The following is a 55984-nucleotide window of genomic DNA, read 5'->3' as shown; positions in this document are numbered from 1 at the left end:
CCCGTCACGCAGCACGGCGACCGTCATCCGTACCTCCTGGCGGTCCGGGTGGGCGGCCACCCAGTCGACGAGTCCCGACTCGTCGAGCCCTTCGGGCACCGACGCCTCGGCGGACGGCGGCAGCATCAGGCGCTCCACCGTGATCGCGCAGCCCGCCACCGCGCCGGGCCAGGCGATCGTGGCGAGGAACTCGTCGAGCGGGGTGTCCGCAGGGATCTCGTCCTGCTCGACAGGGGTGAGCGGGGCGGGTGTGGAGCCTTCGTCGAGACCGAGCTGGCCGGCCAGCTCCGGTTCGTCGGCGCGCAGTCGGGCCGTGTCGACGAGCCCGAAGAGCCTCGCCGGCTGGTCCCAGCCCAGGCCGGAGGCGTATTCGTCGATCTCCAGCACCGCACGGGTGATGGGGGTCGAGGCGACCGGGCCCGACGCCGAAGGCGGCTCGTCGGACGAGGACGCGGAGGAAGAGTTGGAGGAAAGGTTGGACATGGCCAACATCCTGCCTCCTTCCGACCCCCGTGCGGGAACTAGGTAAAGCCTCAGTAAGTTGCATGAGTGGGCCCTACGATCGCTTGGGCCCGCTTACAGACGCTGATTCAGCTGCTTCACACGACCGCGAACTTCGAGGTGCGCACGTTGGCTTTCCAGATGCCGGACCGCGGCGGAGGCCCGACCGGGCCACGGATCAGAGTGGGCCGGCCGTCCAGACGTGCCCGGACCCTGCTCATGACACTGGGCATCCTGGCCGTTCTGGCCATGATGTTCGTCATGTTCGCGGGGTTCTGGACCGACTGGCTCTGGTATCGCTCGGTGAAGTACTCGTCCGTTTTCACCACCACCCTCTGGACCAAGATCGGCCTGTTCGCGGTCTTCGGTCTGCTGATGGCGGCAGCCGTCGGCGTCAACATCTGGCTGGCGCACAGGCTGCGTCCGCCGCTGAGCGCGATGTCGCTGGAGCAACAGAGCCTCGACCGGTACCGGATGGGCATCGCCCCGTACAAGAAGTGGGTGCTGCTCGGGATCACCGCCCTCGTCGGGCTGATCGCCGGAGCGTCCGCCTCCGGGCAGTGGCGTACGTGGCTGATGTGGGTCAACGGTGTGTCCTTCGGCCAGAAGGACCCGCAGTTCCACATGGACGTGAAGTTCTACGCGTTCGACCTGCCCTGGTACCGCTTCATGCTCGGCTTCGGTTTCGCCGCCGTCGTCCTGGCGCTGATCGCCGCCGCGCTGACCCACTATCTGTACGGAGGGCTGCGCGTCACGAGCCCCGGCGCGCGTGCGACGGGAGCGGCCACCGGTCATCTCTCGGTGCTGCTCGGTCTGTTCGTCTCGCTCAAGGCCGTGGCGTACTGGCTCGACCGGTACGGACTCGCGGTCAAGGCGAGTGACTTCAAGGCCACCGGCAACTGGACCGGTCTGCGGTACGTCGACGCCAACGCCTATCTGCCGGCGAAGACGATCCTGTTCTGCATCGCCGCCATCTGCGCCGTGCTGTTCTTCGCGACGCTCTGGCGCCGCACGTGGCAGCTGCCGGTGATCGGCTTCGGTCTGATGGTCCTGTCCGCCATCCTCATCGGCGGCCTCTACCCGGCGATCGTGCAGAAGTTCCAGGTCCAGCCGAACGAGCAGGCCAAGGAAGCCCCGTACATCGAGAAGAACATCGATGCCACACGCGCCGCGTACGGCATCGACGACGCCGATGTGACGGACTACTCGGGCAAGGGCGCCCCCGACCAGAAGTCGCAGCAGCGCGAGGCCGCCGACTCGGCGGCGAGTTACCGGCTGGTCGACCCCAACGTCGTCTCGCCCGCCTTCCAGCAGCTCCAGCAGGAACGCAAGTACTACCAGTTCCCGGACACGCTGGACGTCGACCGCTACCTCGGCCCGGACAAGAAGCCGCAGGACACGGTCATCGGTCTGCGCGAGCTGAACATCACCGGTATCCCCAAGCGCAACTGGATCAACGACCACTTCACCTATACCCATGGGTACGGTGCGATCGCGTCCAAGGGCACCGGGACGGTCACCGACGAGAACGACGGCACGATCGGCGCGCCCGACTTCACCGAGTCCGGCCTGCCGACCACCGGCCAGCTCGGCAAGTACGAGCAGCGGATCTACTACGGCGAGAAGACCCAGCAGTACTCGATCGTGGGCGGCCCGCAGAAGGAGCTCGACTACGAGAAGAACGGTGAGAAGACCACCAGCTACAAGGGCAAGAGCGGTGTCGATCTCTCCAGCCCGGTGAACCGCGCGGCGTACGCCGTGGCGTTCAGCGAGCCGCAGATGCTCTACTCGGGCGCCATCGGTGAGGGTTCGCGGATCCTGTACAACCGCACGCCGAAGGAGCGCGTCGAGGCGGTCGCGCCCTGGCTGACCATCGACGGCGACGCCTACCCCGCAGTGGTCGACGGCAAGATCAAGTGGATCGTCGACGCCTACACCACGACGAACGGCTATCCGTACGCGTCCCGTACGACGCTGGGCGACACCACGGCCGACTCGCTGACCAACAACCAGCGCGCGGTCGTCGCACAGCAGAACCAGGTCAACTACATCCGCAACTCGGTGAAGGCCACCGTCGACGCGTACGACGGCTCGGTCAACCTCTACCAGTGGGACACCGAGGACCCGGTCCTCAAGACCTGGATGAAGGCCTTCCCGAACACGGTGAAGCCGAAGTCGGACATCGACCCGGAGCTGCGGGCCCACCTGCGCTACCCGCAGGACATGTTCAAGGTCCAGCGTGAGCTGCTCACCCGCTACCACGTCACGGACGCCGCCCAGTTCTACAGCGGCTCCGACGCGTGGCAGGTGCCCGACGACCCGACGAACAAGGACAGCAGTGCGGTCCCGCCGTACTACCTGAGTCTGAAGATGCCGGGGCAGTCGGCCCAGAAGTTCTCGCTGACGACGACGTTCACACCCAACGGACGTCCCAATCTCGGGGCGTTCATGGCGGTCGATGCCGACGCCACCAGCAAGGACTACGGCACCATCAGAGTCCTGAGGGTGACCTCCACGGTCCAAGGGCCACAACAGGTGCAGAGCGAGTTGAACGGCGTGCCCGAAGTCGCCGAGTTCGTGCGGAACCTGAGAGGCACCGACTCGGACATCGAGTACGGCAACCTGCTGACGGTGCCGCTCGGCGGAGGGTTCCTGTACATCGAGCCGGTGTACGCCCGTGGCGGCAGCGCGAACTATCCGCTGCTGAAGAAGATCGCAGTCTCCTACGGAGGCAAGCCCGTCTTCAAGGACAGTCTGTCCGAGGCGCTGAACGCGGTGTTCGGTGTCGACGGGGCCGAGCCGCCACCCGAGACGCAGCCACCGGGCGACGACGACACGACGACGCCGCCGGCCACCGGTGACGCCGCGCTCAAGAAGGCCATCGCCGACGCCCAGAAGGCGTACACCGACGGTGAGGCCGCGCTGGCGAAGCAGGACTGGGTGGCGTACGGGAAGGCCCAGGAGGCCCTCCAGGACGCCCTGGCGCGCGCGGCGGAGGCGGAGACGTCCACGGAGACGCCGGCCAAGCCTCCGGCGGGCGGGAGCGACGACAGCAGCTGATCAGTAACAACCCCGCGTCGTGGTACGGTTGGGACACAACGACGCGGGGTGGAGCAGCTCGGTAGCTCGCTGGGCTCATAACCCAGAGGTCGCAGGTTCAAATCCTGTCCCCGCTACTGGCGAAGCGAAGGCCCGGATCCGATCAGGATCCGGGCCTTCGCTCTGTGTTGTGATGCTGTCGTACCTGTTCGTGTCCGGTCCGTGACACCCTGTTCGGTGAAGTGGGTGTCGATGGTGGGGAGTTGACCGGATAGGCGTTTGACTTGTCTCTCTGTGGGCATGTCGACAAAACGCTGAAGTGACCTTGGTGGCCGCGATATACCAGGTGTACGCGGGTAACAGGTGGTGCAACGATGGATTTTATGGGGGACAGGGCAACTCTGTTGGAGACAGGGCGGTTTGTACAGCGACAGGTAGACAGTTCCGCCGAGTCCGAGAATTCCAGGGGCGCGACCGGTGCCACAGCGGCCGGCGGCCCCACGGAGAGCGCCGACGCCGAGACGGAGGCGCGCCACCGGCGCGCCGCCGAGGGCGGCGACGTCGCGTCCATGAGCGTGCTCGGGGCGCTGCTGCTGCGCCGTGGTGACCTCGACTCCGCCGAGAACTACCTGCGCTCCGCGACCGCCGGGGGCGACCGCGCCGCCGCCAACAACCTGGGTGTCCTCCTCCACCAGCGCGGATACACCGAAGAGGCGTCGGGCTGGTGGCGGGTCGCCGCCGTCGCCGGTTCGGCCGCGGCCGCTCACGCCCTCGGCAGGCACTACCGCGAGCAGGGCGACGAGCCCGCCGCCGAGTACTGGCTGCGGCAGTCCGCCGAGCAGGGGCACGCGCTGGGTGCCTACGCGCTCGCCGATCTGCTGGAGCACCGCAGCGACATCGGTTCGGAGCGGTGGCTGCGGGCAGCCGCCGAGCAGGGGCACCGGGAGGCCTCGTACCGCCTCGCGCGGGCGCTGGAGCGGCGGGCGCGTCAGGCCGCGCGTACCGGCAACACCGTCCGCGCGGTCATCACCGGCAAGGGAGAGCGCGACAGCGCGGACTCCGGTGTGCGCAGGGCCCCCGTCGGCCTCGTCGGCGTCGAGGGGGCCGGTCCCGGTACGGGCCCCGGCGCCGAGGCCGACGCCGGGCAGTCCCTGCTGGCCGAGGCCGCCCAGTGGTACCGGCAGGCCGCCACGCGCGGGCACCGCCGTGCCGCGCTGCACCTCGGCGCGATCCTGGAGGGCCGCGGTGAGCTGAAGGAGGCCGGGCGCTGGTATCTGACGGCCGCCGAGGACGGCGAGGCGCGGGCCGCCTGCGCCCTCGGTTTCCTGCTGCGCGACGCCGGTGACGAGGAGAGCGCCGCCGTGTGGTGGCTGCGAGCCGCGCAGGACGGCGACGGCAACGCCGCCAACGCGCTCGGCGCGCTCCACGCCGCGCGCGGTGAGCAGCAGACCGCCGAGCGCTGGTACCGGGCCGCGATGGACGCGGGCGACGTCAACGGCGCCTACAACCTCGGGCTGCTCTGCACGGCCCAGGACCGTACGGCACAGGCCGAGCAGTGGTACCGCCGGGCCGCCTACGCGGGCCACCGCGAGGCGGCCAACGCCCTCGCCGTGCTGCTCCTCCAGGCCGGGGATCCGACGGGCGCCGAGCCCTGGTTCTCCAAGGCCGCCGAGGCGGGCAGCGTCGACGCCGCGTTCAACCTCGGCATCCTCTACGCGGGCCGTGACGACGACCGTGCGGCCCTCGTCTGGTACGAGCGGGCAGCGGCGGCCGGGCATACGGAAGCGGCCCTTCAGGTGGGCATCGCGTGCCTCAGGGACGGTGACGAGCAGGCGGCGGAGCGGCATCTGCGCTGCGCCGCGGGTGGCGGCAGCGCGGAGGCCGCGTTCCGGCTGGCGACGGTGCTGGACGCGCGGCAGCCGCCCGCGGGCGCGCCGGCGCTCGGCGAGGCGCAGCCGGAGAAGACCGAGTGCGAGCAGTGGTACGAGCGCGCGGCCGAGCAGGGTCACCGGCGTGCCCAGGTACGGGTCGGGATGCTCGCCGCTGGCCGCGGCGACATGACGGACGCGGCGCGCTGGTACCGGGAGGCGGCCGAGGCGGGCAGCCGCAACGGCGCCTTCAACCTGGGGCTGCTGCTGGCCCGCGAGGGCAGTGAGCGGGAAGCGGCGCTCTGGTGGTCCCGAGCCGCGCAGGCCGGCCACGGGCGGGCGGCGCTGCGGCTCGCGCTGCTCGCGGCCCGGCGCGGGGAGCTGGCCGAGGGGCAGCGCTGGTGCGCACGCGCGGTGGAGCTGGGACCGTCCGAGGTCGCCGAGCGGGCCGCGCGGCTGCGCGAGGCGCTGCACCAGGAGCTGACCGCGTGAGCCGCGGTCGCCGTCGGGCGACCGCGGCCCGCCGGGCCGCTCCGTCGGCGGTCCGGCGCCGAAAGAGGGATTTGCGCTGGTCGACGGGGTGACGTAATGTCGAGTTCACCGACGCGGGGTGGAGCAGCTCGGTAGCTCGCTGGGCTCATAACCCAGAGGTCGCAGGTTCAAATCCTGTCCCCGCTACTCAGAAGGGCGAAGGCCCGGATCCTGATCAGGATCCGGGCCTTCGTCGTGTTCACGGGCGGTATGGAGCCGGGCCGTGTGGAGTGGGTTCAGCCCCGGGCGCAGTTGGGGCAGGTGCCCCGGTACGTCACTTCCACGTCCGAGATCGCGAAACCGAAACGCTCCGTCGTCGGCAGGTCGGCCAGCAGATCGCCCGTCGGGTGCACGTCGCGGATCGTGCCGCAGTGCGCGCAGACCAAGTGGTGGTGCGGCCGGTGGGCGTTGGGGTCGTACCTTTTCGCGCGCCGGTCCGTTGACACCTCGAGAACCTCGCCGAGCGTCACCATCTCGCCCAGCGTGTTGTACACGGTGGCTCTGGAGATCTCGGGGAGCCTGGCGACGGCGCGTGCGTGCACCTCGTCCGCCGTGAGGTGCACGTGGTCCCCGTCGAGGACCTCGGCCACCACGCGTCGCTGGGCGGTCATCCGCCAGCCGCGTTCGCGAAGTCGTTCCAACAGGTCACTCATGAGGATCAGCTTAACAGTGAGGGCGCCCAGATCCTGAACGAGTGTGGAGTTGGACCCTTACTTGACTTAGACAAAGTCCATCGTAGGATCGCTACAGGCAATCGCCGAGGGACAGAGTTCAGCAGGTATGACGCAGGAGGCGCACGTGACGCAGGGACCGCTCACCACGGAGGCCGGCGCGCCGGTCGCCGACAACCAGAACAGCGAGACGGCGGGTGCCGGCGGTCCCGTTCTGGTTCAGGATCAGACTCTTCTCGAAAAGCTCGCCCACTTCAACCGCGAGCGCATCCCGGAGCGGATCGTCCACGCGCGGGGCGCCGGTGCGTACGGCACCTTCACGCTCACCCGCGATGTCTCGCAGTGGACGCGTGCGAAGTTCCTCTCCGAGGTCGGCAAGCAGACCGAGACCTTCCTGCGCTTCTCCACCGTCGCCGGCAACCTCGGCTCGGCCGACGCCGTGCGCGACCCGCGCGGCTTCGCGCTGAAGTTCTACACCGAGGAGGGCAATTACGACCTCGTCGGCAACAACACCCCGGTGTTCTTCATCAAGGACGCCATCAAGTTCCCCGACTTCATCCACACCCAGAAGCGCGACCCGTACACGGGCAGCCAGGAGGCTGACAACGTATGGGACTTCTGGGGTCTGAGCCCCGAGTCGACGCACCAGGTGACCTGGCTGTTCGGCGACCGCGGCATCCCCGCCACGCTGCGCCACATGAACGGGTACGGCTCGCACACGTACCAGTGGAACAACGAGGCCGGCGAGGTCTTCTGGGTCAAGTACCACTTCAAGACCGACCAGGGCATCAAGAACCTCACGACCGACGAGGCCAACCAGCTCTCGGGCATGGACCCGGACAGCCACCAGCGCGATCTGCGCGAGTCCATCGAGCGTGGTGAATTCCCCTTGTGGACCGTGCAGATCCAGGTCATGCCGGCGGCGGAGGCGGCCAACTACCGCTTCAACCCGTTCGACCTGACCAAGGTCTGGCCGCACGAGGACTACCCTCCGATCGAGATCGGCAAGCTGGAGCTCAACCGCAACCCGGAGAACATCTTCGCGGAGGTCGAGCAGTCCATCTTCAGCCCGGCGCACTTCGTGCCCGGCATCGGCCCGTCGCCCGACAAGATGCTCCAGGGCCGTCTCTTCGCGTACGGCGACGCCCACCGCTACCGCGTCGGCATCAACGCCGACCACCTGCCGGTGAACCGTCCGCACGCCACCGACGCGCGTACGAACAGCCGTGACGGCTTCCTGTACGACGGCCGTCACAAGGGCGCCAAGAACTACGAGCCGAACAGCTTCGGCGGCCCCTTCCAGACGGACCGGCCGCTCTGGCAGCCCACCCAGGTCACCGGCACCACCGGCAACACCGAGGCCCCCGTCCACGCGGAGGACAACGACTTCGTGCAGGCCGGAAACCTCTACCGGCTGATGTCGGAGGACGAGAAGGCGCGGCTGGTCGACAACCTCGCCCAGTTCATCTCCAAGGTCTCGCGCGACGACATCGCCGAGCGCGCGATCAACAACTTCCGTCAGGCGGACGGAGACTTCGGCAAGCGGCTCGACACCGCGGTCCAGGCCCTGCGCGGCTGACGGCCCTCGCCGATGAAGGGGTGGAGGCCGGGTTCCGGGACGGATCCGGCCTCCACCGCTGCTCCCTGATGTCTCTCCGGCTCAGCCCGTCAGCGCCGTCGGGCGGCGCCTCGCGGGCGCCCAGCAGCGGATGATGTCGCGTACGGACACGATGCCGACCGGCTCCCGGTCGTCGCAGACGATCAGATGACGGAAGCCGCCGTGCGTCATCGCCTCGGCCGCCTCCTCCAGGGTCCAGACCGGTGAGGCGTACACGACCTCCGTGGTGGTGTGCGTACCGGCGAGTTCGACGTCGGGATCCTGCCCGCCGCCGATCGAGATCAGGATGTCACGCTCGGTGAGGATCCCGAGCCCGCTGGTTTCGGTGTCGAGCACCACTGCGGCGCCGACCCGGCGTGCCGCCATCAGCTGAGCGGACTGGCGGAGTGTATGGGTGGGCCCGATGGTGAGGACCACCGTGCTCATGGCGTCACGGACGAGCATGGATGGAGCCACCTCCTCGGTGAACCGGTCTCTCTGCTGGAGAACGGATTCACAAGTTCACAAGTGGGGGGACTTTCAGAGTGACACCGGCACGCTCCGTCAACAAGGGGGCGGGCGGAGCAACGTACCCGGCGCGCGGTGATCAGAGACGCGCGCCCCGGGTGCCCCAAGGGCTCCACGTCCCCCGAATGGCCCATCGCCCCGAGAATTAATTTCCCGGACGGCGTCGGCGATGCCCGGGCGAGGCCGCGCGCCGACAGCACCGACCTGAATCGCGCGACGTGAATCGCGCGGCGTGGATCGCGCCGGACCGAGACCCGCCGCCGTCAGTAGCGCTGGTTCAGATAACCGAGCAGCTCCTCGTGCAGCACCCCGTTCGACGCCGCCGCGTTGCCGCTGTGCGGTCCGGAACGCCCGTCCAGGCCCGTGAACCGGCCCCCCGCCTCCTGCACGATGATCGCCGGCGCCGCCATGTCCCACAGCGAGAGCTCCGGCTCCGCGCACATGTCCACCGCCCCCTCGGCGACCATCATGTACGGCCAGAAATCGCCGTACCCGCGCGTACGCCAGCAGGCCCGCGTCAGATCCAGGAAGCCGTCGAGGCGGCCCTGCTCCTCCCAGCCCTTCAGTGAGGAGTGCGCGAACGAGGCGTCCCCCACCCGCGAGACCTTCGAGACCCGCAGCCGGGTCGCCGACGACAGGCTGCGGCCCGAGTAGGCGCCGCCGCCCTTCGCCGCCCACCAGCGGCGTGCCAGCGCGGGCGCGGAGACCACGCCGACCACCGGCTCGTAGCCGCCCTCGCCCGCGACCATCAGGGAGATCAGCGTGGCCCAGACGGGTACGCCGCGTACGTAGTTCTTGGTGCCGTCGATCGGGTCGATCACCCAGCGCCGCGGACCTGTGCCCTCGATGCCGTACTCCTCGCCCAGCACCGCGTCCCGCGGCCTGGCGCGCTGGAGATTGCCGCGGATCAGCTCCTCGGCCGACTTGTCGGCCTCACTCACCGGGGTCATGTCCGGTTTGGTCTCGACCTTCAGGTCGAGAGCCTTGAACCGGTCCATCGTCGCGGCGTCGGCGGCGTCCGCGAGGACATGGGCGAGTCGCAGATCATCGTGGTAATCGGGCATGGTCGTCACAGTATCGACAGCGTCCAAGATCGGGCTACGGCCGATCGGCAGCCGGACCGGCTCCGGGTCCTCTTGACAGCGCGCGAGGCTGCGTCAACTCTGAGTGCGGAGCCGAACGGCCCGGGAGGCACCTATGCCTACAGCGCGTGAAGCCCTACTCAATGCCGCTCTTTCGGCGCTCACGGACCAGTCCTGGTCCGCCGTCAGGATGGTCGACGTCGCGTCGGCCGCCGGGGTCTCGCGGCAGACCCTGTACAACGAGTTCGGCAGCAAGGACGGTCTCGCCCGCGCCCTGGTACGGCGGGAGGCCGACCTCTATCTGCACGGCGTCGAGCGGTTGCTGACCGAGCCGGCCGACCCCGTGGACCGGCTGGTGTCGGTGGCCGAGTGGACGGTCGCCGAGGCGCGCTCCAGGCCCCTGCTGCGGGCCCTGCTCACCGACTGCTGGACCGACCGTCATCCGGCGCCCCGTCCCGTACGCCCCGCTGCCCCGCCGGGCGGCGCGCCCGCGCAACGCCGCGCGGACGCCGGACCTCCCGCGCCGGCGGATCTGGTGGCCGCGGTACGGAACCGGGCCGTGGCCGCGCTGGATCCGGGGCGGCCGGACCGCCGGGGCCGTACGGAGCCGGGCGGGCCGGCGCGCAGCGAACCGCTCCGGGTGCAGGCGGGCCGGGTGCAGCGGGCGCGCGTCGAGCAGGCGCGGGCGGAACAGGCGCGTGCCGAGCGGGGGCGTACGGCGCAGCACCGCAGACCGGAGCACGCGCGGCCGGATCAGCTCCGGCCGGATCAGCTCCGGCCCGAACAGGCCCGGTCCGAACAGGCCCGGTTCGAGGACGGCCGCCCCGCCGCCCCGCTCCGTGCCCCCGAGCCCCATCTCCGTACGAAGGACGACTCCGCCGAGCTCGCCTTCCGGTGCGAACTGGCCGTCCGGCTCGCCCTCGCGCATGTCGTCGCGCCGGACGGCGAGCCCGTCGGGCGGCTGGTGCGCGCAGCCGTCGCCGGCTCCGTCGCGGGGGTCAGTGCTGGGACGAGCCCGAGAGCTGGAGGCCGATGACGCCGATGATGACCAGCGAGATCGAGACGATCTTCAGTGTGGAGACCAGGTCGTCGAGGAAGACCATCCCGTAGATCGCCGTGCCGGCCGCGCCGATGCCCGTCCACACCGCGTACGCCGGTCCTACGTCGAGCTTCTTGAGGGAGAGCGTCAGCAGACCGAAGCTGGCGAGTGCGAAAACCGCGAAGGCGATCGTCGGCCAGAGCCGGGTGAATCCGTGGGAGAGCTTGAGACAGACGGCGAAGCCCGTCTCCAGCAGCCCTGCGACCACGACCAGCAGCCACGCCATCGTTAGTGCCTCCCGCTCGGTGACCGCGTCGTTCGTCAGCCTTTGGCGACCCTTGCTAGACCTTGCCAAGACGTGGTGAGTTTATGCACTCGCCAAGGCTCGCGAGAGGCAAACATGGCGGGATCAGTCGCCCTCGCGTCGTTCCCGGGTCGAGAGCAGACGGCGCAGTGAGTCGAGCCTCGACGGGTCCGCGTGCCCCTCGGCCACCCACGCGTCGAGCGCGCAGTCCGGTTCGTCGTGGCCGCACCCGCGTGGGCAGTTCTCCGTCCCCGGGACCAGGTCCGGGAAGGCCAGGATGACGCGCGACGGATCGACGTGGTTGAGACCGAAGGAACGGATGCCCGGAGTGTCGATGACCCAGCCGTCCGCCTTCTCCAGCGGCAGTGCGAGCGCGGACGTCGTGGTGTGCCTGCCGCGCCCGGTGACCGCGTTGACCAGGCCGGTCGTCCGCCGGCGGTCATCCGGTACGAGCGCGTTGACCAGGGTCGTCTTGCCGACGCCGGAGTGCCCGACGAACGCGGTCATACGGCCCGCGAGGTATTCGCGTACGCGGTCGGCCGCCTCTCCCGTCTCCAGTTCGTCCCGTCGTGTGACGACGTATCGGATACCCAACGGCCGGTAGGTGTCCAGGAGTTCGTCCGCCGACGCCAGGTCGGACTTCGTGAGGATCAGCAGTGGTTCGAGGCCCGCGTCGAACGCCGCGACCAGACAGCGGTCGATCAGCCGGGGCCGCGGCTCGGGGTCGGCGAGGGCGGTCACCACCGCGAGCTGGTCGGCGTTGGCGACGATCACGCGCTCGTACGGGTCGTCGTCGTCCGCCGTGCGCCTCAGTACGGAGCGTCGCTTCTCGATCCGTACGATGCGCGCCAGCGTGTCCTTCTTGCCGCTGAGGTCCCCGACGATCCACACCTGGTCGCCCACCACGGCGGCCTTGCGGCCCAGCTCCCGTGCCTTCATCGCCAGGACGACGGTCTCGCCCACCAGACAGGTGAGCCGACCGCGGTCGACGGTGAGCACCATTCCCTCGGCCGCGTCCTCGTGCTTGGGGCGGATGTTGGTGCGCGGTCGGTTGCCCTTGGGGTTGGGGCGGGAGCGGATGTCGTCCTCGTCCGGGTTCTTGCCGTAGCGGCGCATCGCGTCAGGCTCCCGCTCCCGCGAGCATCTCGGTCCACATGCGCGGGAAATCGGGCAGCGTCTTGGAAGTTGTCGCGACGTTCTCGATCTCGACACCGGGGACGACGAGGCCGATGATCGAGCCGGCCGTGGCCATGCGGTGGTCGTCGTACGTGTGGAAGACACCGCTGTGCAGGGGGCGCGGGCGGATGTGGAGGCCGTCGGCGGTCTCGGTGACGTCGCCGCCGAGCTCGTTGATCTCCTTGGTGAGGGCGGCCAGCCGGTCCGTCTCGTGGAGCCGCAGATGGGCGACGCCGCGCAGGGTGGACGGGCCGTCGGCGAGCGCCGCGACGGCGGCGATGCCGGGGGTCAGTTCGCCGACCTCGCTCAGGTCGAGGTCGATGCCGTGGATCCGGCCGGAGCCGGTGAAGTTGAGCCCCCGCGCGGTCAGTTCGCAGGAACCGCCCATTTCGGTGAAGATCCGGCGCAGCGCGTCACCGGGCTGCGTGGTGCGGGTGGGCCAGTCCCGCACGGTCACCCGGCCGCCGGTCACGAGGGCGGCGGCGAGGAACGGCTGGGCGTTGGAGAGGTCCGGCTCGACGGTCAGATCGCGGCCGAGCACCGCGCTGGGGGAGACCCGCCAGACGTTCGGCTCGCCGCCCGTCTCCGGTTCGTCGACCTGGGCGCCGACACCGCGCAGCATGTCGACGGTCATGCGGATGTGCGGCAGCGACGGGAGGGTGGCGCCCACGTGCCGTACCTCGACGCCTTGGTTGAAGCGGGGGGCGGAGAGCAGCAGCGCGGAGACGAACTGGGACGACGCCGAGGCGTCGATCTCGACGGTGCCGCCGTCCAGCGCGCCCCCGCCGTGGACGGTCAGCGGGAGCGATCCGCGCCCCTCGTCGTCGATGCGGGCGCCGAGGGCGCGCAGCGCGTCGATGACGCCGTGGAGCGGGCGTACGTAGGAGCGGGGGTCGCCGTCGAAGTGGATGGGGCCGTCGGCGAGGGTCGCGACGGGCGGCAGGAAGCGCATGACCGTGCCGGCGTTGCCGACGTCGACCGTGGCCGGGCCGTGCAGACCGTTGGGGAAGATCCGCCAGGCCTCGCCGGTGAACGACGGGCTGCCCGCGCCGCGTGCGGGGGTCATGGAGCCCGCGGCGACCGAGCTGGAGGAGACCGTCTCCTCGATGCCGACGCCCATCGCGCGCAGGGCGTCCGCCATCAGGAGGGTGTCGCGGGAGCGCAGGGGCCGGCGCAGCCAGCCGGGTTCGGCGGCGAGCGCGGCGAGGACGAGGCCGCGGTTCGTGACCGATTTCGAACCGGGCACGGTGACCGTCGCTTCGACGGCCCCGCTCGCGTAAGGGGCGGGCCAGAGGGCAGGGTGCACGGCGCTTTCGGTCATGGCCTTTACTTTAATGGCTGCACAACGACCGCGATCCCGATCAAATGCGTTGAAATCGGGGCGTAATACGAAGGTGGTATGGGGCGCCCGGCCGGTTCGCGAGGGACTCCGTGCCCGTCCTACAGGCCCAGCAGCCAGGTCCCTCCGCCGATCAGCGAGCACAGCGAGACGGCGTGGAAGAGGAACAGCCACATCGCGGGCGGTACATGTGTCAGGCGTGCGAGCTGGTCGGCGTCGGAGTCGGGTGCGCCGCCGTGCCGCCGCTTGGCCTGGAGCTCGAAGGCCGGCCGTACGCCGCCGAGGAGCAGGAACCAGACAGCGGCGTACGCGAACGCGGCCTGCACGGTGGGACTCGTCAACCAGGAGATCAGCAGGAAGGCCGCACCCGTCACGATGACGGTGAGCGCCCCGTACGCGTTGCGGATCATGACCAGCATCACCAGCAGCAGCGCGGTGGCCAGCCAGAGCAGCAGCGTGATGTGGTGCGCGGTGAGCAGCCAGGCTCCGCCGAGGCCCAGCAGCGACGGCGCCGTGTAGCCGGCGGCCGCGGTGAGGATCATGCCGATGCCGGTGGGCCTGCCGCGGCTGACGGTGAGGCCCGAGGTGTCGGAGTGCAGCCGGATGCCGTCGAGCTTGCGGCCGGTGAGGAGGGCGACGAGGCCGTGCCCGCCCTCGTGGGCGATGGTGACGGCGTTGCGGGACAGCCGCCAGAGGGGCCGCGGTCCGACGGCGACGAGCGCGACGGCGGCGGTCACGATCACCAGCCAGTCCTCGGGGACGGGCTGGGTGCCGAAGACGCGATCCCACAGATCGGTTATCGAGGGGGTCGCGAGGGTGCTGGAGTCGGTGCTGATCATCGCTGGGGCGGCTCCTTAGGAGGGTGTGCGTCGTCGCAGTGTGGCACCTGCGTGCGGAGCCGGGACCCCGCACAGCGGACAGAGGCATTCAAGCCACCTGCGGTCAAGGGCAGTTCAAGTCTTGACGACACCCGAGAGCGGCTGCCATGGTCTAGACCTAGTAGAACATTCGAGTACTGGTAAGCCCGCGACAGCGCTCCACCGGACCGTCACCGGACCTCTATGGCTGTCGATGCAACTGTTCGTGCACCTTCGCGAGTTCCCCACACGCAGTGAGTCCTCAACGGGCCCCGGCTGCCCGCGTCTCCGGGCGTCGGTCCCGTCGGGCGTCACCACGAAGGAGTTGTCATGCACAAGAAAACTCGTCTGGCCCTCGTCCTGAGCGCGGCGGTCGCGCCGATCATCGCCGTCACTCTCCCCGCCCCGGCCGCTTCCGCACACGGCTGGATCAACTCGCCCGCCAGCCGGCAGGACCAGTGCAAGACCGGCGTCGTCTCCTGCGGCGAGATCAAGTGGGAGCCGCAGAGCGTCGAGGGCCCGAAGGGCCTGAAGAGCTGTAACGGTGGGCTCGCCAGGTTCTCCGACCTGAACGACGACAACAAGGGCTGGCGGCGCTCCAACGTCGGCGTCAACCAGACGTTCAACTGGACGCTGACGGCGCGGCACCGCACGACGACCTGGCAGTACTTCGTCGGCAACACCAAGGTCGCCGAGTTCAACGACGGCGGTGCCACCCCCGGCGCCACCGTGAGCCACAACGTCAACTTCGGCAGCATCCGCGGCAACCAGAAGGTCCTGGCCGTCTGGAACATCGCCGACACGCCGATGGCGTTCTACTCCTGCATCGACGTCAACATCCGTTGATCCACGCGGAGTTGATCTGACATGTGTCCCTGTCGGGGCCGGGGTCCTCCCTGGCCCCGACAGGCGTTCCGGGCCGTGGGGAACGCGCTCCGCGGGCAGTGATCCACTCGGACGGCGGACGATCTGCGAGGGTTGGTGGCGTGTCGGTAGCCTGACCCGGCGCGAGCGCGTCAGCAGGTCGAGGGGTGGTTGAGCATGTGCGGTCGGTACGCGGCGAGCCGGAAGCCGGAGGATCTCGTCGGTCTCTTCGAGGTCGAGAGGTGGGAGCCGGAAGAGGCCCTTGCCGCCGACTGGAACGTGGCACCTACCAAAGAGGTGTACGTGGTCCTGGAGCGCCCGGTGAAGGGCGCCGACGATCCCGCCCCCGTACGACAGCTCCGCACGCTCAGGTGGGGGCTCGTGCCCTCCTGGTCCAAGACGCCCGAGGGCGGCGCCCGGATGATCAACGCACGTGCGGAGACCGTGCACGAGAAGCCGTCCTTCCGGCGTCCCTTCACCTCCCGGCGCTGTCTGATTCCCGCCGACGGCTACTACGAGTGGGTCACCGCCCCCGAGGAACGGGAGCTGGAGGAGAAGGGCAGGAAGAAGCGGCCCCGCAAGCAGCCGTACTTCGTCACCCCGGCCGATGGTTCGGTCATGGCCATGGCCGGTCTGTACGAGTTCTGGCGCGACAAGACCCTGCCCGACGACCATCCGAACGCCTGGTGGGTGACCTGCTCGGTCATCACGACCGAGGCGGAGACCGGCCCGCTCGGTGTGGCCCCCGCCGAGGGACCGTCCTCGCTCGCCGACATCCACCCCCGGATGCCGCTGATGCTGACGCCCGACCGGTGGGACGCCTGGCTCGATCCGGCCCGTACGGACCTCGACGACCTGCGTGAGCTGCTGGCCCCGCCGCCGGAGGGGCTGATGCGGGCCTATCCGGTGGCGACGGCGGTCAGCAACGTAAGGAACAACGGTCCGGAGCTGCTGGAGGAGCTGGCCGCGCCCGAGGAGAGCACCCTCTTCTGACCGAGGGGAGCACCCTCTTCCGAGCCCGAGGGGAGCACCCTCCCCCGAGCCCGAGGGGAGCACCCTCCCCCGAGCCCGAGGGGAGCACCCTCCTCCGAGTGCCCGGCCGTGAGAAGCGGGGCCGGGGGCCTGCCCGATGTGATCCTGGTGTCATGCAGAGCGAGATCGTCGACACCCCCGCGGGCGACGCCCGTATCACCTGGCACCCTCCTGAGAAGGGGACCACCGCCAAGATGGGGACCGAGGCGCGCCTCGTCCTCGCCGTCGGCCACGGCGCGGGCGGCGGCATCGAGGCGCGGGACCTCCAGGCGCTCGCCGCCGCCCTCCCCCCGCTCGGGGTGACCGTGGCCCTGGTCGAGCAGCCCTGGCGGGTGGCCGGGAAGAAGCTCGCGCCCGCGCCGAAGACCCTCGACACCGGCTGGCGGGCACTCTGGCCGGCGCTCGCGAGGCCCGGCCTGCCCGTCGTCGCGGGCGGGCGCAGCGCCGGGGCGCGGGTGGCCTGCCGTACGGCGCGGGAGCTGGGCGCCCACGCCGTACTGGCGCTGAGCTTCCCGTTGCACCCGCCGGGCAGGCCCGAGAAGACCCGCGCCGACGAACTGCTCGGTGCCGGGGTGCCGACCCTCGTCGTCCAGGGCGGGAACGACCCCTTCGGGAAGCCCGGGGAGTTCCCCGCACAGCTCCCGGACGTGGCTCCCGAGAGCGGTTACGAGCTGATCGAGGTGCCGTACGGAGACCACTCCTTCAACGTTCCCAAGCGGGCCACGCTCAGCCAGGAGGAGGCACTGGCCGTGATCACCGACGGCGTCGGGAAGTGGATCCGGTCACAGTCGGCCCGCTGACAGAGCGTGTTCGACCACCCGGGAATGTGCAGTGGGCGACGGCTGTTGTGCGAGATGTCGGTACACAGATCCTGGAAAGGGAGTCCGTCGCATGGGTTCGACCATCTGCCCCGCCCGGTCGCACGCCACCGAAGTGGAGTGGACGGTGCTTTCTTCACCCAGGACCGCGCCAGTCCGGTCGTCGGCCGAGGCGGCCACGAAGCCCGCCCCGGCACAAGGTCGACTATTCTCCGATTCGAGTGGGTCCGCCTTCGGGCCTGCCACAGCGTTGGAGGAGGTGGGTCCGGTCACTGGGACCGACACAGGGACCGACGACGGCCACAGGGAAGAGTCCGCCGCCGAGCGCAACGCCCGATTCGAGCGGGACGCACTCGGCTATCTCGACCAGATGTACTCGGCCGCCCTGCGCATGACGCGCAACCCGGCCGATGCCGAGGATCTCGTGCAGGAGACCTACGCCAAGGCGTACGGCTCCTTCCACCAATTCCGTGAGGGCACCAACCTCAAGGCGTGGATGTACCGCATCCTCACCAACACCTTCATCAACTCGTACCGCAAGAAGCAGCGTGAGCCCCAGCGCAGCGCCGCCGAGGAGATCGAGGACTGGCAGCTTGCGCGCGCCGAGTCGCACATGTCGACCGGTCTGCGCTCCGCGGAGTCCCAGGCGCTCGACCACCTTCCCGACTCCGACGTGAAGGAAGCGCTCCAGGCGATCCCCGAGGAGTTCCGCATCGCGGTTTATCTCGCCGATGTAGAGGGCTTTGCGTACAAGGAGATCGCGGACATCATGGGGACACCCATCGGTACGGTGATGTCGCGACTGCACCGTGGCCGGCGTCAACTGCGCGGCATGCTTGAGGACTACGCCCGCGAGCGCGGGCTTGCCCCGGCCGGCGCCGGAGAGTCGTCGGACGATCGGAAAGGCTCGGGCTCATGAGTTGCGGAGAGCCGCACGAGACGGATTGCTCAGAGGTTCTTGACCACCTCTACGAGTATCTCGACCGGGAGATGCCGGACAAGGACTGCACGAAGTTCGAGGAGCACTTCGACGAGTGCTCGCCGTGTCTGGAGAAGTACGGACTCGAACAGGCCGTGAAGAAGCTGGTCAAGCGGTGCTGCGGACATGACGACGTCCCCACCGACCTGCGCGCCAAGGTGATGGGTCGTATCGACCTCATCCGGGCCGGCCACACCGTGCCCGAGCGGGACGTGACCGCCGTCGACACGGACCGGACGGCCACCGCCGGCGAGTAGCCGGGCCCTCGCCGCGCTCGCCGAGCGGCCCTCTGCGGGGCCGCTCGCTCGCAGCGGAAGTACGCCTTCGGGGCGCGCCGCGCATATCGCGGCGCGCCCCGCGTGCGTTTACGTGCGCATCACCCGAAGGTGCTAATCGTCTCCCTCGGCCCGTGAGCCGTTACCCAACTCGCTAGCCTGACCCTTTGTTTCGGGCCGGTGCCAATTGGTGGGGGCGGGGTGAAGGCGCGGTGAAGGCCATTCCGGGAGCGGCGCGTGTGTACATCTGCTGCGCCGTGGCGGCCGCGCTCGCGTGCGTGCTTCCCGTGTTCACCCTGCCCGCGTTACGCCCCTTCTCCGCGGCCGGCCCGGACAGTCTCTGGCCCGCCGTCCTGCTGCTGGGCACGCTGTACGCGCTCTGCGAGGCCCCCGCCCGCCGGCGCTTCCTCGGGAGGCCGGTACGCGTCTCGGTGCCCGTCGTCGCCGGATCGTTCTTCCCTGTACTGCTCGCCGCGGCCTTCCTGCTGCCGCCCGCCGCGGCGGCGCTCGTGGCTGTTCCGGGCGGGCTCGGCGGCCGGGTGACGCAGCGGCCGGCCGGGGTCCGCCGCGTGTGGCGCGCCGCGCAGCTCGCCATCGCCACCTGGGCCGCCTCCCTGGCCCACCGGCTCCTCGCCGGTCCGGCCGCGCTCGGCGGCACCGGGCGCCCCGGCCACGACACCCCCGGTGTCCCCGACTTCCCGTACGCGCTGCTGCCCGCGGGGGGCGGGGCGCTCGCCTTCTGCCTGGTCCTGAGCGCGCTCGACGGCGGCATCTTCGTGACCGCCGAACGGCAGTCCGTCCGCACGGCCTGGCGCGGCCTGCTGCCGCGCTCGCTCGCGCCGTACGGTGCGCACGCCCTGGCCGGGCTGATGATGGCCGTGCTCTGGCGCAGCCCGTACGGCCCGCTCTCCGCGCTCTTCGTACTGCTGCCGGTGTACATCTCCTGCTGGGTCTTCGCGCAGTACCACCGCGAGCGCGCCGCGCACCAGGCGACCATCAGGGCACTCGTACAGGCCGTCGACATCAAGGACCGGTACACCCGCGGCCACAGCGAACGCGTCGGGCGGGCGTCCGCCATGATCGCCGGTGAGCTGGGGATGGACCACGAGCGCCTTGAGGTCCTCCGGTTCGCCGGAATCCTGCACGACGTGGGCAAGCTCGGCGTCCCCACGCGCGTGCTGCGCAAGGACGGCCCGCTGACCCCGGAGGAGCGGCGCGTCATCGAGCTGCACCCCGAGTACGGCCACGAGATCGTGCGCGGCATCGGTTTCCTCGGGGAGGCCCGGCTGGCGATCCTGCACCACCACGAACGGCTCGACGGCAGCGGCTATCCGTACGGCCTGGCGGGCGCGGAGATCCCCGAGTTCGCGCGGGTCGTCGCCGTCGCGGACGCCTTCGACGCGATGACGTCCACCCGGTCCTACCGGCGGGCGCGGCCCGTCGCGACGGCGCTGGCGGAGCTGCGGCGGTGCGCGGGCACCCAGTTCGACCCGCGGATGGTGGGGGCGCTCGTCAGCGCGCTGGACCGGTACGGCTGGCAGACGGCTGTCACCTCCGACGAGACGCACGCCGTACCGGACGAGCACCGGGAGCCGTCGGACCCGTCCCCGAAGACGCACGCCGTGGCAGCGGCGGCGCTGCTTTCCGTCCCCCCGGCGAGCGGGGCCACCGCCGCTCGCGAAAACGTCCCGCCATCCCGTCCGCGGGACGGCTCCCGTACGACACCGGCCTCCGACCGCCCGGGCCTTCCCGGCGGCGCCGGATGACCGCCGCGCACGCCCCCGCCGGCCCCCACGCCGGCCCCGCTCGCTCCTCCCTCGCCCTCCTCGCCGTCCACGGCGCCGCCCTCACACTCACCGGGCTCGGCCTGTGGTCCACCCTCTGGCACGGACTCACCGAGCCGCGCAACGCCCTCGCCTTCGGCGTCCTCGTCGCCATCGGTGAGCTCGTCCGCCGGGGCGCCGCCCTCCCCGGCGAGCGCGAGCCCGCGCCCCTCGGGGCCGCCGGAGCCCTCGCGTACGCCATGCTCGGGCAGAGCGCGGGCCGCCCCGTGGAGCACGGGGTGCTCCAGACCGTCGCCGTCGTCGTCGCGGCGGTCCTCGTCGGAGCCGTACCGCATCTCGCGCGGGGGCGCGGCCCCGCGCTCGACCACGTGACCCGCCGCGTGCTGACCGTCGCCTTCGCGGCCGTCTGCTTCCAGCCGCTCGTCGCCTCGGGCGAGTTGGGCAAACGGGTCGGCGAAGGCCCGTACTACGCCCTCCTGCTCCTCCTCCTACTGATCCTGACCGCCCTGTGCGACGCGGTCCTCGCCGCGCTGATGCTGCGCGCCCGCACCCACCATCCGTACGGTCCGCTGCTCCGCGACGAACTGCGCGCCCTCATCGGCATCGGCTCCGCCGTCTGCGCGACCGGTGCGGTGATGGCCCTCGGCGTCGCCGTGGCCGGGCTCTGGGCCCTGCCCGTCTTCTGCGTGCCGCTGCTGCTGACGCAGCTCTCGTTCCGGCGCTACGCGGCGGTCCGTACGACCTACGGGCAGACCATCGCCTCGCTCGCCCGCGCCACCGAGATCGCCGGATACACCCGCCACGGCCATGCCCACAGGGTCGCCGAGCTCAGCCGCGCCGTCGGCCGCGAGCTGGGGCTCTCCGGGGCGGAGCTGACCGTCCTGGAGTACGCGGCGCTGATGCACGACATCGGCCAGTTGTCGCTCGTCGACCCCGTGCCCGACGGCGCGACCGCCCTCCTGCCGGTCGCCGAGCAACGGCGGATCGCCCTGCTCGGCGGGGCCGTCGTACGCCAGACCGGGGTCCCGACGGCGGTCGCCGTCGTCGTGGAGCGGCAGGCCGATCCGTACCGCGAACAACCTCTCCCGGCCCGGATCGTCCGCGCCGTCAACGCGTACGACGATTTCGCCGGTGCGGGCCCGGGGAGCCCGGGAGGGGCGACGGGGCCGCTCAGCGCCCTGGAGCGGCTGCGCCTCGGCACCGGCCACGACTACCAGCCCGAGGTGGTGGAATCTCTGGCGCGCGTCCTGTCGCGCGGTGGTCTGACCCCTGGTCCCGCTGGGTAACCCATGGGTAAGGAGCGAGCGTCCGACCGGGCATGGTTGGATGCGAAGAGGAGTCCAAGAGGGTGTCCGGGGGCACAGACCCGAGCGACCGGCAGGCGGGAATCGTGAAGATCTTCGGGAAGGTACGGCATCGGCCCTCCGCCTCGTGGCGGCAGGCCACCGACCGCGCGTTCACGCTGATCGGCGACGGACGGTACGAGGACGCGGGCGCGCTGCTCACCCGGGCGGCGGATCTGGAGCCCTGGCTCTCCGAGTCCTGGTTCAACCTGGCCCTTCTGCACAAGTTCCGGCACGACTGGGAGCAGGCGCGGGCCGCCGGGCTGCGCGCCGTCGCGCTGCTCGACAAGGAGGCCGGGGCACCCGACTGGTGGAACGTGGGCATCGCGGCCACCGCGCTGCAGGACTGGCCGCTGGCCCGGCGGGCCTGGCAGGCGTACGGCCTCAAGGTCCCCGGCAATCAGTACACGGCCGCCGCGACCGGTGAGCCGGTCGGCATGGAGCTGGGCAGCGCGGCCGTCCGGCTCTCGCCCGAGGGCGAGGCCGAGGTCGTCTGGGGCCGAAGGCTCGACCCGGCCAGGATCGAGATCCTCTCTATCCCGCTGCCGTCCTCGGGGCGCCGCTGGGGCGAGGTCGTCCTGCACGACGGCGTGCCGAACGGCGAACGCACGACCGCGGCCGGTTCGAACGGCTCCGAGCGGGCCTTCCCGGTCTTCGACGAGATCGAGCTCTGGGCGCCGTCTCCCGTGCCGACCTGGGTGGTGCTGCTGGAAGCGGCGACCGAGTCCGACCGGGACGCCCTGGAGCGGCTCGCGGCCGACGCGGGCTTCGCCGCCGAGGACTGGTCGTCCTCCGTACGGCTGCTCTGCCGGGCCTGCTCGGAGAGCCGGATGCCGAGCGCCGAGGGCGACGGCGAGCACCTGGACCCGCACGACCACAGCGAGCCGGGACATCCCGGGCCGCTCGGTCACCGCACGGAGGGCGAGCTGTGGGTGCCCGAGCGCGAGTGCGGAATAGCCGCGCCCCCCGGACTGGTCCGCGGTCTGCTCGACGGCTGGGTCGCCGACAGCCCGGACACACGGGAGTGGCGGGACCTCGAAGAGGTCTGCTGACTCGGAATCCGCCGGCTCGCGCACGCGGGCGGCAGGGGTGGCGAGGGGAGTGGGGGCCGGTTCTCGGGCATCGAGCCGACGACGCGACCACGGGCCGTAGGCTGTACGGGCACATCGCGCGGGCAGCAGGCAGCGGTGTACAGGCAGCAGCGGGTACCGAGGAAGGCGTACTGCGGACATGGCGCAGCAGGAGACGGACCAGATGACCGAGGGCGGGACCTCCCAGGCGGAGCGGGGGGACGGGTTCGTCGCGGGCGGCGAGGGGATTGTCGACGACGAGGGTTTCCTCGTCGACTCCACGGACGCGGAGGCGCGTGAGCTGGCGTACCGCGAGCGCGGCACGTCGCGGCCGATCACCGTCGTGGGCAATCCGGTCCTGCACAAGGAGTGCGCGGACGTCACCGAGTTCGACGACAAGCTCGCCGCGCTCGTCGACGACATGTTCGCCAGCCAGCGGACGGCGGAGGGTGTGGGCCTGGCCGCCAACCAGATCGGCGTGGACCTGAAGGTCTTCGTCTACGACTGCCCCGACGACGACGGGGTGCGGCACGTCGGCGTCGTGTGCAACCCGGTGCTGGACGAACTCCCGCCCGAGGACCGCAATCTGGAGGACGGCAACGAGGGCTGCCTCTCCGTGCCGACGGCGTACGCGGAGCTCGCGCGGCCCGACTACGCGGTGGTGCGGGGCCAGGACGTCCAGGGCAAGCCGATCAAGGTGCGCGGCACCGGCTACTTCGCGCGCTGCCTCCAGCACGAGACGGATCATCTGTACGGATACCTGTACATCGACCGGCTCTCGAAGCGCGACCGCAAGGACGCGCTGCGGCAGATGGAAGAGGGCACACCGCGCTACGAGGTCGTGCCGAACGCCTGAGTGCGCGAAGTCCGCGCGTGGCGGCGGACGCCCGGCGGGCGACAGCCCCTGAGTGGCCTCTGAGCGGCCCCGTTCCCGGTCTCCGGGAGCGGGGCCGTCGACGTCGTGGTGGACAGCGGGTGAAGTGTGGGCCCCGGCGCCATTGGTCCGACAAATGACCCTGGTCGGCACCCGGTTGACGCGCGTCAACCCTTCCGCCACGCTCTGCCGTACATCTCGCCTTGAATCTGGAGACCCGATGTTGCGACGTACCGCAAGACTTCTGCTCAGCCTTGTCATGACCCTGTCCTTCGCGGTGGCCGGGGCGGTCGTCACCGCCGGCCCCGCGCAGGCCGACGGCTGCTACACCTGGTCCGGCACCCTCTCCCAAGGCTCCAGCGGCGCCGCTGTGAGCCAGCTCCAGATCCGCGTGGCAGGCCACGTGGGCAGCGCCGCCCCGCTCGTCATCGACGGCGAGTTCGGACCGGCGACCGCCGCCGCGGTCAAGCGCTTCCAGTCCGCGTACGGACTGGCGTCCGACGGCATCGCGGGCCAGAACACCTTCAACAAGATCTACGAGCTCCAGGACAACGACTGCACGCCGATCCACTTCACCTACGCCGAGCTGAACACCTGCAACTCCACCTGGGCCGGCGGCGCGGTGAGCGCGGCGACCGCCAAGTCCAACGCCCTGCGCACCATGTGGAAGCTGGAGGCGATGCGGCACGCGATGGGTGACCAGCCGCTCCGTGTCACCAGCGGATTCCGCTCGACCGCGTGCAACGCGGCGGTCGGCGGAGCGAGCAACAGCCGCCATCTGTACGGTGACGCCGCCGACATCGGGTCCGGACCGCACACCCTGTGCAGCCTGGCCCAGAACGCGCGCAACCACGGCTTCAACGGGATTCTCGGCCCGGGGTACCCGGACCACAACGACCACGCCCACGTCGACCACCGCTCGGGCCGCTTCTGGTCCGCGCCGAGCTGCGGTGTCTGACGTTCTCCAGGCGTTCTCGTACGTTCCCGGGGGCCTCACGCGACGCGCGTGGGGCCCCTGAACGTACGCCGGTACGCGTTCGGGGTCGTCCCGAGCGTGCGCATGAAGTGGTGGCGCAGGCCCGCCGCGTTCCCGAAGCCGGACCGGCCGGCTATCGCGTCGACCGTCTCGGCCGTCCCCTCCAGCAACTCCTGTGCCAGCAGGACGCGCTGTCGCAGCAGCCAGCGGTACGGAGTGGTCCCCGTCTCCTGCTGGAACCGGCGCGCGAAGGTGCGGGGCGACATATGGGCGCGCTCCGCGAGCTGTTCGACGGTCATCTCGCGGTCCAGATGCCGCTCCATCCAGGCCAGGACCCCGCCGACCGTGTCGCACGCGGTGGGCAGCGGGCGCTCGATGAACTGCGCCTGCCCGCCGTCGCGGTGCGGCGGCACCACCATGCGCCGCGCGATCGCGTTGGCGACCTCGGGGCCGTGCTCCTGGCGTACGACATGGAGGCAGGCGTCGATGCCCGCGGCCGTACCGGCGGAGGTGACCACCGGGCCGTCGTCCACGTACAGCACGTCGGCCTGCACGTCGGCCAGTGGATACGCCTCCGCCAGCTCGGCGGAGTGCATCCAGTGGGTGGCACAGCGGCGCCCGTCGAGCAGCCCGGCGGCGCCCAGGGTGAACACGCCCGCGCAGACGCTGAGCACCCGGGCGCCCCGGTGTACGGCCCGGCGCAGCGCGTCCAGCAGCTCCGGCGGGTAGTCCCGGACGACGTAGGTGTCCCCGGCCGGCACGCAGATCAGATCGGCCGACTCCAGCCGGTCGAGCCCGTACAGGTCGGAGATGGTGAACCCGGCGTGCGTACGCAGGACGGGGCCCTCGGCCGAGACGACGGCGAAGTCGTAGACGGGCAGACCCTGCGCGCTGCGGTCAAGGCCGAATACCTCGCAGAGCACGCCGAGTTCGAAGGGGTGCACGCCGTCGAGCAGGACGACGGCCACGTTCTTCAGCATGGCATCAGTGTGGCAGTAATTCGACGGTTCATGACAGTCCTGCCACTGCCCTTTGTTCCGGGGAGCGACGACAGTGGAGGCATGAACTCAATCGGTGGTTACCTCGTCGTACTTGCCCTTTTCGGCCTTCTCGCCCTTCCCGGGCTCATCGGGCACCTCAGGGACCGCGCCATCGACCGCCAGCTGCGGCGCGCTGAGCACCCGGAGGAACCGGAGCCGCCGGCCGGCCGGTCACCCACGTATGCGCCAGCGCGGCGGCAGCCGCACCGACCGCGTACCACAGCAGGTCAGGCGCATTGAAGGTCGACCCGAGCACAAGCCGCACGACCACACTGCGCTCGGCCGGCCCGGCGGTCGCCCCGGTGAGCTGAAGCAGCTCGACGCCGCAACTGATGACGAGCGCCACGGCTCCGCCGACGAGGGGCCGCACCCGGGGAACGGCCAGCACCACCAGGACGTACACGAGCACGGTGTACAGCGCGACCCCGCCGTACTTGGCGACGTCACCGCCCGCGACAACCCGAATCCCAAGCCCGGCGCCCACGACCCCGAGGGCAACCCCGGAGGCCACCAGACGCGCACGCGCGAGAGCACTCATACGGGGAAGCCTATGCGGCCGTGCGGGGACGGGGGACGGGGCGGCCTCCGGCTCAATTGCCACGGGGGACAGTTGAGCCGGGGGGCGTTCACTCGGCGATGTCGACCCCGTATCCGCGCGCGAGGGCGTCGAGCCCGTGGTCGTAGCCCTGGCCGACGGCCCGTAGGCGCCAGACAGGACCCCTGCGGTAGATCTCGGCGAGGAGCACCGTGCGTTCGGTTGTGGCAGCGTCCAGGGTGGACCCGACGTGCTGCTCGGTGATCTCGTCGTTGAGCTGCACGTCCTCCTGCAACACCGTACGGATCAGGCGTCAGCCGCTCGCTCTCGGCGTAGTTCCCAGGTCCGGAGCGTCGCGCTGCGCGAGCCGCTCTCGCGGATCACCGGTGGCTCGTCCGTGAGGCGGAATCCCGTCCTACGCGCCACCGCCGCGCTCGCCGTGTTGTCCGGTTCTATCCGGAGCACCGCACGGCGGACTCCCGCGTCGTGGAACGCGTGCGGGAGCATCAGGCGTACCGCTCGGGAGGCCAGGCCCCGGCGGCGGTAGGGGGCGCCGATCCCGTAGGCGAGCTCTACCTCGGAGCCGTCCTCCGTCGCCTTGAACAGCAGCACCTCTCCCATCGGGGTGTGCCCCTCCGTCGTGATGGCGAGTTGGAGTGCCTCGCCCGCCGCCTGCCGTTCCCGGGCGCGGGCCACGTACGCGCGCGCCGCCGTCTCGTCGAACGGCGCCCGCAGTGGCGTCCAGCGGTCCATCTCGGGCTCGTCGAAGAGCGCCGACAGGGCGGGGACGTCCGCCTCGGTCCATTCGCGGAGTTGAAGGCCGTCACCTGCGGGGACGGGGGTATGAAACATGGAGTCATCGTGCCCGAGCCCCGTGGCACCCGCCACGGGGCTCAGGCAGTCACGCTTCTCTAGAAGTCGTCGTCGAAGCCGACCGTGCCCTCCACCGCCACCTGGTACGCCGACGGGCGGCGTTCGAAGAAGTTCGTCAGTTCCTGGACGCCCTGCAACTCCAGATACGAGAACGGGTTCTCGGAGCCGTACACCGGTGCGAAGCCCAGGCGCTGGAGGCGCTGGTCCGCGACGCACTGGAGGTATTCGCGCATCGACTCCGTGTTCATGCCCGGCAGGCCCTCACCGCACAGATCGCGGCCGAACTGGAGTTCCGCCTCGACCGCCTCCTTCAGCATGTCGGTGACCTGCTGCTGGAGCGCGTCGTCGAAGAGGTCCGGCTCCTCCTTACGGACGGTGTCCACGACCTCGAAGGCGAAGTTCATGTGCATCGTCTCGTCGCGGAACACCCAGTTGGTGCCGGTGGCCAGTCCGTGCAGCAGACCGCGCGAGCGGAACCAGTAGACGTAGGCGAACGCTCCGTAGAAGAACAGTCCCTCGATACAGGCCGCGAAGCAGATCAGGTTCAGCAGGAAGCGGCGGCGGTCCGCCTTCGACTCCAGACGGTCGATCTTCTCGACCGAGTCCATCCACTTGAAACAGAACTGCGCCTTCTCGCGGATCGACGGGATCTCCTCGACCGCGTCGAACGCCGCCGCCCGGTCGGCCGGATCGGGGAGGTAGGTGTCGAGCAGCGTCAGATAGAACTGGACGTGCACGGCCTCCTCGAAGAGCTGGCGGGAGAGGTAGAGCCGCGCCTCGGGGGAGTTGATGTGCTTGTAGAGCGTCAGCACCAGGTTGTTCGAGACGATCGAGTCGCCCGTCGCGAAGAACGCGACCAGCCGGCCGATCATGTGCTGTTCGCCGGGGGAGAGCTTGGCCAGGTCGGAGACGTCGGAGTGGAGGTCGACCTCCTCCACCGTCCAGGTGTTCTTGATCGCGTCGCGGTAGCGCTCGTAGAAGTCCGGATAGCGCATGGGGCGCAGCGTCAGTTCGAAGCCCGGGTCGAGCAGGTTCTTCTCTACGGCAGGGGTGGTCATTACTGGCAGGCCTCGCAGGACTCGGGGTTTTCCAGGGAGCAGGCGATCGCGTCGGTGTCCGGCGCCATCTGAAGGGGCACCGTCGCCGGCTGCGACTTCGCCGCGCGGGCGATGCGTGTCGCCGGGCGCGAGCGCAGGTAGTACGTCGTCTTGAGGCCCTTCTTCCAGGCGTACGCGTACATCGAGCTGAGCTTCCCGATGGTCGGCGTCTCCAGGAACAGGTTCAGCGACTGGCTCTGGTCGAGGAACGGGGTGCGCGCCGCCGCCATGTCGATCAGGCCGCGCTGCGGGATCTCCCAGGCCGTGCGGTACAGCTCGCGCACCTCGGCCGGGATCCAACTGAAGCCCGCCACCGAGCCGTTGGCCTCGCGCAGCGCCTCGCGGGACTGCGCGTCCCACACCCCCAGCCGCTTCAGCTCCGCCACCAGATACGCGTTGACCTGGAGGAACTCGCCCGACAGGGTCTCGCGCTTGAAGAGGTTGGAGACCTGCGGCTCGATGCACTCGTAGACGCCCGCGATGGAGGCGATGGTCGCGGTGGGCGCGATGGCGAGCAGCAGCGAGTTGCGCATGCCGCTCCGCGCGACGCGCGCCCTCAGCGCGTCCCACCTCTCGGGCCAGTTGAGCGTCACGTCGTAGTGGTCCGGGTGCAGCACGCCGCGCGCCGCGCGGGTCCGCTCCCAGGCCGGCAACGGGCCCTCGCGCTCGGCGAGGTCGCAGGACGCCTCGTACGCGGCGAGCATGATCCGCTCGGCGATCCGGGTGGAGAGCGCGGCGGCCTCGGCGGAGTCGAACGGCAGCCGCTTCTTGAAGAAGACGTCCTGGAGGCCCATCACACCCAGGCCCACGGGGCGCCACTTGGCGTTGGAGCGGCCGGCCTGCTCGGTCGGGTAGAAGTTGATGTCCACGACCCGGTCGAGGAAGGTCACGGCGGTACGGACACTCTCGTCCAGCCGCTCCCAGTCCAGCTCGCCCGACTCGGTGACGAACGCGCCGACGTTGACCGAGCCGAGGTTGCAGACGGCCGTCTCGCCGTCGTCCGTGACCTCCAGGATCTCGGTGCACAGGTTCGACGAGTGCACGACGGTGCCGGGCTCCGCGGTCTGGTTCGCCGTACGGTTCGAGGCGTCCTTGAAGGTCATCCAGCCGTTGCCGGTCTGGGCGAGGGTGCGCATCATGCGGCCGTACAGCTCGCGCGCGGGGATCGTCCTGCGGGCGAGGCCCGCCGCCTCGGCCGCGCGGTACGCCGCGTCGAAGTCGTCGCCCCACAGGTCGACCAGTTCGGGCACGTCGGAGGGCGAGAAGAGCGACCAGTCGCCGTCCGCGTCGACCCGGCGCATGAACTCGTCGGGGATCCAGTGCGCGAGATTCAGATTGTGCGTACGGCGCGCGTCCTCGCCGGTGTTGTCCCGCAGCTCCAGGAACTCCTCGATGTCCGCGTGCCACGTCTCCAGATAGACGCAGGCCGCGCCCTTGCGCCGGCCGCCCTGGTTGACGGCGGCGACCGAGGAGTCCAGCGTCCGCAGGAACGGGACGATGCCGTTGGAGTGCCCGTTCGTACCGCGGATCAGCGAACCGCGGGCGCGGATACGGGAGTACGAGAGGCCGATGCCGCCCGCGTGCTTCGAGAGACGGGCCACCTGGTGGTAACGGTCGTAGATCGAGTCGAGCTCGTCCAGCGGGGAGTCCAGCAGATAGCAGGACGACATCTGGGGGTGCCGGGTGCCGGAGTTGAAGAGCGTGGGGGAGGAGGGCAGATAGTCGAGCCGGCTCATCAGGCCGTACAGCGCGGCGACTTCGTCCACGGCGGCCGGGGAGTCGTCCTTGGCCAGCCCGGACGCGACGCGCAGCATGAAGTACTGCGGTGTCTCGATGACATCCCGCGTGATCGGGTGCCGCAGCAGATAGCGGCTGAAGAGCGTGCGCAGGCCGAAGTAGCCGAATCGGTCGTCGGCGGCGGCGTCGATCAGCGCGTCGAGACGAGCGGCGTGGCGCGTGACGAACGCGGCGGTACGGTCGGCGATCAGGCCCTCCGCGTGGCCCACGGCGACCGAGGAGGAGAACGAGACGGCGCCCTGTCCCGCGGCCTCCTCCGCGATGGTGCGGGTGAGGAGGCGGGCGGCGAGGCGGGAGTACGCGGGGTCCTCGGAGATCAGCCCGGCGGCGGCCTCGGTGGCCAGCTCACGCAACTCGGCCTCGTCGGAGGCGGCGTTACGGCCACGGAGGGCGGCCGCGGCGACCTTGCCGGGGTCGGTGTCGGCCAGATCGGCGGTGAGGTCCGTGAGGACCCGCAGAAGGCCCGTCCCGGGGCCGTCGGCCGGCCCGGTGTTCTCCTGTACCCGCTCGGCGATCGCTGAAGCCGGATCGGCTGGCGCGATGGTCACGTGGTGCTCTCCCTCGCTCGGCTCCGGGCCAGGGGGAGGGCATGGCGGCGCACGCCCGCGTACGCCGTTTCCCGGAACCGGGCGGCGAGCGGTGCGGCGTCCACCGGCCCTGCCTCGGAGCCCGGACGTCTCGGCACCCGGACCGGTCGATCCGGGAGCGCCGTCGGCAGGTGCTCGGACTCGCGGGTACGACAAAGCGCACCACAGCACACCGTTGCGGGACAGTTCCGGATTCCCACCGGATTCTCCTGCGGCGACAGCAGACTTGAGCATACATGTGGGGTTGGTTCGGAGCGCCACCCCCCACATGTTGTGTCGTGGCTGTTTCGCCTTGCCCGGAATCGGCCGTGAAAGGGCTTAGATCTCCAGGCTGTAGGTGAGGAGGGGCGAGAGCGCGGGCACCGGCGACCAGTCGCGCTCAGGCGTCCGTACGAAGCCCAGCCGCTCATAGATCCGGTGCGCGGCCAGCATCGCCTTGTGGGTGGACAGACACACCCGTACGCACCCCTCGGTGGCCCGCGCCCGGTCCACACACGCCCTGACGAGCGCCTCGCCCACACCGCGCCCCCGCGCGGAGCCCGCGACGGCCAGCATGCGGAACTCGGCCTCGCCCTCCCCGGCGATGTTGGCCCACGCGGACCCGCCGACGGCGTACGCCACCCCGCCGAGGACCGTCCCGCCCCCGTCGACGGCCACGAGCACCTCCGACCCGTCGGCCCGCGCCGCGACGTCGCGCAGGAACTCCAGATAGGGATCGTCCTCCCCGAAGTCCAGCAGCCCGTCGTCCAGATAGGCGCGGGCGGTGATCTCACCCAGCGCGTCGTACTCCTCGGGCCGTATGACCCTGATCGTGAAGCCGGTCTCCGGCCGTGTCGCCTCGTTCATGACAGCAGTGTGCGACACCCGTCCGGGGGCGCGCGCCGGAACCCCCGCGACGGCCGAAGGGCCCGCCGCTCCCTCTCGGGAACGGCGGGCCCTTCAGTCGTTCAGCACTCGTTCAGCAGCAGCGGAACCCTTCCCTCGGGTCCGCCTCTCGGGCGTCCGTCCGGCTGCGTTCGAAGGCGCGGCGTGACATGGGCTCCGTCGTGGGGTCGCAGGCGCGCGTGTGTGCCACGTAGTGGTCGTACGCCGACTCGCCCGTCAACTCCCGTACGTACCAACGGATCCGGCCGACGGCGTCGCGCACCTTCGACGCCGACGTCATGACGGGTCCGCCCCGGTCGGCACCTTCGCCCGGGCGGCGGCGGCCAGTTCCGCCTTCTCCTCCTTCGTGGGGATCAGGCCCGCCGGTGCCACGATCTCCGACTTCACGTACGGCGTCTCCGACAGCTTCACGCTCTCCGGGTGGCGGATCGCCTTGTAGCAGACCCGCGCCGCGTCGGCGATGACCACGATGATCAGGACCGCGAAGAGCGCCGAGAGGACGCCGTCCACCGTGGAGTTGGTGACGACCGTGTGCATGTCGTCCATCGTCTTCGCCGGCGGGATCACCTCGCCGTTGTCGATGCCCGTCTGGTAGACGTCCCGCTGGGTGAAGAAGCCGACCTTCGGGTCGTCGGAGAAGATCTTCTGCCAGCTCGCGGTCAGCGTGACCGCCGCGTCCCAGGCGAGCGGAACGGCCGTCACCCAGGCCCATTTGAGCCGCCCGGACTTCACCAGCAGCGTCGTGCACACGGCGAGCGCGACCGCCGCCAGGAGCTGGTTCGCGATGCCGAACAGCGGGAAGAGCTGGTTGATGCCGCCCAGCGGGTCGTGCACGCCGACCCAGAGGAAGTAGCCCCAGGCGCCGACGACCACGGCGCTGGCGAACCAGACGCCGGGCTTCCAGCTGACCTGGCGCATCGGCTTGTACACGTTGCCGAGCATGTCCTGGAGCATGAAGCGCCCGACGCGCGTACCCGCGTCCACCGTCGTCAGGATGAACAACGCCTCGAACATGATGGCGAAGTGGTACCAGAACGCCTTCAGCCCCGCGCCGCCGATGACGGACGAGAAGATGTCCGACATCCCGAGCGCGAAGGTCGGCGCGCCGCCCGTGCGGGACAGCAGGCTCGACTCCTCCACATCCTTGGCCGCCTGGGCGAGTTGGTCGGGCGAGATGGTGAAGCCCAGGTTGGCGACCGCCTGCGAGGCGGATTCGACCGTGCCGCCGATGACACCGGCGGGGGAGTTGACCGCGAAGTACAGACCCGGGTCGATGATGCACGCCGTGATCATCGCCATGATGGCGACGAACGACTCGGTGAGCATCGCGCCGTAGCCGATCATCCGGATCTGGGTCTCCTTCTGCACCATCTTCGGCGTGGTGCCCGAGGAGATGAGCGAGTGGAAACCGGACAGCGCGCCGCACGCGATCGTGATGAAGACGAACGGGAACATCGAACCGGCGAAGACCGGACCGTCACCACGGCTCGCGAACTCGGTGACCGCGTCCATCTTCATCGTCGGCAGCGCGACGACGACACCGATCGCCAGCAGCGCGATCGTGCCGACCTTCATGAAGGTCGACAGGTAGTCGCGCGGCGCCAGCAGCATCCAGACCGGCAGTACGGAGGCCAGGAAGCCGTACACGATCATCCAGATGACCAGCGTGCCGGCCTCCAGCGTGAACGTGTCCGCCAGCGAGGACTCGGCGACCCAGCCGCCGGCCACGATCGCGAGCAGCAGCAGCGCCACGCCGATGAGGGAGACCTCGCTGACCCTGCCCGGCCGCAGCACCCGCAGGTACACGCCCATGAAGAGCGCGATCGGGATGGTCATCGCGATGGAGAAGACACCCCACGGCGAGTCGGCCAGCGCGTTGACGATGACCAGCGCCAGCACCGCCAGCAGGATGATCATGATGAGGAAGACCGCGATCAGCGCGGCGGCGCCGCCGAACGGGCCTATCTCGTCACGGGCGATCTGGCCGAGCGAACGGCCGTCGCGGCGCGTGGAGAAGAAGAGCGTGACCATGTCCTGGACCGCGCCCGCGAAGATGACGCCCGCGACGATCCAGATGGTGCCCGGCAGATAGCCCATCTGCGCGGCCAGCACCGGCCCGACGAGCGGCCCCGCGCCCGCGACGGCCGCGAAGTGGTGGCCGAAGAGCACGCGCCGGTCGGTGGGGTGGAAGTCGACGCCGTTGTCGAGCCGTTCGGCGGGCGTCGCCCGCGTCTTGTCGACCTTCAGCACCCGCCGTGCGATGAATCTGGAGTAGAAGCGGTAGGCGATCGCGTACGAACCGAGTGCCGCCGCCAGCATCCAGGCGGCGGAGATCTCCTCTCCGCGCGACAGCGCGAGGACGCCCCAGCCGACCGCGCCCACCAGGGCGACGAGCGCCCATATCGCGATCGACTTCGGCGTGAGACGCCCGGACGAGTTCTGCGCGGAACTTGCTGGTGCCGGCTCTGGCATGGCGAGTCGTCCCCTCACTGGTCACCTGCTGAAACTCGCAGGAAATCTAAGGGACCGTCTCGGCATGCGTCACCCCCCGTCCGCATTTCGGTAAGGCAACGTTGTACGTGCCCCACACCTGCGCCGGTTCCGGAACGTACCGTCTGACGTGCTCTTTCGCCGGTCTCGTTCGATCTGACTCGGTCTGGCTCGGTCTCGGCCGGTCTCGCCCGGTGCCGTCCGGTGCCCGCCCGGTCTCAGTCGGTGGGCCGACGCAGCCGCGCCACGAACTTGTACCGGTCGCCCCGGTACACCGAACGCACCCACTCCACCGGTTCCCCGGCGGTGTCGATCGAGTGCCGCGAGAGCATCAGCATCGGCAGGCCCACGTCCGTACCGAGCAGCCCCGCCTCGCGCGGCGTCGCCAGCGACGTCTCGATCGTCTCCTCGGCCTCCGCCAGATGGACTCCGTACACCTCCGCCAACGCCGTATAGAGCGACGTGTACTTGACGAGCGAGCGGCGCAGCGCGGGGAAACGTTTGGCCGAAAGGTGTGTGGTCTCGATGGCCATCGGCTCGCCGCTCGCCAGCCGCAGCCGCTCGATGCGCAGCACGCGCCCACCCGCGGTGATGTCGAGCAGCCCGGCGAGCGTGTCGTCCGCGGTGACGTAGCCGATGTCGAGCAGTTGGGAGGTCGGCTCCAGGCCCTGCGCCCGCATGTCCTCGGTGTACGAGGTGAGCTGGAGCGCCTGCGAGACCTTGGGCTTGGCGACGAACGTGCCCTTGCCCTGGATCCGTTCGAGCCGGCCCTCGACGACCAGCTCCTGGAGCGCCTGGCGCACCGTGGTGCGCGAGGTGTCGAACTCGGCCGCCAGCGTGCGCTCCGGCGGTACGGGCGTGCCCGGGGGAAGCGTTTCCGTCATGTCGAGCAAGTGCCGCTTCAGCCGGTAGTACTTGGGTACGCGTGCGGTACGGGTGGCTGCCCCGTTCTCGGTCTCGGTGCCGCCCCCGTCCGTGGCCATGGTCTGCCTTCCCGAGTCCTGCGCTGCTGCCGTCACCGGCTCCTCCGTCTGTCGCGGCTCACATGGTGGCACGGTCCGGTCGCGGGTCGTCTCCCCGATCCAGGTGTCGGTCCGATAACGGACACGACAGCCCTCTTATACACCCTTGACACCCCTAAAGGTCTAGGCCAAGCTCCCCGTACTGGTCTAAACCATTAAAGACCAGGTCCCAGCCCCGGTGGTACTCGTCGTAAGTCTTCGCGGTGGGGAGGGGGTTGCAGGAATCCCTGAGGAGGGTGGCGTGAAGCGCAAGCTCATCGCGGCGATCGGCGTCGCGGGCATGATGTTCTCGGTCGCGGCGTGTGGATCCGACGACAGTGACTCGGCGAAGGACCCGAAGGACCGCAAGGACACAGTCACCGTCTGGCTGATGGTGGACGCGCAGAGCACCTGGCCGGAACTGGTCAAGGACGTCAACGCGCAGTTCAAGGAGAAGTACCCGAACGTCAAGGTCAATGTCCAGTACCAGCAGTGGGCGGACAAGGCCAAGAAGCTCGACACCGCGCTCGGTGGTGACAAGTTCCCGGACGTGGTCGAGCTCGGCAACACCGAGACGATGCAGTACATCCTCAACGGCGCCGTCGCCGAGGTCGATCCCAAGAAGTACGACAACTCGGACACCTGGATCCAGGGACTCAAGGACACCTGCACCTTCGAGGGCAAGCAGTACTGCGTGCCGTACTACGCCGGTGCGCGCGTGGCCATCTACAACACGGACATGCTCAAGAAGGGCGCCGGCCTCGACACGCTGCCGGAGACCGAGGACGAGATGCTCGCGGCCCTCGACAAGGTCGCGGCGGAGAGCGGCAAGAAGGACAAGCGCTTCTCCAGCCTCTACCTGCCGGGCCGTTACTGGTACGCCGCCATGTCCTACGTCGCGGCGTACGACGGCAAGATCGCCGAGTACGACGAGGGCGCGAAGGAGTGGAAGGGCGCGCTCTCCTCGCCCGAGTCGCAGAAGGGCATCCAGCACTTCATCGACCTGGTCAAGAAGTACAACAAGGCCGACCAGACGAAGGACGAGCAGGACCACGCCAATGTGATGGCCAACGAGAAGGCGGCCCTCATCTACGGCAACGGCTGGGAGTCGGGCTCCGTCATCGACGGCAAGAACAACGGCAACCCGAAGCTTGAGGGCAAGATCCTCACCGCCGGAATGCCCGGCCCGAACGGCAAGGCGCTGCCCTCCTTCATCGGCGGCTCCGACCTCGCCATCACCAGCAAGTCCAAGGTCCAGGACCTGGCCGAGGACTGGGTCTCCATGTTCACCAGCGAGAAGTCCATGGAGGTCCTCGCCGGCAAGAACATCCTCCCGAACAACGAGAAGCAGCTTGAGCCGCTGAAGGCGAAGCCGGAGACGGCGCCGATCGCCAACGCCGTGCCCGACGCGTGGTTCACCCCGATCGCGCCCGGCTGGACCTCCATCGAGAAGGAGGAGGTCCTGGAGAACATGCTCCTGTCGATCCTCAAGGGTGACTCCGTGGCCGACGCCACGAAGGAAGCGGACTCGAAGATCAACGAACTGATCAACGAAGAGTCCTGACCCCAGGTCCTCAGCCTCGGCCCGGGACTCGGAACTGGAGTCCCGGCCCAGGATCCTGAGCGCCAGGGCCTCCGGTGTCCCCGCCCCCGGAGGCCCGTCGGCTCACGGGCGGGCGGGCGGGGGCCCGGTCACGACCGGCCCCCGCTCCCCGCCCTTTCGGGCGCGGAATCGGTGCAGAGAATGAAACGGAAGGTCAGTCACGTGACTGCTGCCGACACGCAGGAGGCCGCCGGACCGCCGGCGCCCCCGGTACCGCGTGACCCGAAAGGGACAGACGGCCGGCCGGGCCCGGAGAAGGAGACGGTCCGGGCCACCGGGAAGAGACGCCGCAGAAAAGGCGAACTCCTGCCCTTCCTGCTGATCCTCCCGGCGATCGTCGCGATCGCCGCCGTCTACGCCTTCCCGCTCACCAAGACCGTGATCATGTCCTTCCAGGACATGGGCCGGCGCGAGCTGTGGACCGGGGAGTCACCTCCCTGGGTCGGCTTCGAGCAGTTCACCAACATCCTCGGTGACGAGGAGTTCTGGTACGTCTGCGGCCGCACCGTCCTGTTCATGGCCGTCTGCGTCGGCCTCACCATGACCATCGGCCTGCTGGTCGCGATGATGATGACGCGGCTCTCCAACTGGGTGCGCCTGACACTGACCGCGGCACTGATCGCCGCCTGGTCGATGCCCCTGATGGTCGCCGCCTCGATCTTCCGCTGGCTGTCGGACTCCGACTACGGCCTGCTGAACACCCTGATAGCCAAGGTCGCCGGCGAGGACTTCCTCGGCCACAACTGGTTCCTCGACCCCTGGCAGGGCTTCGCGATCATCACCCTGCTCGTCGTCTGGGGCGCCGTCCCGTTCGTCGTGATCACGCTGTACGCGGCCCTCACCCAGGTCCCCCGGGAACTGGAGGAGGCGGCGGCACTCGACGGCGCCGACGTGCGCGGTATCTTCCGCTATGTGACCTGGCCCGTCATCCGCCCGGTCTTCGTCATGGTCACCACACTCTCGGTGATCTGGGACTTCAACGTATTCGGCCAGATCTGGCTGTTGCGCGGCAACAAGCCCGAACCCGAGTACGAGACCCTCGGCCTCTACTCCTTCTCCAAGGCTTTCGAGTCCACCTCCTTCAGCCAGGGCACGGCGATCGCCCTGATCACCGTCCTGCTGCTCTCCGGCGTGGCCGTGTTCTACCTGCGGCAGCTCATGAAGACAGGAGAGGTCGAATGAGCACCTCAACCTCCACCGTGCCCGCGCCCGTTCCGGCCCCGTCCCCGGCGGCCGTCGAGCAGAAGCTGCGTCCGGACCGCAAGAAGAGCCGCGGTATCTACGACGTGCTGGGCCTTCTCTTCGCCGTCGTCATGGCGTTCCCGGTGTACTGGCTGATCATCAGCTCACTGCGGCCCAACCACGAGATCCGCTCCTACGACCAGACGCTGTGGCCGTCGTCCCTGACCTTCGACAACTTCGCCCGCGCGGTCGAGCAGCCGAACTTCTCCACCGCCGTCCAGTCCAGCCTGATCGTCTCGGTCACGGCGGTCGTCGGCGGCATGATCATCGCGACCCTGGCGGCCCTCGCCATCGGCCGGTTCAGATTCTTCGGCCGCCGCGCGCTGCTGATGGTGCTGATCCTCGTCCAGATGCTGCCGCCGACGGCGATGCTCATCCCCATCTACGCCCAGCTCAACGCGATCGGGGGCCTGGACGAGTACTGGGGCTTGATCGTCGTCTACCTGGTGTCGACCCTGCCGTTCGCGATCATCATGATCCGCGGCTTCGTCGTGAACATCCCGGTGGAGCTGGAGGAGTCGGCCATGGTCGACGGCTGTACGCGGATGGGCGCCTTCCGGCGGGTGATCTTCCCGCTGCTGGCCCCGGGTCTGGCGGCGGCGTCGATCTTCGCGCTGGTCAACGCGTGGAACGAGTACCTCTTCGCGTACATCCTGATCAACGACAATTCCAAGTACACGCTCAATGTGTGGCTCATGACGTTCACCACCGAGCGCGGCACCGACTACGGGGCGCTGATGGCGTCCTCGACCATGATCGCGCTGCCCGTGGTGGTGTTCTTCATGATCATTCAGAAGAAGATGGCGACCGGTCTGACATCCGGCGCAGTAAAGGGATAGCGCCGTATGACCACTCTCACGCACAGCTCGGACACGCTGACCCGCGACGCCCTCGCCGTCCTCCAGCCCGGCTTCCACGGCACCACCGCCCCGGACTGGCTGCTGCGGCGCATCGGTGAAGGTCTCGCGTCCGTCGGTCTCTTCGGCCGCAACATCAGCTCACCGGCCCAACTGGCCGCGCTCACCGCGCAATTGCGGGTCGAGCGGGACGACATCCTCGTCGCCATCGACGAGGAGGGCGGCGACGTCACCCGTCTCGAAGTACGTGACGGGTCCTCCTTCCCCGGCAACTACGCGCTCGGTTCCGTCGACGACGTCGACCTCACCCGGGCCGTCGCGCACGAGCTGGGCAGCAGGCTCGCCGCGTGCGGCGTCAACCTCAACTGGGCGCCGTCCGCCGACGTCAACTCGGACGTCAACAACCCCGTCATCGGCGTCCGCTCCTTCGGCGCCGATCCGGCGCTCGTCTCCCGCCACACGGCCGCCTATGTGGAAGGGCTCCAGTCCGCCGGGGTGGCGGCCTGCACCAAGCACTTCCCCGGGCACGGCGACACGGCCGTCGACTCGCACCACGCGCTGCCGCGCATCGACGTGGACTCCGACACACTGCACGCCCGTGAGCTGGCACCTTTCCGGTCGGCGATCATCGCGGGTTCCAAATCGGTGATGAGCGCGCATATCCTGCTCTCCGCGCTCGACCCGAACCGCCCCGCGACTCTCAGCCCGCGGATCCTGACCGGGCTGCTCCGTGAGGAGCTGGGCTTCGGCGGTCTGATCGTCACCGACGGCATCGAGATGCAGGCCATCGCGTCGACGTACGGCATCGAGCGCGGCTCCGTCCTCGCCGTCGCCGCGGGCGTCGACGCGATCTGCGTCGGCGGCGGTCTGGCCGACGAGGAGACCGTCCTGCGACTGCGCGACGCGTTGGTCACCGCGGTACGGGAAGGCGAACTGCCCGAGGAGCGACTGGCCGACGCGGCGGCGCGGGTACGCGCCCTCGCCGACTGGACGCTCCGGGTGAGGGGGGCTTCGGGGCCGGGCGCGGCTGCACAGGAGGGGACCGCGCCCGGCAACGGCGGCTCCGCCGGAGGCGCCGGCATCGGTCTGGTCGCGGCGCGGCGCGCCGTGCGGGTGACGGGCACGGTCGAACCTCTCAAGGAGGCGCCCTACGTCGCCTCCTTCGCGCCTGTCGCGAACATCGCCGTCGGTGAGGAGACCCCCTGGGGTGTCGCGGCCGAACTGGCGGCGCTGCTGCCGGGCACCGAAGCGGGTACCTACGGCGGCGCGAACAGCGCGGCCGAGGTGCTGGCCGCCGCCGGGGAGCGCAGGATCGTCGCGGTCGTACGCGATCTGCACCGGCACTCCTGGATGGCGTCCGTGCTGGACGGCATCCTCTCGGCCCGGCCCGACACGGCCGTCGTGGAGATGGGTGTCAACTACGCCGAGCCCACCGGGAGTCCGCACATCGCCACGTACGGCGCCGCGCGCGTCTGCGGCCGGGCGGCGGCGGAAACCCTGACGGGCCGCGTCTGAGCACGCGGCCCACACGCACGACGGAGGCCGGGGACCTTGGGGGGTCCCCGGCCTCCGTCGTGTCCCGAGGTGTCTGGGGCCCGCTCGCGCGCCCGCGAGCGGCCGCCGGACGGGACTTTCGGAACACGCCCTAGATGCCCTGCCAGTCCGGCTTGGCGGCGTACGTGTCGCGGAAGTAGTCGGCGAGCTTCAGCTTGGACGCGGCGGCCTCGTCGACCACGACCGTGGCGTGCGGGTGCAGTTGCAGCGCGGACGCCGGTACGACGGCGGCCACCGGCCCCTCCACGGTCTGCGCCACCGCCTCGGCCTTGCCCTCGCCGGTGGCCAGCAGCACCAGGTGCCGGGCCTCCAGGATCGTGCCGATGCCCTGGGTGATGACGTGGTGCGGGACCTCGTCAAGGCTGTCGAAGAACCGGGCGTTGTCCTGCCGGGTCTGGCGGGTGAGCGTCTTGATACGGGTACGCGAGGCGAGCGACGAGCACGGCTCGTTGAAGCCGATGTGCCCGTCGGTGCCTATGCCCAGCAGCTGGAGGTCCACCCCGCCGGCCTCGGCGAGCGCACGGTCGTACGCCTCGCACGCCGCCTGTACGTCCTCGGCGGCGCCGTCCGGCCCCATGAACGCGCCCTCACCGAGCCCGAGCGGCTCGACGACCTCGCGCAGGACCACGGAGCGGTACGACTCCGGGTGCCCGGCCGGCAGGCCGACGTACTCGTCCAACTGCGCGATGCGGGCGCCCGACGCGTCCACCTCGCCGGCCCGGACCTTGGCGGTCAGCGCCTGGTAGATGGGCAGCGGGGTCGAACCGGTGGCCACCCCGAGCAGGGCGTCGCGCTTACGGCGCAGCAGGTCCGCGATGGTCTCCGCGATGAGTTCGCCGCCCGCGTCGGCGTCCTGGACGATGACAACTTCCACGCTGCGCCTGCCGATCTGGTGAAGGGTCCTGTGACAAATGTGGTATAGACCAATCTAGCAGAGCGTGCCCCGGTGGCGAGGCCCCTTCCGCTGGCGGGGGAACGGGTTCCCGTGGTCGACTTGTGCGGGCCCCCTGGGCGCCGCTCCCCGGCCATCTTCAGCCAACTGGAGGCACCCGGCATGTCCGCGACGAATCCCTCCGCAGAGGCCGCGCGGCTCGCGCGGACCGATCCACCGGGCCGGATGATGGCCACCGAGATCGCCGAACAGCCGGCGATCCTGCGCCGCATCCTTACGGAGGGCGCGCCGCGCATCCGTGGCGTCGCCCGTGAGATCGCGGCCCGCGGGCCCCGCTTCGTCCTGCTCACCGCGCGCGGCTCCTCCGACCACGCCGCGCTCTACGCCAAGTACCTGCTGGAGATCCGCCGGGGCATGCCCTGCGGGCTCTCCTCCATGTCCACGACGACGGCGTTCGGCGCCCGGCCGGACCTCCGCGACGTACTGGTGATCACGGTCAGTCAGTCGGGAGGCTCGCCGGACCTGGTGGACTCCACCCGGGCCGCGCGCGCGGCCGGGGCGATCACGCTCTCCGTCACCAACAACCCGGACTCGTCCCTGGCCGCCGTGTCCGAGTTCCACATCGACATCATGGCCGGCCCGGAGAAGGCCCTCCCGGCGACGAAGACGTACACGGCCTCCCTGCTCTCGCTCCACCTCTTCGTCGAGGGCCTGGGCGGCGGTGACGGGTCCGCGGCGAACGTCCTGCCGGACCTCGCGGAGCGGATCCTGGACCGCGCGGACGAGGTACGCACCCTCGCCGCCCGCTACCGCTTCGCCGAACGGATGGTCATCACCTCGCGCGGCTACGGCTACCCGACGGCCAAGGAGGCCGCGCTCAAGCTCATGGAGACCAGCTACATCCCCGCGCTCGCCTACTCCGGCGCCGATCTGATGCACGGCCCGCTCGCCATGGTCGACAACATCTCGCCGGTCATCGCCGTGGTCACCGACGGCAGGGGAGGTGAGGCGCTCCAGCCGGTCCTGGAACGGCTGCGCGGGCGGGGCGCGGACCTGTGCGTCATCGGGCCGGCGTCCGAGATCATGGCGGCTTCGGCGGGATTCGCCCTTCCCACGGAGGGCGTGGCCGAGGAGGTCCAGCCGCTCCTGGAGATCCTGCCGCTCCAGCGGCTGGCGTACGAGATCGCCATGGCCCGGGGCCAGGACCCGGACGCGCCGCGCGCGCTGGCCAAGATCACCGAGACCCGCTGAGCGGCCCGCTCCGGCCCCCGGAAACACCCACGGGCCGCGGCGCCAGGACGGGACCCTCAGCCCGTCCGGCACCGCAGCCCGGAGTTGCTACGGCCACGAAGGCCGTGAGAGAGGTATCGACGCAGTCAGGGCAGAGAGCGCCGGTTACCCCGTTCCGTCCTCCTGTGCGGGGAGGACGGAAGCTTTACCCAAGCATTGTGGACTAGACCATTCCCGTCTGTCCATCGATCGGGGAGGGCATTTTCCAGCCCATCCACGACCACGTGGAGCGGGCCGTCCCGGTTCACCCCACGGGTACGCTCGCACCTGTGCCCTCCATGAACGACCTCGTGCGCCAGCACACCGCCCTGACCGAGTCCGACCTCGAATGGCTCCATCTGCTGGTCTCGGAGTGGCAGCTGCTCTCCGACCTGTCCTTCGCCGACCTCGTCCTCTGGGTCCCCACCCGCGACGGCGCCCGTTACGTCTCCGTGGCCCAGATGCGCCCCAACACGGGCCCCACGTCCTACCAGGACGACATGGTCGGCCACCTGGTCCCCCGGGGCCGCAGACCGCTCCTGGACGCCGCGCTGGACGAGGGCCGGATCGTGCGGGAGGGGGACCCGGAGTGGCGCGAGGAGGTCCCGGTGCGGGTCGAGTCGATCCCCGTACGGCGCGAGGGCCGCGTCCTCGGCGTCATCGCCCGCAACACCAACCTCCTCACCGTGCGCACCCCCAGCCGGCTGGAGCTCACCTACCTCCAGTCCGCCTCCGACCTCGCTCAGATGATCGCCGCCGGATCGTTTCCCTTCCCCGGCCAGCAGGTCGACATGGACGCCTCGCCCCGCGTCGGCGACGGTCTGATCCGGCTCGACGCCGACGGCCTCGTCCAGTACGCGAGCCCCAACGCCCTCTCCGCGTATCACCGGCTGGGACTCGCGTCCGACCTGGTGGGACACCACCTCGGACAGACGACCGACGAACTGGCCCCGGCGCGCGGCCCGGTGGACGAGGCCCTGGTCAAACTGGCCAGCGGCTACGCCCCGCGGGAGACCGAGGTGGAGAGCGGGGCCGGCGTCATCCAGTTGCGCGCCATCCCGCTCAAGCCCAAGGGCGTCCGGATCGGCTCGCTGATCCTCTGCCGGGACGTGACCGAACTGCGGCGGCGTGAGCGCGAGTTGATAACGAAGGACGCCACGATCCGGGAGATCCACCACCGGGTGAAGAACAACCTCCAGACGGTCGCCGCGCTGCTCAGGCTCCAGGCGCGCCGGATGGACTCGGAACAGGGCCGTGAGGCCCTCAACGAGGCGGTGCGGAGGGTCGGTTCCATCGCCATCGTCCATGAGACGCTGTCCCAGAATCTGGACGAACGGGTCGAGTTCGACGAGATCGCGGACCGGGTGCTCGCGATGGTGTCGGAGATCTCGCCCGGCAAGACGGTCCGCCGGACGGGCCGGTTCGGGATCCTGGACGCCGAAGTGGCCACGCCGCTCTCGATGGTCCTCACCGAGATCCTGCAGAACGCGCTGGAGCACGCGTTCGCGACGGGGGAGCGGGGCACGGTCGAGGTGCACGCCGTCCGCAGCGGCGGGACCGGACCCAAACGCCCCGGCGACGGCGGCCGTTCGGACGCCCGGCTGCTCATCACCGTCCAGGACGACGGGCGAGGACTGCCCGAGGGCTTCGATCCGCGGCGGGCCGGCAATCTGGGTCTGCAGATCGTACGGACGCTGGTGGAAGGCGAGTTGGGCGGCGGGTTCGACATGCTGCCCGGGCAGGAGCGGGGCACGCGGGTGATCCTCGACATCCCGGTGGAGCCGCACAAGTAGTCGACCCGTGGTCCACACGCACAAGTGGCCGAGCGGCAGAGGCAGTCCGGAGCGCGCGAGTGGACGAATCCGCCGGTCACAGCAACGAGCCCCGGACCGTGATGACGGTCCGGGGCTCTGCCTCAAGCTCTGTTACGTTGCGCATCGGGGGGTACTGCGCGCTGCGGTTCGGGGGCGGGGTTATGCGTACACGCTGTACGCGCCGCCGTGCTCAAGGTCGGTGCGGGGGCTCAGGCGGTCGCGTTACGCGCCCGGTTGCGAGCGGCACGGCGCTTCATCGCGCGGCGCTCGTCCTCGCTGAGGCCACCCCAGACACCCGAGTCCTGACCGGACTCGAGCGCCCACTGCAGGCACTGCTCCATGACGGGGCAGCGACGGCAGACGGCCTTGGCTTCCTCGATCTGCAGCAGCGCAGGACCGGTGTTGCCGATGGGGAAGAAGAGCTCGGGGTCTTCCTCGCGGCAAACGGCGTTGTGACGCCAGTCCATGGCTGCTACCTCTCTTGGTGTTACGTGCGGATTGCTTGTGAATGTGAACGCTTTCACGAATCCCCCCGCAAGGGAAGGGCTGACTCCCAGATGAACTGGTGTCGTCCAGGTTTGAGGAGGGGGTTCTGGAGCTCAGTGGAGGCCGGTGTTGCGGGCCGTCCCGAGCGCCATGTAGAGATTCGCAAACCTCGGCTGCGGATACAACCCCTTCAGGAAAGTTTTTTTTGATTCCTCGGTGTCGACTCGGTCACAGCCGTACTTCCATGGGGTGGAGGCCAGCCTAAACGTTCGAGTGAAAGGACTTTCCCTACTTCCACTCACACAATCACACGCAGTGCACGGCGTACGCCTGTGAACGTCACGCTCGTTCGCAGTCCCAGGTGGTCGCCATCCATCTGGAAGGGCAGCGGGACCTTCGATTGCAAGGTGAAGTCCGTCAGGTCGTGAAGTGAAACGGCGTGCTTGCCGTGCGGGCCCCGTTCGGGGGTCGAATTGAGCAACTGCGTCGCATAACGCGCCACTGCCGGAGTCGACAACTTGCTCAGTCCCAGTACATCCAGAGCGGTGTCGAACGAGGCCGCCGGCGACGCGTACAGCGGACGATTGCCCAGGTAGGACCAGGGGGCGGTGTTGCAGACTATCGACAGCACGAGATCACTGACCGGCTTCTCGCCGGGCCGCTCAAGGGTGATCATGCCGCGCCCGCGATGAGGTTCGTCGAGGAACTGCCGTACCACTTGGCGGACATAGAGCGCGTGCGTCGAACGCTTACCGCGCTCCCGCTGTTGTTCGACCCGGCCGACCACTCCCGCGTCGAATCCGAATCCCGCGCAGAAAGTGAACCAGCGCGAAGGAACTGATTCGTCGTCGGTTCCCGGAGTCCCGGCCGCCAGTCCCAGACCGACAGTGCGTTCGCTCCGGTTACTCAGCGCATCCAGAATGGCGCCGGTGGCTTCCACGGCGTCATTGGGCAGCCCCAGCGCGCGGGCGAAGACATTCGTCGAACCGCCCGGCACGACCGCGAGTCTCGGCAGCCGGTCGGGGTCGGGTCCGCCGTGCAGAAGACCGTTCACGACCTCGTTGACGGTGCCGTCGCCGCCGAGGGCCACGACCAGCTCTATGTCGTCGGAGTCGGCCGCGCGCCGCCCCAGGTCGCGGGCGTGCCCCCGGTACTCGGTCGTCACGGCCTCCAGCTTCATCTCGCTGGCCAGCGCGTGGATGAGTACGTCCCGTGTGCGGGCACTGGTGGTGGTTGCTGCCGGATTGACCACAAGGAGTGCGCGCATACCGAGGAGATTACCGGCCAGGGACCCCCGCGCCCTCCTCGGGCGGTCCGCGCCCGCCCGGGGGCCCGCCGCTCACCGGGAACCGGCCGCTACGCTGCTGGGGTGAGCAGCGCTGACCAGAACACCCCGGACCCGAGCCCGCGACCCGGCCGGCTGACCGCCGCGGCCGCCTGCGCGGGGCTCGAAGCCCTCGCGCTCGTCGCCGGCGGCGGGTATCTGCTCGTGATGGGTCTGCTCGGGCGGCCCGACAGCCCCCAGCAGGCCGAGATGGGCGGTCTCACCCTCATGGCGCTCGGTCTCATCCCGCTGTTCGCCGCCCGCGGACTGCTGCTGCGACGCGCCTGGAGCCGCGGCCCCGCCGTCGCCACCCAGATCATGGCGCTGCCTGTCGCCTGGACGCTGCTGCGCTCCAGCGGCGCGCTGATTCCGGCCGGGATCGCGCTCGCCGTGATCGCCGTGTCGGCGCTGGTCCTGCTCGTCAGCCCGACGACCACGCAAGCGCTCGGCATCAGGGGCCCGGACCGCGCCTGAGGGCCGTTCCAGCCCGCCGCGGCCGTCGTCCGGAGCGAGCGGTCGTCCGCCGCGATCGCCGGACGCCGCTGAGCCTGTCCGGCGATCGGGAACGGGTCACTCCTCCACGAGGAGCTTCTCCCGCAGTTGCGCCAGCGTTCGTGCCAGCAGTCGCGAGACGTGCATCTGGGAGATGCCGACCTCCTGCGCGATCTGCGACTGGGTCATGTTGCCGAAGAAGCGCAGCAGCAGGATCCGCTTCTCCCGCGGCGGCAGGTCCTCCAGAAGAGGCTTCAGCGACTCGCGGTACTCGACGCTCTCCAGCGCCTCGTCCTCGGAGCCGAGCGTGTCCGCCACCGCCGGGGACTCGTCGTCCGTGTCCGGCACGTCCAGCGACAGGGTGCTGTACGCGTTGGCCGACTCCAGACCTTCGAGGACCTCTTCCTCGGAGATGCCCAGACGCTCCGCCAGCTCGTGCACCGTCGGCGAACGGCCGTGCTGCTGCGAGAGCTCCGCCGTCGCCGTCGTCAGCGACAGCCGCAGCTCCTGGAGACGGCGGGGCACGCGCACCGCCCAGCCCTTGTCGCGGAAGTGCCGCTTGATCTCGCCGACGACCGTGGGCGTGGCGTACGTCGAGAACTCGACACCCCGCTCCGGGTCGAACCGGTCCACCGACTTGATCAGGCCGATCGTCGCGACCTGCGTCAGATCGTCCAGCGGCTCGCCGCGGTTGCGGAACCGGCGGGCCAGATGCTCCACGAGCGGCAGATGCATCCGCACCAGCTGATTGCGCAGCAGCGCCCGTTCGGGCGAGTCCTCGGGCAGCTTGCGCAGCTCGATGAACATCGCCCGCGCCCCGCTGCGGTCATGTGGATCGTGTTGCTTGTGCTCGCTCATCGTGGCCGCCCGCTCTGCCTGCGCCTGCTCCGCCCCGGCCGTCTGGCCGTCAAGCCCGTCCACCGGATGGGGCCGGGCCTGCTGCTCCGGAATGCCCGACGGCACGAGCGCCGGGTCCACCGGAACCTCATGCCCTTCGCGCGGATCCTGGGGGACCCGCTCCTCGTCACGCACCGGACCGTCCCCGTTCCTCACGCCGGCCCGGGTCCCGCGCCGCGCTGCTTGTACAGGCTGATGGCGACCGTGCGGTCGTCGGCGACCGTCGCGTCGACCTTGCCCGCGAGCGCCGAGAGCACCGTCCACGCGAACGTGTCCCGCTCGGGCGCGCGCCCGTCGGTCGTCGGCGCCGAGACGGTCACCTCGAGAGAGTCGTCGATCAGCCGGAACACACAGCTGAGGACGGAACCCGGTAGGGCCTGTTGCAGCAGGATCGCGCAGGCCTCGTCGACCGCGATGCGCAGGTCCTCGATCTCGTCGAGGGTGAAGTCCAAACGTGCTGCCAGTCCGGCCGTGGCCGTACGCAGCACGGACAGGTAGGCACCCGCAGCGGGCAGCCGGACTTCCACGAAGTCCTGGGTCCCGGGCTCGCCTGCGATCTGGGACACCCTCACCTCCAAGGTGGCACAAGCTTTCAGGGCTCCGGGAAGGGAAACCCGAAGCCTTGCGGTACGTAGTCGGTACGCAGCCGGTCTGGACTGGCGACGCTATCGCGATCCATGGTCCCGTGTCGCAGGGACCCCCGGGCCGGGGCCGAGCTGTCAGTTACTCATAGTAGGCATATGTGCACGGACAGTGGCTAGGGGTGTGCGGCAATCAATTGCGAAGAACGGGCGGATGGTTGACGTACCCAGGCCTCAGACGATCGAACCGTCGACAAAGCACCATCGCCATGTCTCGCCCTCTTCGAAGGTACGCATCACGGGGTGGCCCGTGTCCCTGAAATGCTGCGAGGCGTGTCGGTGTTGCGACGAGTCGCAGCACCCCACATGTCCGCAGACCAGACAGAGCCGCAGCTGTACGTGGTGGCTGCCGGACTCCAGACACTCCAGGCACGTGTCGTTCAGCGGCACTGCCTCGGGGCGTGGGAGGTCGGCAACGTGCTGGCACTCACTCATGATGGCCAGATTACGACGCTAGTGGAGGACCGTGCGATGGACCCGTTGCAGCTGATCGCCCTGGTGGCGGTAAGCGCGGTGATCGCGGCGGCGGCCAGAAGGACGCCCGTGCCGCCTCCGCTGCTGCTCGTCACGGCGGGACTTGGCGCCGCGTACCTCCCGGGCGTGCCCAGCTATGTGCTCGACCCGGACGTCGTCCTGCCGCTGCTGCTGCCGCCCTTGCTGCACATGGCCGCCGTGGACAGCTCGTACCTGGACCTGCGGGCCAATCTGCGGGCCGTCGGTCTGCTCTCCGTGGGCTACGTCCTCTTCGCGACGCTCGCCGTCGGCTATCTCGCGTATCTCTTCATCCCCGACCTGCCACTGACCGCCGCGCTGGTGCTCGGCGCGGTCATCGCGCCGCCGGACGCGGTGGCCGCCACCGCGATCGCCCGCAAGCTCGGGCTGCCGAGCCGGATAACGACGATCCTGCAGGGCGAGTCGCTGGTGAACGACGCGACCGCGATCACCGCGTTCAAGGTGGCGCTCGCCGCGGCCGTCGGGGAAGGGGCGAGCTGGGCCGGCGGGATCGGCGAGTTCGCCCTGGCCTCCTTGGGAGGCATCGGCGTCGGCCTCGTACTGATGGTGCCGCTCCACTGGCTCCGTACGCACCTTCGTGAGGCGCTGCTCCAGAACACGCTCTCGCTGCTCATCCCCTTCGTCGCCTACGCGGCGGCCGAACAGGTCGGCGCGTCCGGTGTGCTGGCCGTCGTCGTGGTCGGGCTCTACCTCGGACACCGGTCCTGGCAGGTCGACTTCGCGACCCGGCTCCAGGAGGACGCGGTGTGGAGGATGGTCTCCTTCGTCCTGGAGTCCGTCGTCTTCGCCCTGATCGGGCTCCAACTGCCCTATGTACTGAAGGGGCTCGGCTCCTACGGAGGCATGGAGGTCGCCGGCTACGCCGTCGGGGTGTTCGTCACCGTCGTCCTGGTCCGCTACATCTGGGTCTATCCGGCGACCTTCGTGCCACGCTGGCTGTCGCGGCGGATCAGGGAACGGGAACCGGACACCAACTGGAAGGCGCCGCTCATCGTCGGCTGGGCGGGCATGCGCGGCGTGGTGTCGCTGGCCATCGCCTTCTCCATCCCACTGACCGTCCACGACGGCGACGACTTCCCGGCCCGTAACCTCGTCCTCTTCCTGACGTTCACGACCGTCATCGGCACACTCGTCGTCCAGGGCCTCACCCTGCCCGTGCTGATCAGGAAGCTGAAGCTGCCGGGGCGTGACCGGTACGCCGAGACGCTGGCGGAGGCGCAGGCGCAGAGCCGGGCGTCGCTGGCGGCGGAGCGGCGGCTGGACGAACTGCTCTCCGACGAACGCAACGCACTCGCCGAGCCCCTCGTGGAACGGCTCCGCAACGTGCTGGAGCGGCGGCGCAACTCCGTGTGGGAACGGCTCGGCACGGTCAACGAGATCACCGGCGAATCCGCCGACCACACCTACCGGCGGCTGTCGAGGGAGATGATCGGGGCCGAACGCGATGTCTTCGTGACACTGCGCGACGAGCGGCGGATCGACGACGAGATGCTGCGTACGCTGCTGCGCCGGCTGGACCTGGAGGAGGCGGCGGCCTACCGGGAAGAATCCGACTGATCCGCGTCGGCCGGCTGATCCCCGCCGTCCGTCCGGGCCTCGCCGGCCGGCTCCGGCCGTCCGGTGACCACGGCGGCCACCGTGCTGCCCGGCGGGAAGGCACCCTCCTCGGCCAGAGTGGTCAGCCCGAGGAGCATCTTGGCCACGTAGAGGCGCTCGACCGGGAGGCCGTGCCGGTCCTCGAAACCGGCGGCGAAGGCGTCGAGGGAGGGTGTCGTACGGGCGTAGCCGCCGCCGTGGAAGCGTTCGTCGAGACACCAGTCGCCCCGGGGGCCGCCGAACGCCGCCAGCTGGAGCGCGCGGACCTCACCGGCCAGGAAGCCGCCCTTCAGCACGGGGAAGCCGACGGCGCGCTGCCCGGGGGCGAGACCGGCGGCCAGGCCCGCGAGGGTGCCGCCGGTGCCGCAGGCCACACCCACCACGTCCGCCACGCCGCGCAGCTCCTGCCCTAGGGCCGTACAGCCGCGCGCGGCAAGGGAGTTGCTGCCGCCCTCGGGGACGACGTACACGCGCTCACGGGGCACCGGGAGGCCGTCGACGGCGGCGGTCAGCAGCGCCCCCAGTACGGAGGGCTCCGCCTTGCGGCGGTAGGTCGCCCGGTCGACGAAGTGCAGGCGCATACCGTCGGCGACGCACCGGGCGAGGGAGGGATTCAGCGGGCGGGCGGCCAGCTCGTGGCCCCGTACCACGCCGACCGTCGCGAGGCCGAGCAGCCGCCCCGCGGCGGCGGTGGCGCGCAGATGGTTGGAGTACGCGCCGCCGAAGGTCAGCAGGACGCGGTGGCCGCCGTCGGCGGCGGCCCTCAGATTCGGTTCGAGTTTCCGCCATTTGTTGCCCGGCAGCGCGGGGTGGATCAGATCGTCCCGCTTCAGCAGCAGCCGTACGCCGCGGCGGGTGAAGCGCTCGTCCTCGACCGCCCGCAGGGGCGACGGCAGCCGTGGCCGCAGGGCGGCGAGGTCGAGCGCTTCCGGGGTCACACATCCATTGTGGGTCCGGCGCGGCCCGGACCCCGCTCCCTGATCCGGCCTGGTCGGCAAGACACCCCCAGCCCTCAGCTCAGCCGCTCGTCGATCCGTCGGCGCAGACCGGCCATGGAGACGCCACGGGGGTCGATCTTGCCCGGCTGCCACTCCAGGTGGCCGATGACCGAGGGGGCGTTCCATTTGTGGACCCGGCAGACGGCCGCCGCCGCGGCCTCCATGGCCTCGACCTGGACCGCGGGCCACGGGTCCTTGCCGTCGCCCAGGTTCTCGCACTCGAAGCCGTAGAAGTGCCTGTTGCCGTCCGTGTTGGCCTCGTTGTCCGCCGGCAGGGCCCTCTCGGCGATCACGGCCCGCAGGACGTCGTCGTCGCCGCTTCCGGCGTGGTTGGCCCGGCCGTAGCCGACCAGATGGACCTTGCCGTCCTTGGCGATGACGCCGTGGCACAGCGGCCCGGGGAGTCCGGAGTAGCCGTCACGACAGATACGGACGGTGTTGGCGGTGCCCTTGGTGACCGTGTGGTGGATCATCACGCCGTGGACCGGGCCCCAGGGCCCGACGTGGTTGCGGTTGTGTGTGCGCCAGTCGCCGACCTCGACGACGGTCAGACCCTCGTCCTTCAGCGCGCGGATGAAGCTGCTCGCAGACATGGGGGTGGCCATGTCGCCTCCTTGACGGGTGGATGTGGAGCGTTTCGTATCGCTGGCTATTCCCCGAACACCGTGGAGTGGACCATCAATTCGCACGCTGTACGAGCCATTCCGGTCACTTTCGGCCGCGACTGACCGTTGATGACAGGAACCGCAAATGTGCCCCGACGACCGTGATCCAGTCCCACTCATTTGTGTGATGGCGTGCCGACTGGAGCTGGTGAAAGGCTTGTTCACGCAGGTCAGCCCATGATTGAGAGGGAGACTCATGTCGGTTGGTGACGAGGTCCGTACGGTTGAGCCGCCTTCCCAGCAGAGCCTGGGGACGGCCGCGGCGCGGAACCTGGCGACCACCACGAAGTCAGCTCCGCAGATGCAGGAAATCAGCTCGCGGTGGCTGCTGCGGATGCTGCCGTGGGTGCAGGTGCAGGGCGGTACGTACCGGGTGAACCGACGGCTCAGTTATGCGGTCGGCGACGGGCGCGTGACGTTCGTGCAGACGGGCGGCCGGGTGGCGGTCGTCCCGGCGGAGCTGGGCGAGCTGCCGGCGCTGCGTGATTTCGAGGACGAGGAGGTCCTGTCCGAGCTGGCGAACCGCTGCGAGCAGCGGGAGTTCGAGGCGGGCCAGACCGTGGCAGCCTCCGGCGATCCGGCGGACCGGGTCTACCTGCTGGCCCACGGCAAGGTGGAGAAGGTGGGGGAGGGGCCCTACGGGGACGAGACGGTGCTCGGCGTGCTCGCCGACGGGGCGTACTTCGGCGATCAGGCACTGGTCGACGGCGACGCCACCTGGCAGTACACGGCACGTGCGGCGACGGCCTGCACGGTGCTGGTGCTGACGCGGCAGGACGTGCTGAACCTGGCGGAGCGGGCGGAGCCGCTCCGCAGGCACCTGGACAGCCTCGCGTCCATCCCGGAGCAGCGCACCAACAAGTACGGCGAGGCGGCGATCGACCTCTCCGCCGGCCATGTGGGCGAGGCCGTGGTGCCTCATACGTTCGTGGACTACGAGGGGGCGCCGCGGGAGTACGAGCTGAGCGTCGCGCAGACCGTGCTGAAGGTCCACAGCAGGGTCGCCGACCTCTACAACCAGCCGATGAACCAGACCGAACAGCAGTTGCGGCTCACGGTCGAGGCGCTGCGTGAGCGCCAGGAGTACGAGCTGGTGAACCACCGGGAGTTCGGCCTGCTGAACAACTGCGACTACGGGCAGCGCATCCAGCCGCACGACGGCGCGCCCACCCCCGACGACATGGACGAGCTGCTGTCGCGCCGCCGTGGCTCGAAGTTGTTCCTCGCGCATCCGCGGGCCATCGCCGCCTTCGGACGCGAGTGCAACAAGCGGGGGCTCAATCCGGCCACGGTGGATGTCGCGGGCACCCATGTGCCGGCCTGGCGCGGTGTGCCGATCTTCCCCTGCGACAAGATCCCGGTCTCCGACGCCCGGACGACATCGATCATCTGTATGCGTACGGGCGAGACGGAGCAGGGGGTCGTCGGCCTTCAGCAGAGCGGCATCCCGGACGAGATCGAGCCGAGCATGTCGGTCCGGTTCATGGGCATCGACGAACAGGCGATCATCTCGTACCTGGTCACCGCCTACTACTCGGCCGCGATCCTCGTGCCGGACGCCCTCGGCGTCCTGGAGAACGTGGAAGTGAGCCGCTGGGGCTGAGCCGAGAGGCGCGGATGGGGCCCGGAGCGTGTCCGTCCGTACGGCCGGGCCCCACCCGCGCGCGCCGAGCCGGGTCCGCACACGACCCGGCTCCCCTCCTGGTTCCCCAGTCCGCCGCAGAGGAAGTGACCCCGACCATGACCAGCACGGATGCCGCCACCGATGGCCACGAGGCCGTGGCGCTCCTGGAGCGTTCGCGTAGCGTCGTCCAGCCCGAACTGCGCGCGGCCGTCGAGTCGTTGCCCCCTGCCTTACGCCGCGTCGCGAGATATCACTTCGGCTGGCAGGAGGCCGACGGATCGCTCGCGTCGGGCGGTGCGGGCAAGGCGATCAGACCCGCCCTCGTTCTGGCGGCGACGCGGGCCCTCGGCGGAGAGCCGCACCGCGCGGTCCCGGCCGCGGTCGCCGTGGAGCTGGCCCACAACTTCACCCTGCTGCACGACGACGTGATCGACGAGGACCCGACCCGCAGACACCGGCCCACGGCCTGGACGGTCTTCGGTACCACCGACGCGATCATCGTCGGCGACGCCCTGCACGCGCTGGCGCTGCGGCTCCTGGCCGAGGACCGCCATCCGGCGTCGTCCCCGGCCGCCGGACGCCTCACCGCCTGCATCATCGAGCTGTGCGCCGGACAGCAGACGGACTGCGCACTGGAGCTGCGCGGGCCGAACGATGTCTCGCTGGACGAGTGTCTGACCATGGCGACGGCCAAGACCGGTGCGCTGCTGGGCACTTCGTGTGCCCTCGGTGCGCTCTACGCGGACGGGGACGACGAGGCGGTGGCGGCGCTCGACGCCTTCGGCCGGGAGGCGGGGCTGGCCTTCCAGCTGATCGACGATCTCATCGGGATCTGGGGCGACCCGGACCGGACCGGCAAGCCGGCCGGTGCCGATCTGGTCGCCCACAAGAAGTCGCTGCCGGTCGTCGCCGCACTGGTCTCGGGGCACCCGGCCGCCGAGGAACTGGCGGATCTCTACCGGCGGCCCATGGACGAGGCCGCCGTCGCGCGGGCCGCCTCGGCGGTCGAGCGGGCCGGCGGACGTGACTGGGCGCAGGCCCAGGCGGCGGACCGGATGGCCCGCGCGGTCCACCAACTGTCCCTGGCGGTACCGGATCTGGCGGCGGCGGGTGATCTGCTGTCCTTGGCCGAATACGTCACACGGCGTACGTACTAGGCCGCTCAACGGACCCTGCCCGACGGGGAGAAAAGAGCTTGCGTGACCACTACGTGTGAAGCACTATGGGTGAAGTGGTCAAGGTCGCGTACTCCGGACGGGATCCGGGGTGCGCCGGCCGTGACACCTTCTGTCACCCATCGCGAAAGAGGACCGGCTTGCGCAAGCTCACGTATTTCATCGCCGTGTCGATCGACGGTTTCATCGGCGACCCCAGCGGCGAGGCGGACTTCTTCACCCGCTACGTCGACGAGGAGTTCTTCGGCTTCCTCAAGGAGGAGTATCCGGAGACTCTGCCGACCCCAGGCCGTCAGCCGCTCGGCATCGACCACCGGGAGAACAAGCGGTTCGACACGATCATCCAAGGCAGGGGCTCGTACGAACTGGCCCTGGAGATGGGCGTCACCAGCCCGTACGCGCACATGCGCCAGCTTGTCGCCTCACGGACCCTCACCGGCACCGACCCGGCCGTGGAGATCGTTTCCGGGGACGTCGCCGCCAGGGTCAGGGAGCTGAAGAAGGAGGAAGGTCTCGGGATCTACCTCTGCGGCGGCGCCAACCTCGCCGGTGAGCTGATCGACGAGGTGGACGAACTGGTCATCAAGACGTACCCGCTCATTCTCGGCTCCGGGATGCCCATGTTCGGCGCCGCCTTCGCCCAGCGGGAGTTCGCCCTGGAGTCCAACCGCACCTTCGGCAACGGAGTGGTCGTCAGGACGTACGGCCGCACGGTGTGAAGCGGTGAAGGGCTGAAAACAGCGGAGCCGGGGGCCCGGACTTGCTCAAGCGGTGACCCACGCGGCGGTGGAGGGTCCCGTACCGCTACAGTCCGCGCCATGACAGCGGAGTCGACGGAGTCATGGGCGGGTTGGTATCGGGACCGCCGCGGTGCGGAACCCATCGCGATCACCGCGGACGGGCGGCAAGTCCGCACCCACATCAGGGGAGTTGCTTACGAGGGAGCCGATTTCTCCGTGCTGGAAGCCACGGAGGCGGGCGGGGTGCTGTCCTCCTGCGTGCTGGAGTGGGACATACCCATGCCCGTGAACACGGGCGGCACGGTCCAACAGGCCACGCTCAGCTGCCTGCTGACGCTCGGTGAGCGCCCGTCGGGCTCGCCCTCGGGGCGCGCCGAGCTGAGCCTCACACTGCGCTGCGGCGGGGCGGCCTACGAGTCGGGCATAGTCGGGGCGGGGTTCCGGGACGCCCTCGACCGGATCAAGCGACAGCTGCCGGACGACACGGAATTCGGGGGCAGGATCCTGGCGAACGCCTGACCTTCGCCCCGCCCTCGCCGGGTCGGAGGCAGCCGATCGTCGCCCTGGCGCCGCCCGGTACGCGCGTCGCGCCGGTCCCGGCCGCGCGGCGGCGCTCGGCGTGCTGAGCGCGCGGTTCCTCTCTCCAGCTGGGCTCCACGGCCCGGCCCGACCCGGTCATGTGACGGGCCGTCACTGTCGGGAGCCGGCGAACCCTCGTCACACGAGGGCGGTGAAACGCACTCCGGGCGT

General features: G+C 70.0%; 50 protein-coding genes, 2 tRNA genes, 2 pseudogenes and 1 riboswitch (1 of these 55 only partly in view). Of the genes and pseudogenes, 28 read left to right on the top strand and 26 right to left on the bottom strand.

Translation table 11 applies throughout. The features are described 5' to 3' along the window. Positions 1 to 492, bottom strand: partial view of a PPA1309 family protein gene (locus tag IEY79_RS02635; protein ID WP_229700565.1) — the 5' portion only. 114 nt of this gene lie to the left of the window's left edge; only the first 492 of its 606 coding nucleotides appear in the window; the start codon lies at positions 490 to 492; its stop codon lies beyond the left edge, outside the window. 150 nt (positions 493 to 642) lie between these two features. On the opposite strand from IEY79_RS02635, the gene IEY79_RS02630 reads away from it, so the two are divergent. From IEY79_RS02630 to IEY79_RS02615, 4 genes are all read left to right on the top strand, one after another. Beyond that, on the top strand, positions 643 to 3561 hold the full coding sequence (locus IEY79_RS02630) for a UPF0182 family membrane protein (RefSeq protein ID WP_189105637.1): 2919 nt from the start codon (positions 643 to 645) through the stop codon (positions 3559 to 3561). A gap of 42 nt (positions 3562 to 3603) precedes the next feature. Then, positions 3604 to 3677, top strand: a tRNA-Met gene (locus IEY79_RS02625). Positions 3678 to 3914: 237 nt separating this feature from the next. Then, positions 3915 to 5900, top strand: a complete 1986-nt coding sequence (locus tag IEY79_RS02620; protein WP_189105572.1) for a tetratricopeptide repeat protein — start codon at positions 3915 to 3917, stop codon at positions 5898 to 5900. A gap of 112 nt (positions 5901 to 6012) precedes the next feature. Further along, positions 6013 to 6086 (top strand) — tRNA-Met (locus IEY79_RS02615). Positions 6087 to 6175: 89 nt separating this feature from the next. Here the strand turns inward: IEY79_RS02615 and IEY79_RS02610 are convergent. Next, positions 6176 to 6592, bottom strand: a complete 417-nt coding sequence (locus IEY79_RS02610) for a Fur family transcriptional regulator (RefSeq protein ID WP_189105571.1) — start codon at positions 6590 to 6592, stop codon at positions 6176 to 6178. Between the two features lie 127 nt (positions 6593 to 6719). On the opposite strand from IEY79_RS02610, the gene IEY79_RS02605 reads away from it, so the two are divergent. Further along, positions 6720 to 8189, top strand: a complete 1470-nt coding sequence (locus tag IEY79_RS02605; protein WP_189105570.1) for a catalase — start codon at positions 6720 to 6722, stop codon at positions 8187 to 8189. 81 nt (positions 8190 to 8270) lie between these two features. Here IEY79_RS02605 and IEY79_RS02600 read toward each other — a convergent pair whose 3' ends face one another. Both IEY79_RS02600 and hisN read right to left on the bottom strand, forming a co-directional pair. Beyond that, a complete protein-coding gene (locus IEY79_RS02600) occupies positions 8271 to 8672 on the bottom strand; it encodes a CBS domain-containing protein (RefSeq protein WP_189105569.1) in 402 nt (133 codons plus the stop codon). 326 nt (positions 8673 to 8998) lie between these two features. Further along, a complete protein-coding gene (gene hisN, locus IEY79_RS02595; protein WP_189105568.1) occupies positions 8999 to 9799 on the bottom strand; it encodes a histidinol-phosphatase in 801 nt (266 codons plus the stop codon). A gap of 133 nt (positions 9800 to 9932) precedes the next feature. Between hisN and IEY79_RS02590 the strand changes: the two are divergent. Continuing rightward, positions 9933 to 10394, top strand: a pseudogene (locus IEY79_RS02590) (TetR/AcrR family transcriptional regulator); the annotation flags it as partial. Between the two features lie 421 nt (positions 10395 to 10815). Here the strand turns inward: IEY79_RS02590 and IEY79_RS02585 are convergent. The 4 genes from IEY79_RS02585 to IEY79_RS02570 form a co-directional block, all read right to left on the bottom strand. Continuing rightward, entirely contained in the window at positions 10816 to 11142 is a 327-nt protein-coding gene (locus IEY79_RS02585) for a DMT family transporter (RefSeq protein WP_189105567.1), read from the bottom strand. Between the two features lie 123 nt (positions 11143 to 11265). Continuing rightward, positions 11266 to 12276, bottom strand: a complete 1011-nt coding sequence (gene rsgA, locus IEY79_RS02580) for a ribosome small subunit-dependent GTPase A (RefSeq protein WP_189105566.1) — start codon at positions 12274 to 12276, stop codon at positions 11266 to 11268. 4 nt (positions 12277 to 12280) lie between these two features. After that, a complete protein-coding gene (gene aroA / locus IEY79_RS02575; RefSeq protein WP_189105565.1) occupies positions 12281 to 13657 on the bottom strand; it encodes a 3-phosphoshikimate 1-carboxyvinyltransferase in 1377 nt (458 codons plus the stop codon). Between the two features lie 119 nt (positions 13658 to 13776). After that, the gene (locus IEY79_RS02570; protein ID WP_189105564.1) at positions 13777 to 14514 is read right to left on the bottom strand and encodes a M50 family metallopeptidase; all 738 of its coding nucleotides are present in this window, start codon (positions 14512 to 14514) and stop codon (positions 13777 to 13779) included. 348 nt (positions 14515 to 14862) lie between these two features. On the opposite strand from IEY79_RS02570, the gene IEY79_RS02565 reads away from it, so the two are divergent. From IEY79_RS02565 to IEY79_RS02520, 10 genes are all read left to right on the top strand, one after another. Next, on the top strand, positions 14863 to 15378 hold the full coding sequence (locus tag IEY79_RS02565; RefSeq protein WP_189105563.1) for a lytic polysaccharide monooxygenase auxiliary activity family 9 protein: 516 nt from the start codon (positions 14863 to 14865) through the stop codon (positions 15376 to 15378). A 195-nt stretch (positions 15379 to 15573) separates the two neighbouring features. Further along, a complete protein-coding gene (locus tag IEY79_RS02560; RefSeq protein WP_189105562.1) occupies positions 15574 to 16389 on the top strand; it encodes an SOS response-associated peptidase in 816 nt (271 codons plus the stop codon). Positions 16390 to 16541: 152 nt separating this feature from the next. Then, positions 16542 to 17228, top strand: a complete 687-nt coding sequence (locus IEY79_RS02555; RefSeq protein WP_189105561.1) for an alpha/beta hydrolase family protein — start codon at positions 16542 to 16544, stop codon at positions 17226 to 17228. 277 nt (positions 17229 to 17505) lie between these two features. After that, the gene (locus IEY79_RS02550) at positions 17506 to 18165 is read left to right on the top strand and encodes a sigma-70 family RNA polymerase sigma factor (RefSeq protein WP_069627276.1); all 660 of its coding nucleotides are present in this window, start codon (positions 17506 to 17508) and stop codon (positions 18163 to 18165) included. Beyond that, positions 18162 to 18482 carry a mycothiol system anti-sigma-R factor gene (gene rsrA / locus IEY79_RS02545; RefSeq protein ID WP_189105560.1) on the top strand — a complete coding sequence of 107 codons (321 nt, stop codon included), beginning with the start codon at positions 18162 to 18164 and terminating at the stop codon, positions 18480 to 18482. The genes IEY79_RS02550 and rsrA overlap by 4 nt, the downstream gene beginning before the upstream one ends. Before the next feature lie 230 nt (positions 18483 to 18712). Further along, positions 18713 to 20266, top strand: coding sequence for an HD-GYP domain-containing protein (locus IEY79_RS02540; protein WP_189105559.1), 1554 nt, complete (start codon positions 18713 to 18715; stop codon positions 20264 to 20266). Beyond that, entirely contained in the window at positions 20263 to 21570 is a 1308-nt protein-coding gene (locus tag IEY79_RS02535; protein WP_189105558.1) for an HD domain-containing protein, read from the top strand. Before IEY79_RS02540 ends, IEY79_RS02535 begins: the two co-directional genes overlap by 4 nt. Positions 21571 to 21674: 104 nt before the next feature. Next, the gene (locus IEY79_RS02530) at positions 21675 to 22679 is read left to right on the top strand and encodes a tetratricopeptide repeat protein (RefSeq protein ID WP_189105636.1); all 1005 of its coding nucleotides are present in this window, start codon (positions 21675 to 21677) and stop codon (positions 22677 to 22679) included. Between the two features lie 178 nt (positions 22680 to 22857). Continuing rightward, positions 22858 to 23553 carry a peptide deformylase gene (def, locus tag IEY79_RS02525; RefSeq protein WP_189105557.1) on the top strand — a complete coding sequence of 232 codons (696 nt, stop codon included), beginning with the start codon at positions 22858 to 22860 and terminating at the stop codon, positions 23551 to 23553. Between the two features lie 238 nt (positions 23554 to 23791). Then, a complete protein-coding gene (locus tag IEY79_RS02520) occupies positions 23792 to 24529 on the top strand; it encodes a D-Ala-D-Ala carboxypeptidase family metallohydrolase (protein WP_189105556.1) in 738 nt (245 codons plus the stop codon). A gap of 35 nt (positions 24530 to 24564) precedes the next feature. Here the strand turns inward: IEY79_RS02520 and IEY79_RS02515 are convergent, their stop codons facing one another. From IEY79_RS02515 to IEY79_RS02470, 10 genes and pseudogenes are all read right to left on the bottom strand, one after another. Next, positions 24565 to 25527: a GlxA family transcriptional regulator gene (locus IEY79_RS02515; protein WP_189105555.1), complete on the bottom strand. Its 963-nt coding sequence runs from the start codon at positions 25525 to 25527 to the stop codon at positions 24565 to 24567. Between the two features lie 157 nt (positions 25528 to 25684). Beyond that, entirely contained in the window at positions 25685 to 26125 is a 441-nt protein-coding gene (locus tag IEY79_RS02510; protein ID WP_189105554.1) for a DUF2809 domain-containing protein, read from the bottom strand. A gap of 88 nt (positions 26126 to 26213) precedes the next feature. Next, positions 26214 to 26366: pseudogene (locus IEY79_RS02505) on the bottom strand (TerD family protein); the annotation flags it as partial. Positions 26367 to 26428: 62 nt separating this feature from the next. Beyond that, positions 26429 to 26974 carry a GNAT family N-acetyltransferase gene (locus tag IEY79_RS02500; RefSeq protein ID WP_189105553.1) on the bottom strand — a complete coding sequence of 182 codons (546 nt, stop codon included), beginning with the start codon at positions 26972 to 26974 and terminating at the stop codon, positions 26429 to 26431. A 59-nt stretch (positions 26975 to 27033) separates the two neighbouring features. Then, a complete protein-coding gene (locus IEY79_RS02495) occupies positions 27034 to 28053 on the bottom strand; it encodes a ribonucleotide-diphosphate reductase subunit beta (protein WP_189105552.1) in 1020 nt (339 codons plus the stop codon). Then, complete coding sequence (locus IEY79_RS02490) at positions 28053 to 30437, bottom strand: ribonucleoside-diphosphate reductase subunit alpha (RefSeq protein WP_189105551.1); 2385 nt, start codon at positions 30435 to 30437, stop codon at positions 28053 to 28055. Before IEY79_RS02490 ends, IEY79_RS02495 begins: the two co-directional genes overlap by 1 nt. 148 nt (positions 30438 to 30585) lie before the next feature. Further along, positions 30586 to 30710: riboswitch (cobalamin riboswitch) on the bottom strand. Between the two features lie 84 nt (positions 30711 to 30794). After that, positions 30795 to 31322 (bottom strand): GNAT family N-acetyltransferase, encoded by a 528-nt coding sequence (locus IEY79_RS02485; protein ID WP_189105550.1) that lies wholly within the window; start codon positions 31320 to 31322, stop codon positions 30795 to 30797. A gap of 112 nt (positions 31323 to 31434) precedes the next feature. Continuing rightward, positions 31435 to 31641, bottom strand: coding sequence for a YbdD/YjiX family protein (locus IEY79_RS02480; RefSeq protein WP_189105549.1), 207 nt, complete (start codon positions 31639 to 31641; stop codon positions 31435 to 31437). Next, positions 31638 to 33833 (bottom strand): carbon starvation CstA family protein, encoded by a 2196-nt coding sequence (locus tag IEY79_RS02475; protein WP_189105548.1) that lies wholly within the window; start codon positions 33831 to 33833, stop codon positions 31638 to 31640. The genes IEY79_RS02480 and IEY79_RS02475 overlap by 4 nt, the downstream gene beginning before the upstream one ends. Before the next feature lie 236 nt (positions 33834 to 34069). Next, positions 34070 to 34834 carry a GntR family transcriptional regulator gene (locus tag IEY79_RS02470; RefSeq protein WP_078075156.1) on the bottom strand — a complete coding sequence of 255 codons (765 nt, stop codon included), beginning with the start codon at positions 34832 to 34834 and terminating at the stop codon, positions 34070 to 34072. Positions 34835 to 35114: 280 nt separating this feature from the next. On the opposite strand from IEY79_RS02470, the gene IEY79_RS02465 reads away from it, so the two are divergent. The 4 genes from IEY79_RS02465 (at position 35115) to IEY79_RS02450 (ending at position 40069) form a co-directional block, all read left to right on the top strand. Then, positions 35115 to 36416 carry a sugar ABC transporter substrate-binding protein gene (locus IEY79_RS02465; RefSeq protein ID WP_189105547.1) on the top strand — a complete coding sequence of 434 codons (1302 nt, stop codon included), beginning with the start codon at positions 35115 to 35117 and terminating at the stop codon, positions 36414 to 36416. 201 nt (positions 36417 to 36617) lie between these two features. Next, the gene (locus IEY79_RS02460; protein WP_189105546.1) at positions 36618 to 37637 is read left to right on the top strand and encodes a carbohydrate ABC transporter permease; all 1020 of its coding nucleotides are present in this window, start codon (positions 36618 to 36620) and stop codon (positions 37635 to 37637) included. Next, positions 37634 to 38536 (top strand): carbohydrate ABC transporter permease, encoded by a 903-nt coding sequence (locus IEY79_RS02455; protein WP_189105545.1) that lies wholly within the window; start codon positions 37634 to 37636, stop codon positions 38534 to 38536. Before IEY79_RS02460 ends, IEY79_RS02455 begins: the two co-directional genes overlap by 4 nt. Positions 38537 to 38542: 6 nt before the next feature. Then, positions 38543 to 40069, top strand: coding sequence for a glycoside hydrolase family 3 protein (locus IEY79_RS02450; protein ID WP_189105544.1), 1527 nt, complete (start codon positions 38543 to 38545; stop codon positions 40067 to 40069). Between the two features lie 130 nt (positions 40070 to 40199). Here the strand turns inward: IEY79_RS02450 and nagB are convergent, their stop codons facing one another. Beyond that, a complete protein-coding gene (gene nagB, locus IEY79_RS02445; protein ID WP_189105543.1) occupies positions 40200 to 40982 on the bottom strand; it encodes a glucosamine-6-phosphate deaminase in 783 nt (260 codons plus the stop codon). A 180-nt stretch (positions 40983 to 41162) separates the two neighbouring features. Here nagB and IEY79_RS02440 point away from each other — a divergent pair, with 180 nt between their 5' ends. Together IEY79_RS02440 and IEY79_RS02435 are read left to right on the top strand one after the other, a co-directional pair. After that, positions 41163 to 42251, top strand: coding sequence for an SIS domain-containing protein (locus IEY79_RS02440; protein ID WP_189105542.1), 1089 nt, complete (start codon positions 41163 to 41165; stop codon positions 42249 to 42251). 317 nt (positions 42252 to 42568) lie between these two features. Further along, a complete protein-coding gene (locus IEY79_RS02435) occupies positions 42569 to 44062 on the top strand; it encodes a PAS domain-containing sensor histidine kinase (RefSeq protein WP_229700584.1) in 1494 nt (497 codons plus the stop codon). 230 nt (positions 44063 to 44292) lie between these two features. On the opposite strand, the gene IEY79_RS02430 is transcribed toward IEY79_RS02435, so the two are convergent. Beyond that, positions 44293 to 44550, bottom strand: coding sequence for a WhiB family transcriptional regulator (locus tag IEY79_RS02430; RefSeq protein WP_004937597.1), 258 nt, complete (start codon positions 44548 to 44550; stop codon positions 44293 to 44295). A 317-nt stretch (positions 44551 to 44867) separates the two neighbouring features. Continuing rightward, positions 44868 to 45836 (bottom strand): diacylglycerol/lipid kinase family protein, encoded by a 969-nt coding sequence (locus IEY79_RS02425; RefSeq protein ID WP_189105540.1) that lies wholly within the window; start codon positions 45834 to 45836, stop codon positions 44868 to 44870. A gap of 102 nt (positions 45837 to 45938) precedes the next feature. On the opposite strand from IEY79_RS02425, the gene IEY79_RS02420 reads away from it, so the two are divergent. Then, entirely contained in the window at positions 45939 to 46367 is a 429-nt protein-coding gene (locus IEY79_RS02420) for a hypothetical protein (RefSeq protein ID WP_189105539.1), read from the top strand. Positions 46368 to 46463: 96 nt separating this feature from the next. Here IEY79_RS02420 and IEY79_RS02415 read toward each other — a convergent pair whose 3' ends face one another. From IEY79_RS02415 to IEY79_RS02405, 3 genes are all read right to left on the bottom strand, one after another. Beyond that, positions 46464 to 47546 carry an RNA polymerase sigma factor SigF gene (locus IEY79_RS02415; protein ID WP_373292441.1) on the bottom strand — a complete coding sequence of 361 codons (1083 nt, stop codon included), beginning with the start codon at positions 47544 to 47546 and terminating at the stop codon, positions 46464 to 46466. After that, positions 47435 to 47848 carry an ATP-binding protein gene (locus tag IEY79_RS02410; protein ID WP_189105538.1) on the bottom strand — a complete coding sequence of 138 codons (414 nt, stop codon included), beginning with the start codon at positions 47846 to 47848 and terminating at the stop codon, positions 47435 to 47437. Before IEY79_RS02410 ends, IEY79_RS02415 begins: the two co-directional genes overlap by 112 nt. A 249-nt stretch (positions 47849 to 48097) precedes the next feature. Next, complete coding sequence (locus IEY79_RS02405; RefSeq protein ID WP_189105537.1) at positions 48098 to 48358, bottom strand: UBP-type zinc finger domain-containing protein; 261 nt, start codon at positions 48356 to 48358, stop codon at positions 48098 to 48100. 36 nt (positions 48359 to 48394) lie between these two features. Between IEY79_RS02405 and IEY79_RS02400 the strand changes: the two genes are divergently transcribed. Beyond that, the gene (locus IEY79_RS02400) at positions 48395 to 49993 is read left to right on the top strand and encodes a Na+/H+ antiporter (protein WP_189105536.1); all 1599 of its coding nucleotides are present in this window, start codon (positions 48395 to 48397) and stop codon (positions 49991 to 49993) included. Here the strand turns inward: IEY79_RS02400 and IEY79_RS02395 are convergent. Further along, complete coding sequence (locus IEY79_RS02395) at positions 49972 to 50970, bottom strand: 1-aminocyclopropane-1-carboxylate deaminase/D-cysteine desulfhydrase (RefSeq protein WP_189105535.1); 999 nt, start codon at positions 50968 to 50970, stop codon at positions 49972 to 49974. The genes IEY79_RS02400 and IEY79_RS02395 overlap by 22 nt on opposite strands. A gap of 74 nt (positions 50971 to 51044) precedes the next feature. Then, on the bottom strand, positions 51045 to 51635 hold the full coding sequence (locus IEY79_RS02390; RefSeq protein WP_189105534.1) for a peptidoglycan recognition protein family protein: 591 nt from the start codon (positions 51633 to 51635) through the stop codon (positions 51045 to 51047). A 256-nt stretch (positions 51636 to 51891) separates the two neighbouring features. Between IEY79_RS02390 and IEY79_RS02385 the strand changes: the two genes are divergently transcribed. From IEY79_RS02385 to IEY79_RS02370, 4 genes are all read left to right on the top strand, one after another. Then, positions 51892 to 53298, top strand: a complete 1407-nt coding sequence (locus IEY79_RS02385; RefSeq protein WP_189105533.1) for a family 2B encapsulin nanocompartment shell protein — start codon at positions 51892 to 51894, stop codon at positions 53296 to 53298. Positions 53299 to 53435: 137 nt separating this feature from the next. Further along, the gene (locus IEY79_RS02380) at positions 53436 to 54476 is read left to right on the top strand and encodes a family 2 encapsulin nanocompartment cargo protein polyprenyl transferase (protein ID WP_189105532.1); all 1041 of its coding nucleotides are present in this window, start codon (positions 53436 to 53438) and stop codon (positions 54474 to 54476) included. 158 nt (positions 54477 to 54634) lie between these two features. Beyond that, complete coding sequence (locus tag IEY79_RS02375) at positions 54635 to 55213, top strand: dihydrofolate reductase family protein (RefSeq protein ID WP_189105531.1); 579 nt, start codon at positions 54635 to 54637, stop codon at positions 55211 to 55213. A 99-nt stretch (positions 55214 to 55312) separates the two neighbouring features. Next, entirely contained in the window at positions 55313 to 55753 is a 441-nt protein-coding gene (locus IEY79_RS02370) for a DUF6304 family protein (protein ID WP_189105530.1), read from the top strand. Positions 55754 to 55984: the final 231 nt, after the last annotated feature.

The sequence above is a fragment of the Streptomyces camponoticapitis genome (genome assembly GCF_014646115.1).
In the GTDB taxonomy this organism is placed as follows: Bacteria; Actinomycetota; Actinomycetes; order Streptomycetales; family Streptomycetaceae; genus Streptomyces; species Streptomyces camponoticapitis.
This window is presented reverse-complemented; position numbering and strand designations above follow the sequence as displayed.

Coding starts and splice junctions, on each gene's coding strand:
- IEY79_RS02475 (WP_189105548.1), bottom strand. CDS start 33,833: ATGCCAGAGCCGGCACCAGCAAGTTCCGCGCAGAACTCGTCCGGGCGT.
- IEY79_RS02400 (WP_189105536.1), top strand. CDS start 48,395: ATGGACCCGTTGCAGCTGATCGCCCTGGTGGCGGTAAGCGCGGTGATC.
- IEY79_RS02430 (WP_004937597.1), bottom strand. CDS start 44,550: ATGGACTGGCGTCACAACGCCGTTTGCCGCGAGGAAGACCCCGAGCTC.
- aroA (WP_189105565.1), bottom strand. CDS start 13,657: ATGACCGAAAGCGCCGTGCACCCTGCCCTCTGGCCCGCCCCTTACGCG.
- IEY79_RS02630 (WP_189105637.1), top strand. CDS start 643: ATGCCGGACCGCGGCGGAGGCCCGACCGGGCCACGGATCAGAGTGGGC.
- IEY79_RS02435 (WP_229700584.1), top strand. CDS start 42,569: ATGAACGACCTCGTGCGCCAGCACACCGCCCTGACCGAGTCCGACCTC.
- IEY79_RS02570 (WP_189105564.1), bottom strand. CDS start 14,514: ATGATCAGCACCGACTCCAGCACCCTCGCGACCCCCTCGATAACCGAT.
- rsrA (WP_189105560.1), top strand. CDS start 18,162: ATGAGTTGCGGAGAGCCGCACGAGACGGATTGCTCAGAGGTTCTTGAC.
- IEY79_RS02370 (WP_189105530.1), top strand. CDS start 55,313: ATGACAGCGGAGTCGACGGAGTCATGGGCGGGTTGGTATCGGGACCGC.
- IEY79_RS02455 (WP_189105545.1), top strand. CDS start 37,634: ATGAGCACCTCAACCTCCACCGTGCCCGCGCCCGTTCCGGCCCCGTCC.
- IEY79_RS02485 (WP_189105550.1), bottom strand. CDS start 31,322: ATGAACGAGGCGACACGGCCGGAGACCGGCTTCACGATCAGGGTCATA.
- IEY79_RS02450 (WP_189105544.1), top strand. CDS start 38,543: ATGACCACTCTCACGCACAGCTCGGACACGCTGACCCGCGACGCCCTC.
- IEY79_RS02405 (WP_189105537.1), bottom strand. CDS start 48,358: ATGAGTGAGTGCCAGCACGTTGCCGACCTCCCACGCCCCGAGGCAGTG.
- IEY79_RS02555 (WP_189105561.1), top strand. CDS start 16,542: ATGCAGAGCGAGATCGTCGACACCCCCGCGGGCGACGCCCGTATCACC.
- hisN (WP_189105568.1), bottom strand. CDS start 9,799: ATGCCCGATTACCACGATGATCTGCGACTCGCCCATGTCCTCGCGGAC.
- IEY79_RS02380 (WP_189105532.1), top strand. CDS start 53,436: ATGACCAGCACGGATGCCGCCACCGATGGCCACGAGGCCGTGGCGCTC.
- IEY79_RS02440 (WP_189105542.1), top strand. CDS start 41,163: ATGTCCGCGACGAATCCCTCCGCAGAGGCCGCGCGGCTCGCGCGGACC.
- IEY79_RS02500 (WP_189105553.1), bottom strand. CDS start 26,974: ATGTTTCATACCCCCGTCCCCGCAGGTGACGGCCTTCAACTCCGCGAA.
- IEY79_RS02480 (WP_189105549.1), bottom strand. CDS start 31,641: ATGACGTCGGCGTCGAAGGTGCGCGACGCCGTCGGCCGGATCCGTTGG.
- IEY79_RS02495 (WP_189105552.1), bottom strand. CDS start 28,053: ATGACCACCCCTGCCGTAGAGAAGAACCTGCTCGACCCGGGCTTCGAA.
- IEY79_RS02585 (WP_189105567.1), bottom strand. CDS start 11,142: ATGGCGTGGCTGCTGGTCGTGGTCGCAGGGCTGCTGGAGACGGGCTTC.
- IEY79_RS02620 (WP_189105572.1), top strand. CDS start 3,915: ATGGATTTTATGGGGGACAGGGCAACTCTGTTGGAGACAGGGCGGTTT.
- IEY79_RS02520 (WP_189105556.1), top strand. CDS start 23,792: ATGTTGCGACGTACCGCAAGACTTCTGCTCAGCCTTGTCATGACCCTG.
- IEY79_RS02385 (WP_189105533.1), top strand. CDS start 51,892: ATGTCGGTTGGTGACGAGGTCCGTACGGTTGAGCCGCCTTCCCAGCAG.
- rsgA (WP_189105566.1), bottom strand. CDS start 12,276: ATGCGCCGCTACGGCAAGAACCCGGACGAGGACGACATCCGCTCCCGC.
- IEY79_RS02560 (WP_189105562.1), top strand. CDS start 15,574: ATGTGCGGTCGGTACGCGGCGAGCCGGAAGCCGGAGGATCTCGTCGGT.
- IEY79_RS02425 (WP_189105540.1), bottom strand. CDS start 45,836: ATGCGCGCACTCCTTGTGGTCAATCCGGCAGCAACCACCACCAGTGCC.
- IEY79_RS02600 (WP_189105569.1), bottom strand. CDS start 8,672: ATGCTCGTCCGTGACGCCATGAGCACGGTGGTCCTCACCATCGGGCCC.
- IEY79_RS02470 (WP_078075156.1), bottom strand. CDS start 34,834: ATGGCCACGGACGGGGGCGGCACCGAGACCGAGAACGGGGCAGCCACC.
- def (WP_189105557.1), top strand. CDS start 22,858: ATGGCGCAGCAGGAGACGGACCAGATGACCGAGGGCGGGACCTCCCAG.
- IEY79_RS02515 (WP_189105555.1), bottom strand. CDS start 25,527: ATGCTGAAGAACGTGGCCGTCGTCCTGCTCGACGGCGTGCACCCCTTC.
- IEY79_RS02610 (WP_189105571.1), bottom strand. CDS start 6,592: ATGAGTGACCTGTTGGAACGACTTCGCGAACGCGGCTGGCGGATGACC.
- IEY79_RS02390 (WP_189105534.1), bottom strand. CDS start 51,635: ATGGCCACCCCCATGTCTGCGAGCAGCTTCATCCGCGCGCTGAAGGAC.
- IEY79_RS02605 (WP_189105570.1), top strand. CDS start 6,720: ATGACGCAGGAGGCGCACGTGACGCAGGGACCGCTCACCACGGAGGCC.
- IEY79_RS02565 (WP_189105563.1), top strand. CDS start 14,863: ATGCACAAGAAAACTCGTCTGGCCCTCGTCCTGAGCGCGGCGGTCGCG.
- IEY79_RS02535 (WP_189105558.1), top strand. CDS start 20,263: ATGACCGCCGCGCACGCCCCCGCCGGCCCCCACGCCGGCCCCGCTCGC.
- IEY79_RS02510 (WP_189105554.1), bottom strand. CDS start 26,125: ATGAGTGCTCTCGCGCGTGCGCGTCTGGTGGCCTCCGGGGTTGCCCTC.